This window comes from Puerhibacterium puerhi, from assembly GCF_009846865.1.
Taxonomy (GTDB): Bacteria; Actinomycetota; Actinomycetes; order Actinomycetales; family Cellulomonadaceae; genus Puerhibacterium; species Puerhibacterium puerhi.
The window spans coordinates 283,902-340,115 of the sequence record NZ_WUWN01000001.1 but is presented as its reverse complement, the minus strand read 5'-3'; the positions used below and the strand labels follow the sequence as shown (position 1 = coordinate 340,115).

The following is a 56,214-nucleotide window of genomic DNA, read 5'->3' as shown; positions in this document are numbered from 1 at the left end:
TGACGTGGCAGCTGTTCGTGGCCACGGCCCGCGGGCAGCGCGTGGACGACCTCGCGTTCGACGGCGCCCGGCACGGCCAGGGCACGCTCTGGGTGGTGGCCGAGCCCGTGCTCGCCGTCGTCTCCAACACCTTCGTGCTCGCCGGCATCGGCGTGGCCGTGCTGCTCGCGCTTGTCCGGCGCCGCTGGGTGCTGGCCCTGCAGGTCACCGCGCTGATCGTGGGCGCCAACGTCACGACCCAGGTGCTCAAGCACTGGGTGTACGACCGCCCGGAGCTGCTGGACGGCTGGGTCGGCCTCAACGCCCTGCCCAGCGGGCACACCACCGTGGCCGCCTCGATCGCCGCGGCGCTGCTGCTGGCCGCCCCGCGCGGGTGGCGCCCGCTCGTCGCCGTCGCGGGGTCGGCGTGGGCCGCGGCCACCGGCCTGTCGACGCTGGTGGGTCAGTGGCACCGCCCGTCCGAGGTGGTCGCCGCGCTGCTCGTGGTGCTCGCCTGGGGAGCGGCCGCGTGCGCGCTGACCCCCGCCTCGTCGCTCGACCGGCCGCGCTCGCCGGGCGACCGGATGGCGACGCCCGGCTCGAAGGTCGTGGCCGGCCTGCTGCTGCTCGGCAGCGCGGCGGCCGCGGGGGTGGCCGCGGTGGCGCTCGGCGACCTGACGTCGGGGTCGCAGAAGGTCCCCCTCGACGGCGACGTCACCGCGTACGCGGGCGGCGTGTGCGGCGTGCTCGCCGTGACCGCGCTGGTCTTCGCCGTGCTGCTGCTCCTGCGGCAGGCCTCGGCGCGCCCGGCCAGGTAGCCCGCCGGCCGCCGTCCCGGCCCCGGCGGGCGCCCCTGGCGGGCGGCGCCGGGGGCGATACAGTCTCCCGAGCGCTCGTGGCGTACCGTGTCGAGGACCGGTCGCCCGGCGGGGCCGCCCCCGCCCCCTCGCACAGCGCGATCGAATCCCGTCGGAAAGCAGGAACGGATGCCCCAGCCACGCAAGCTCGTGATCGTCGAGTCGCCCACCAAGGCTCGCAAGATCGCCGGCTACCTCGGGGACGGCTTCGAGGTCGAGGCCAGCGTCGGCCACATCCGCGACCTGCCCCAGCCGTCCGAGCTGCCGGCCGAGATGAAGAAGGGGCCGTACGGCAAGTTCGCCGTCGACGTCGACAACGGGTTCGACCCCTACTACGAGGTGTACGCGGACAAGAAGGCCAAGGTCCGCGAGCTGAAGAAGGCGCTCAAGGAGGCCGACGAGCTCTTCCTCGCCACCGACGAGGACCGCGAGGGCGAGGCCATCGCCTGGCACCTCATCCAGGAGCTCAAGCCCAAGGTCCCGGTCAAGCGGATGGTGTTCCACGAGATCACCCGCGAGGCGATCATGCGGGCGCTGGAGAACACCCGCGAGCTCGACGACCACCTCGTCGACGCCCAGGAGACCCGCCGCATCCTCGACCGCCTCTACGGCTACGAGGTGTCCCCGGTGCTGTGGCGCAAGGTGCGCCAGGGCCTGTCCGCCGGCCGCGTCCAGTCCGTCGCCACGCGCCTGGTCGTCGAGCGCGAGCGCGAGCGCATGGCGTTCGTCGCCGTCGACTACTGGGACGTCACGGGGCAGTTCGCCCCCACCGGCGGGGCCGACGCCGGGCAGGCGTTCCGCGCGCGGCTCACCGCGCTGGGCGCCGACCGCGTCGCCTCCGGCCGCGACTTCGACGACGCCGGCCGGCTCCGGACGCGCGGGGGGCGCGGCGAGGGCGGCGTCGTGCACCTGGACGAGGCCACGGCGCGCGCCGTGGTCGCCGGCCTCGCCGAGGCCGGGCAGTCGCCGGCGGGCGGCGGCTTCACGGTCCGCTCGCTGGAGACCAAGCCGTACTCCCGCAAGCCCGCCGCGCCGTTCACCACCTCCACGCTGCAGCAGGAGGCGGGCCGCAAGCTGCGGATGAACGCCCGCCAGACGATGCGCACCGCGCAGTCGCTGTACGAGAACGGCTACATCACCTACATGCGTACGGACTCCCCGTCGCTGTCGGTGGAGGCCACCGACGCCGCGCGCCGGCAGGCCGCCGAGCTGTACGGCGCCGAGTACGTGCCCGGCTCGCCGCGCGTGTACGCCTCGAAGAACAAGGGCGCCCAGGAGGCCCACGAGGCGATCCGCCCCGCCGGCGACTCGTTCCGCACCCCGGCGCAGGTGGCGCGCGAGCTGTCCGGCGACCAGTTCCGCCTGTACGAGCTGATCTGGAAGCGCACCGTCGCCTCGCAGATGGCCGACGCCAAGGGCTCGACGGCGTCGGTGCGCCTGGCCGCGCCGCTGGCCGCCGCCGCGGGCGAGCACGCGGGCAAGGACGCCGTCTTCTCCGCGTCCGGCACCGTCATCACGTTCCGCGGGTTCCTCGCCGCCTACGAGGAGGGCACCGACGCGGCCGAGGACGACGGCGCGGCCGCCGAGCGCGACGCGCGCCTGCCGCGCATGGCCGAGGGCGACGCCCTGGCGGGCCGGGACCTGGCCGCCGACGGGCACACCACCACCCCGCCCGCCCGGTACACCGAGGCCTCCCTGGTCAAGGCGCTCGAGGAGCTCGGCATCGGCCGCCCCTCGACGTACGCCGCGACGATCTCGACCATCCAGGACCGCGGCTACGTGCGCACCCGCGGGCAGGCCCTGGTGCCCACCTGGCTGGCGTTCGCCGTCACGCGCCTGCTCGAGGAGCACTTCCACTGGCTGGTGGACTACCGGTTCACCGCCGAGATGGAGGAGGACCTCGACCAGATCGCCGCGGGCGAGCGCGACCGCGTCACCTGGCTGTCCCGGTTCTACTGGGGCGACCGGTCGGCCGACGCGTCCGACCAGGACGGCTGGGGGCTGCGCGACCTGGTGGAGAACCTCGGCGACATCGACGCCGCGGCGATCAACTCGGTGGAGATCGGCGAGGGCATCCGCGTGCGCGTGGGCCGCTACGGGCCGTACGTCGAGGACCTCGGCGCCGAGGTGGCCGAGGGGCAGAACCCGCCGCGCGCCTCCATCCCCGAGGACCTCGCCCCGGACGAGCTGACGGTGGCCAAGGCGCGCGAGCTGCTCGTGGCCGGCGGCGACGAGGGCCGCACGCTGGGCACCGACCCGGAATCCGGCCACACGATCGTGGCCAAGGCCGGCCGGTACGGCCCGTACGTCACCGAGCTGCTGCCCGAGCCGGAGCTCGACCCGGGCCTCAGCGCCGCCCAGCGCAAGAAGGCCCTGGCCGCGCTGCCGAAGCCGCGCACGGCGTCGCTGTTCAAGACCATGTCGCTGGAGTCGGTCACGCTCGAGGACGCCCTGCGGCTGCTGTCCCTGCCGCGCGTGGTCGGCACGGACCCGCAGTCGGGCGAGGAGATCACCGCGCAGAACGGCCGCTACGGCCCGTACCTCAAGAAGGGCACGGACTCGCGGACCATCGCGTCGGAGGACCAGCTCTTCACGATCACCCTCGACGAGGCGCTGAAGATCTACGCCGAGCCGAAGCGCGGCCGGGGCGCGCGCGCCGCCACGCCGCCGCTGCGCGAGCTGGGCGACGACCCGACCAGCGGCAAGCCGATCGTGGTCAAGGAGGGCCGGTTCGGCGCGTACGTCACCGACGGCGAGACCAACCGGACGCTGCCGCGCGACCTGACGCCCGAGTCGATCACCCCCGAGCGGGCGATCGAGCTGCTGGCCGAGAAGCGCGCGGCCGGGCCGGCCAAGAAGCGCACCACGCGCTCGGCGTCGTCGCGCACGACGAAGGCCGCGGCGGCGAAGGGCACGACGGCGAAGAAGCGCGGCACCGCGACGAAGTAGCGCCCCGCCCGCCCCGCTCCCGGGCTGGCCCCGCGACGGCCGCGGCCGTCGCGGGGCCTGCCCGGGACGGCGGGCGTGGCGTAGGTTGCGGGCATGACCCTCGCCGACGTCGTCGACCCGTCCGTCTACGCCCCGCGCCTGACCGCCGCCGACCTCGGCGCCACGGTGCCCGACCCGATGGCCGCCCCGCCGGTGCGCTGGGGGGTGCTGGGCGCCGGGAACATCGCCTCGTCGTTCTCCGACGGCGTCCGCCTGCGCACGCGCGGCTCCGTGGTGGCCGTCGGGTCGCGCGACGCCGCCAAGGCCCAGGCGTTCGCCGACGCGCACGCCCCGGCGGCCCGCGCGCACGGCTCCTACGAGGAGCTGGTGGCCGACCCGGACGTCGAGGTCGTCTACGTGGCCACGCCGCACTCCCACCACCTCGAGCACGCCCTGCTGGCCGTCCGCGCCGGCAAGCACGTGCTCGTGGAGAAGCCGCTGACGCGGTCGGCCGCCGAGTCGCGCACGCTGCTGGACGCGGCCCGCGAGGCCGGCGTGCTGTGCCTGGAGGCGCTGTGGACGCGGTTCCTGCCGCACGTCGCCGCGCTGCGCGGCGTCGTCGCCCGCGGGGAGGTCGGCGAGGTGCGCACCGTGATCGCCGACTTCGCGGTGCTCAAGGAGTTCGACCCGCAGCACCGCCTGTACGCCCCCGAGCTGGCCGGCGGCGCGCTGCTGGACCTGGGCATCTACCCGCTGCAGCTGGCGCACGACCTGCTCGGCGTCCCCGACGCCCTGACCGCGCGCGGCACGCTGGCCGAGACGGGCACCGACGACCACGTGGCCCTGGTGCTCGAGTGGTCGGGCGGCCGCCAGGCCCTCCTGCACACCTCCACCCGCGTCGCGGGCCCCACCGCCGCGACCATCCTGGGCACCCACGGGCGGATCGAGCTGCCGCACGGCTTCTTCGCGCCCACGGGGTTCCGCGTGGTGCGGGCCGACGGCAGCACCGGGGAGTACACGAGCCCGCAGGGCGAGGGCAAGGCGTACGAGGCGGCCGAGGTGGCCCGCCTGGTCGCGGCCGGCGCCACGCAGAGCGCGCGGCACCCGTGGTCGGACACCCTCGAGCTGATGGAGCTGCTCGACGAGGCGCGCCGCCAGCTGGGCGTGGTGTACCCGGGGGAGTGAGCGGCGCGGCCCGGCGCCCGCGCCGGGCTCGCGCCCCCTCTCGCCCCGGGCCCGCCGGTGTGGGCGTCGCCGGATAGGGTTTCGTCGTGACTTTTCCCGGGTACTTCGTCTCGTTCGAGGGCGGCGACGGCAGCGGCAAGACGACGCAGGCGCGCCTCCTCGGGGAGTGGCTGGGGGAGGTCACCGGCCGCGAGGTGGTGCTCACCCGCGAGCCGGGCGGCACGCCGCTCGGGGCGGAGGTGCGCCGGCTCGTGCTGCACGGCGACCACGTGGACGCGCGGGCCGAGGCGCTGCTGTACGCGGCCGACCGCGCCCACCACGTGGCCAGCCTGGTGCGCCCGGCGCTCGCGCGCGGCGCCGTCGTCATCACCGACCGCTACCTCGACTCGTCCGTGGCCTACCAGGCGGGCGGCCGCGAGCTGTCGGAGGAGGACGTCGAGAACCTGTCGCTGTGGGCCACCCACGGGCTGCTGCCGGACGTGACGATCTTGCTCGACGTCGACCCCGAGGTCGCCGCCGCCCGGCTGTCCGGCGAGCCCGACCGGCTGGAGCGGGCGGGGCAGGAGTTCCACCGCCGCGCCCGCGAGACGTTCCTGCGCCGCGCCGCGGCCGAGCCGGCCCGCTGGGTGGTCATCGACGCGGCGGCCCCGCTGCAGGACGTCCAGGCGCAGATCCGTGTCGACGTCGCGGCCCGGCTCGACCTCACGCCCGTGGTCGAGGAGGCCGCGGCGGCCGCCGCCCCCGAGCTGCCGCCCGCCACGCTGGGCGAGCCCGCCGAGCTGCCGGTCGACGAGGTCGACGAGGTCGGCGAGGGCGGCGAGGGCGCCGCGGGGCCCGGCGAGCAGCCCGGCGCGGACGTGCGCGGCGACGCGGTGGCGGGCGACGCGGTGGCGGGCGACGCGCGATGAGCGTCTGGGACGACGTCGTCGGGCAGGAGCAGGCGGTGGCCGTGCTGCGCCGCGCCGCCACCGAGCCGGCGGCCATGACGCACGCCTGGCTGATCACCGGCCCGCCCGGGTCGGGGCGCTCCGTGGCGGCGCGGGCCTTCGCGGCGGCGCTGCAGTGCACCGGCTCGGACGGCGAGGACGGCGGCTGCGGCCGCTGCCACCAGTGCACGACGACGATGGCCGGCACCCACCCGGACGTCACCGTCGTGGCCACCGACAAGGTGGTCATCGCCATCGACGAGGTGCGCGACCTCATCGGCACCGCGGCCCGCACGCCCTCCCTCGGGCGCCGCCGCGTCATCGTGGTGGAGGACGCCGACCGGATGGCCGAGCGCACCACGAACGTGCTGCTCAAGGCCATCGAGGAGCCGCCCGCGCACACCGTGTGGGTGCTGTGCGCCCCGAGCGTCCAGGACGTGCTGCCCACCATCCGCTCGCGCTGCCGCGGCGTCGTGCTGCGGGTGCCGCCGCCCGAGGCGGTGGCCGAGCTGGTGGTGCGCCGCGACGGCGTCGACCCGGACACGGCGCTGTCGGCGGCGCGCGCCGCGCAGAGCCACGTGGGCCTCGCCCGGCGCCTGGCCCGCGACCCGGGTGCGCGCGAGCGGCGGGCCCGGGTGCTCGACGTCGCCCGGCGCATCCGCGGCGTGGGCGACGCCGTCCTGGCCGCGAACGAGCTGGTCGAGGTGGCCAAGGCCGAGGCGAAGGCGGCCACCGAGGAGCGCGACGCGCAGGAGCGGGCGGAGCTGATGCGCGCGCTGGGCGTCGGCGAGGGCGAGACGCTGCCGCCGCGGCTGCGCTCGCAGCTCAAGCAGCTCGAGGACGACCAGAAGCGCCGCGCGACCCGCCACCAGCGCGACGTGCTCGACCGGGCCATGGTGGACCTGCTGTCGCTGTACCGCGACGTGCTCGTGGTCCAGCTCGGGGCCGAGGTCGAGCTGGTCAACGCCGCCGAGGCGGGGCTGGTGCGGACCCTGGCGGCGGACTCCACCCCCGAGCAGACCATCCGTCGCATGGACGCCATCGGCACGGCGCGCGAGCGCCTCGAGGGCAACGTCGCGCCGCTGCTCGCGCTCGAGGCGATGGCGATCGCCCTGCGGCCGCAGGGCTGACCCGGCACCGTCCGACGCCGGGGCGACGGCCGCGCGCCGCCGGCGCCGGGCCACCACGGCTCCCGCCCGGTCTGCACAACCCGTCCACACGCGGTCGCGAGATCGGCCCGGGGCGACCGATAGGTTGGGCGGGTGAAGTCCCCCTCCACCACCTCTCGGCGCACGCTTGCCTCCGTCGTCTCCGCCTTCCTGGTGACCGCTCTGCTGCTGGCGGGGTGCTCGACACCGAGCCGGTCGCAGACCCCGCTCGACGACGCGACCGCCGGGAGCGCGTCCGCCCCGGGCGCGCCGGACGGGTTCGAGTCGTACTACGGGCAGTCGCTGGAGTGGAGCGACTGCGGCGGCGGCTTCGAGTGCGCGACGGCGTCCGCCCCGACGTCCTGGCAGGACCCGGACTCCGACCCGATCGAGCTCGCCCTCAAGCGGCACACCGCCACGGGGGACCGCAAGGGCTCGCTGCTGGTCAACCCCGGTGGTCCGGGCGCCTCGGGCATCGACTACGTCACGAGCGCCTGGACGGGGATGGGCAAGAAGCTGCGCGCGGCGTACGACGTGGTGGGCTTCGACCCGCGCGGCGTGGGCCAGTCGACGGCGGTGAGCTGCTTCGACGACGCGCGCAAGGACGAGTCGCTGGCCAAGGACTTCGACACCACCGAGGCCGGTCTGGCCGCCATGGCCGACGAGTACGCCGCGTGGGGCGCTGCGTGCGCCGAGAACACCGGCGAGCTGCTCGGGCACGTGGACACGCAGTCCGCCGCCCGGGACATGGACATGCTGCGCGCGGTGCTGGGCGACGAGAAGCTCAACTACCTCGGCTTCTCCTACGGCACCGAGCTGGGGGCCACCTACGCCGGGCTGTTCCCGGACCACGTGGGGGCGATGGTGCTGGACGGCGCCATCGACGTCACGCTCGACGCGGACGGGGTCTCCGAGGGCCAGGCGGCGGGGTTCGAGCGGGCGCTGCGCAACTACGTGGCCGACTGCCAGGCCGGCGCGGACTGCCCGCTGACGGGTGACGTCGACGCCGGCATGAAGCAGGTGCGCGACATCCTCGACCACGCCTTCGACTCGCCGTACCCGACCTCGAGCGGGCGGCGCGTGACCCAGAGCCTGGCGTTCTACGGGGTGGCCGTCACGCTGTACGACGAGCGCAGCTGGCCGGTGCTGACCCAGGCGATCCAGGAGGTCACCTCGCAGGGCACCGCCGACGTGTTCCTGTACCTGGCGGACTACTACAACGACCGCAACACCGACGGCGGGTACTCCACCAACTCGTCCGAGGCGTTCCGCGCCGTCAGCTGCCTGGACTCCCGCGGCAGCGAGGACCTGCCGACCCTGCAGGCCGAGGCCGAGCGGATCAGCGACGCCGCCCCGACGGTGGGCCGGTTCTTCTCCTACAGCGGGCTGACCTGCCACGACTGGCCGTACCCGGCGGTGGAGCACGACTTCGACCAGTCGGCGAAGGGCGCGCCGCCCATCGTCGTCATCGGCACCACGCAGGACCCGGCCACGCCCTACGAGTGGGCCGAGAAGCTGGCGGACACGCTGGACTCCGGCGTCCTCGTGACGTACGACGGCGAGGGCCACACGGCCTACGGGCGGTCCAACTCGTGCATCGTCGACGCGGTGGACGGGTTCCTCGTGGACGGCACGACGCCGAAGGAGGGGCTCACCTGCTGACGCCCGAGGCCCGCTCCTCGGCGCGGAATGCGGCGCCGACGTGCGCCGACGTCGGTGTGACCGACCACGCGGGCGGGCGTTTTGGAGCGCGGCCCCGCCGTCGGGTACCGTAGTCCCCGCTCACCGATCCGCACGGAGACGGTCGAGCACGCCGCCTTAGCTCAGTCGGCAGAGCGATTCACTCGTAATGAATAGGTCGTGGGTTCGATTCCCACAGGCGGCTCCGACAGAAGCCCCTGACCAGCGGAAACGCAGGTCAGGGGCTTCGTGCATCCCGGACGTGGGCGCCGAGGAGGGCGATTTGTCCCGTGGATGCCCCACAAATTGGTCCCCACCAGCGCCTTTGTGCGATTGCCGGCACCTCCGTCCCCGCAGGGTGTGGTGCACGCGGCACACCTGGCGGGCATGGACGAGCACATCATCAGCGACGGCGTCGTCGAGCGGCTGTGGACCCTGGACGACCTCGCGGCGTTCCTGCGGGTCCCCGAGGACACGATCCGGACCTGGCCGAAGCACGGCGAGGGGCCCAAGGGCTACAACGTCGGCCGGCACGTGCGGTTCAAGGCCACCGACGTCGAGCGGTGGCTGGAGTCCCGCGACCCCGCGGTGCGCTCGGTCGACCTGCACGCGAGGACGGTCACAGATCGGCGCGGGCGGGCTCCGCCTACGACCCGGAGGGCGAGTGGTGTGTGCCCTTCGGTCGGAGAGCTTGCGCCCGCCGGGTGATCTGCTCGGGGCGTCATTCCTCAGCGCGCCGGTGCCTCAGTGCGGATGCGACTCGCGGCTTCGCGGGAACCGCAGCATCCAGCGCGTCGAAGTAGAGGTCGTCAAGGGGCGTGGTGCCGTCCGCGCGGACGAACGCTTCTGTCGCGACGTCGAGGCAGGCGAGCGCGGTCGCGACGATGGCCGTCGCCGCCAGCTCGGCGTTGCCAGCGCGGACATGTCTCGACAGCGGCGGGACCAGCATCGTCTGCCATGCGAGGCGCTTCTCGATGTGACGGGCTCGCAACGAGGGGGTCTGGAGCATCATCCGCCCGATGGCGAGATCCTGCGCTGCGTCGGACCTCTGCTCCGCGCGAGCATCGTTCATGGCGAGCAGCAGCGCTGTCCAGGCATCCTCTTCGACTGGTCGGCTCGCCAGCGCGCGGGCGATCGCTTCGCCGCGGGCGAGCAGGTCGCTGAGCAGCACGTCCTCTTTTGTCCCGAAGTAGCGGAAGAACGACCGCCGCGAGATGCCGACGGCTGCGGCGATCTGGTCGACGGTGGTCGCCTCGAACCCGTTCTCGGTGAAGAGCCGGACGGCGGTCTCGACGATCTCCCGGCGCAAGGCCGCACGCTGACGCTCCCAGGCCACCCCGGAGGTGGATACGCTCACCCACCGATCGTACCAAGGTGTCATGCTGGCACTCAGTGCCAAGTGGGCATAGAGTGCCGCAATGATCGACTTCGCTTCGCAGACGGTGCTCGTCACCGGCGCTTCCTCCGGGATCGGACGGGAGTTCGCCCACGCCCTCGCCCGCCGGGGCAGCGCCCTCGTCCTGGTCGCTCGTCGCGCCGACAGGCTGCACGTCCTTGCCGACCGCCTCTCCGCCCAGCACTCCGTGCAGGTCGTCCCGCTGGTGGCCGACCTGGCGCAGCCGAACAGCCCGACCCGCCTGCACGAGGCGCTTGCGGCACAGGGCGTCCAGGTCACGAGCCTCGTGAACGCAGCCGGCTTCGGCACCTGGGGCCCATTCCTCGAGGAGGACGCCGACCGGGTCGAGCAAGAGATCGCAGTCGACGTCAGCGCGCCAGTCAGGCTCGCTCGCACGTTCCTCCCGGACCTCGTGCGTGCGGGCGACGGGTTCCTTGTCAACGTCGCCAGCATGGCCGCGTACACCCCGACACCGAGAATGGCCGTCTATGGTGCGGCCAAGGCCTTCGTGCTCAGTTTCACCGAGTCCCTCTGGGCTGAGCTTCGCGGCACGGGGCTGACGGTCTTCGCGCTCTCGCCCGGTGCAACGGCGACGGAGTTCAACTCGGTGGTGGGCACCGACAATGCCACCGCAGGTGCACGCATGCGCTCTCCCGAGGACGTCGTCGCCACCGCAATCGCCCACCTGGAGCGGCGCAACCCGGGCCCGAGCGTCATCGACGGGCGGTTGAACCGTGTCGCGTCGTTCGGCACTCGCCTCGCGTCCCGGCGACAGGTGGTGACAGCCCTGCATCGGCTCACCGACCCCGACCGGCGCAGGTAACGCCTCCCTCGCACACGTCGCTCCAAGCGGTGCGGATTCCCGTTCGTCCGGCGCTCGGCTCAACCAAGTACGTCGAACAGGCGTGCACCGCAGAAAGCAGCGGGGCACGCGCACTGCAGCGGTACATGCACCCGAGACACGTCGACAAGTCGGCGCACGCAAGTATGTGAGCCCCTCGAACGACGCATCACTTCCGGCGCCGACGGTCACCACGGTCTCGCCCTTGCGAGCGCGCTCCCGGTGTCCTCTTCGAGCTCGAGCTTCAGCTCGGCGCAGTGCACGACCGCGCGTGCGACTCGCTCGTGGACGACGAGGGCGTGGTCGCGACTCAGGTCCAGGCGGCCGCGACCGTGATGTTCGCGATCGCGGTGATGCCTGCGGCGTAGAGCCAGGACCGCAGTCCGGAGTCGGGCGTGCCGGCGACGCGCAGGCGCCGCTGCCGAACCAGTGCCACATGTCGCCGATCGAAGCCGTCCGCGTCGCCCTGCTTGTCGTGCACTTCGTGGGGTCGGCGGCGATCGTCGGCTCCTTTCGACCCAGGAACGATCCCCATGCCGTGCAGGTCGACCGGCGTGCGCAGCACTGAGCTGCCGGAGGTCGTCGAGGTTCGCAGCGCTCGTCCTGATGTTCCTTGAGGAGTGTGAGCTCGTACTCGACCCGAAGCGGGACCTCCGGGTAGGCGGTGCGGGTGGCGGGTGACGAGGCCGCCTCCTCCTTCCGGACGACGTGGGCGGGACCTCGATCTCGTCCGTCGGGAGGTGCACCGGCGGCTGGTCGCGTCCCTAGCGTCGAGAACGGCCGAGCGCTCGTGCGCGCAGGCCGTCCGACGACGACGGGAGAGAACGTGATCGAGGTGGAGGCGCTGGTGAAGCGCTACGGGTCCACGACGGCGGTGGACGGGCTGACGTTCACGGCCCGGCCCGGGACCGTGACCGGCTTCCTCGGGCCCGACGGTGCCGGGAAGTCGACGACGATGCGGATGATCGTGGGCCTGGAGCGCCCGACGGCCGGGACGGCGACGGTGGACGGGCGCCGGTACGCCGAGCTGGACGCCCCGCTGCACAGCGTGGGTGTCATGCTGGACGCCCGCTCGGTGCACCCGGGGCGCACGGCGTTCCGGCACCTGCTGGCGCAGGCCCGCACGCACGGCATCCCGCGGTCGCGGGTGGACGAGGTGATCGCCATGACCGGCCTGGAGCCGGTCGCCCACCGCCGGGCCGGGACCTACTCGCTCGGCATGGGTCAGCGCCTGGGGATCGCCGGGGCGCTGCTCGGCGACCCGGGAACCCTGATCCTCGACGAGCCGGTGAACGGGCTCGACCCCGACGGGGTGCTCTGGGTGCGCCGCCTGGTGCGCGACCTGGCGGCGGAGGGGCGGACGGTGCTCCTCTCGTCCCACCTCATGCACGAGCTCGCGCTGTGCGCCGACCGGGTCGTGATCATCGGCCGGGGACGGCTGCTCGCCGACGCGCCGGTGCACGAGATCGTCGAGCGCTCCGGCGGCACGCTCGAGGAGGCGTACCTGCAGCTGACGGCCGGCGCCGTGCAGTACCGCGGCCGGGCCACGACGTCGCCGACCACCACCACCGCAGGAGACGCCCGATGAGCGCGCACGCCGTCGCCGCACCGCGCGCGGCCCGGCCCGCGGCCGGCCGCGGGGCCATGACGTTCCGCGGCGTCCTCGCCGCCGAGTGGACCAAGGTCACCAGCCTGCGCGCGCCGTACTGGGCGGCCGCCGCCACCGCCGTGGCCTGCGGGCTCCTCACGTACGTCTCCGCGAACGCCTCGTCGGTGGACCCGGGGTTCGACCCGCTCGACTCGCTGACCTCGGGTGTCCTGCTCGCCCAGGTGGGGCCCCTGGTCCTGGGTGTCCTCGTGGGGACGGGGGAGTTCGCCACCGGCACGTTCCGCACGACGTTCGCGACAGTGCCGCGGCGCCTGCCCGTGCTCGCCGCCCAGGTCGTGGTCACCGCCGCGTTCGCGGTGGTCGCCGCGCTGCTGGCCGTGATCGCCGCGGTCGCGGGCATCCTGCCGGCAGCCTCCGGCAGGGGCATCGCCGTCGACCTCACCGCGGACGGGACGCCGCAGGTGCTCGTCGGCACCGCGCTGTACCTCGTCGGCCTGGCCCTGTGCGGGCTCGCCGCCGGCGCGCTGCTGCGCCGCACTGTGCCCGCCCTGGTCGGCATCCTCGTCCTCGTGCTGGTGCTGCCGGTCGGGCTGTCGCTGGCCACGGACGGCGGCACCGGCCCGGCGGCGCCCGCCGGCGCCGTGCCGGCGGACCCGGCGAGCACCCTCGTGACGTTCACGCCCAGCGGCGCCGCGTCGTTCCTCACGGCGCCCCCGGGCGGCGGCGGGGTGGCAGGGGCCCCGGACCTCGGCCCGTGGGGCGCGGCGGCCGTCCTCGCCGCGTGGGCGCTCGTCCCGCTCGTGGCCGCCGCGGTGCGCCTGCGCCGCCGCGACCTCGTCTGAGCGGAGGGATCCGATGACCACCAGGACGCCCGCCACCCGGGTCTCCTTCGCCGGCGTCCTCGCCGCGGAGTGGACCAAGCTCGTCGGCCTGCGCTCCACCCTCTGGGTGGCGCTCGGCACCGCCCTCGCCGCGGCGAGCCTGGCCTACGGGCTGAGCCTGTTCGCCGGCCGGGGCGACGGGCCCACCGGGGTGTCGCTCGTCGTCGCCGGCTCGGTGCTCGCCCAGACCGGGGCACTCGCGCTCGGCGCGCTGGTCGGCGCCGGCGAGCACAGCAGCGGCGCCGCCACGGCCACGTTCACCGCGGTGCCCCGGCGGCTGCCGGTGCTCGCCGCGCAGGCGGTCGTGACGGGCGCCGGCGCGGGCGTCACCGCGGCCGCCGCGCTGGCGGCGTCCGCGCTCGCGACGACCGACGCGCGCACCCGGGCGGGGCTCGTGCTCGAGCTCGCGGACCCCGAGACAGCACGGATGCTCGCGGGCTTCGTGCTCCACCTCGTCGGGGTGGCGCTGCTCGGCCTGGGTCTCGGGGCCCTGCTGCGCCGCCCGGGGGCGGTGATCGTCGCTGGGGTGATCCTGCTCGTCGTCGTCGACCAGCTCCTCGCGACCAACCCCGGGCAGGTCACCGACACGCTGCGCGCCGCACTACCCGGCGCCGGGGCGCGCCTGCTCCTCGACGACGCGGCGCTCGCGGCGCTGGACGCGGCGAGCCGGGGGCCGCGGCTGGGGGCATGGGGCGGCGGTCTCGTCCTGGCCGGGTGGGCCGTCGGGGCGCTCGCGGCGGGAGCCGGGCGGCTGTGCCGGGGCGACGTCACGCGATGACGCCCAGCGATGGGAAGGTGGGGGCCGTGAGCGATGCCGACCTCGTCCCGACGCCGACCCAGGTGCAACGAGCGGGGCCGGTGCGGCGCTGGGCCGCCGCCCACCCCTGGGCCACCGACGCCGCGCCCGCCGCGGTGGTGCTGCTGCTCGGGCTCGTCACCGTGACCCTGGCGTGGCAGACCGTGCAGGGGTCCACCAACCTGGGGATGTACTCGCCGGGTGCGTCCGCGGCGTGGGCGGTCCCGACGGCGTGGTCGGTCGGGGCCGTGCTCGGGGCGGCGCTCGTGGCCGCCCGGCGCCGGTGGCCGCTCGGCGTCACCGGCGCGCTGACCGTCCTGGCCGTCGCCTCCTTGGGCACGGCCGCCGTGCTCGGCGTGCTCGGGGTCTGCCTCGCCTGCGCGCTGCACGCCGTCGCCGCCGCCCGCCCGGCGCGCGCCACCTGGCTCACCGCCGCGGCGGTGTTCGCCGTCCTCGTGGTCGCGCAGTGGGCGTGGCAGGACATCGGGCTCGCCGAGATCCTGCTGTGGGCGGACGCGCCGGTGTCCTCCGCCGGCGGGCCCCCGCGCGCGCTCACCGAGCCGCCCTTCTCCTCGGGCCGCCGCTCGGCCTCGGTGTCCCTGCTGCTCGCGCTGCTGCTGCTCGGTGTCGCCACGGGGTCGGCGGCACGCGCGCGGCGGCGGCACGCGCTCGACCTGGTCGAGCGCTACGCGGCGCTGGCGCGCGAGCGCGACCAGAGCGCCGCCCTCGCCCGGGCCGCCGAGCGGGCCCGCATCGCGCGCGAGATGCACGACGTCGTCGCCCACAGCGTGTCGGTGATGGTCGCCCTGTCCGACGGCGCCGCCGCCGCCCTCGACCGCGCCCCGGACCGCTCGCGCGACGCGCTGCGGCACCTCTCGCGCACCGGCCGCGAGGCACTGACGGACATGCAGCGGGTGCTCGGTGCCCTCGACCCGCGGGAGGCCGGGGCGGGGGAGCGCCCGGAGCCGGCGGTGACGGACCTGGCCGTCGTGGTCGACCGGTTCCGCGCCGCAGGGGTCCCCGTGTCGGCGAGCGGCCTCGAGGTGCCGCTGCCCGCCGACACCTCGCTGCGCCTGGCCGTGGCTCGCGTCGTCACCGAGGCGCTGACCAACGTGCTGCGGCACGCGCCGGGCACCACCGGGGCGCACGTCGGCGTCCGCCGCGACGCGCGGCAGATCGAGGTGGAGGTCCTCGACGACGGCGGCACCCGGCCGTCGGCCGGCGGCGGGACCGGGCGGGGCGTCCTCGGCATGCGCGAGCGCGCCGCGGTCCTCGGCGGCCGGGTCGAGGCGGGGCCACGGGCCGGAGGAGGATGGCGCGTGCACGTCGTGCTGCCCTGGGACGGCAGCGGCGAGGGCCGCGCCGAACGCCGTGTCGAGGACGAGGACGCGGACGAGGACGAAGGAGGCTGCGTGTGACCACGGTGCTGCTCGTGGACGACCAGGCCCTGCTGCGCATGGGCTTCCGGCTGGTGATCGAGTCCGAGCCGGACCTCGAGGTGGTCGGCGAGGCGACGGACGGGCACGTGGCGCTCGACCAGGTCGCCGCGCTTGGCCCCGACGTCGTGCTCATGGACGTGCGCATGCCCGGCATGGACGGCATCGAGGCCACGCGCCGGGTGGTGGCCGACCACCCGGGCTCGCGGGTGCTCGTGCTGACCACCTTCGACGTCGACGAGTACGCGTTCGCCGCCCTGCGCGCCGGGGCCAGCGGATTCCTGCTCAAGAGCGCGCGGCCCGACGAGCTCGTCGACGCGATCCGGACCGTCGCCTCGGGGACCTCGGTCGTCGCGCCGCGCGTCCTGCGGCGGATGCTCGACCTGTTCGCCCCGCACCTGCCGGCGGGTGGCGACCGTGCCCCCGCGGCCGACGTCGACCCGCGCCTGCGCGCGCTCACCCCGCGCGAGCTCGACGTCCTGCGGTGCGTGGCCGAGGGGCTCTCCAACGCCGAGGTCGCCGATCGTCTCGTCCTGTCGCCCACGACGGTCAAGACCCACGTCGGCAGCATCCTGGCCAAGCTCGGCGTCCGGGACCGCGTGCAGGCGGTCATCGTCGCCTACGAGACGGGGCTGGTCGGCCCGGACGGCGCGAGGTCGGTCGGCACCGGGGGCCCGCGGTCCGAGTGACCCGGGACCGCGGGCCGTCGGCTCGTTGCCACTGCGCGGCCCGCGCCGCCCGACCACCAGGGCGCGGGGTGGTGACGATGCCCAGGCAGCGGCTCGAGCCGGGGGAGCACGGCAGCGTCGGCGACGTCCCGTCCGACGGCCGCCGGGTGCGGGGTCGCGTCGGCGCGTTCCGGGTGAGGGGGCATCTGAGAGCTCCGCCGCGCGGCGGGCGGGTGAAAATCGGCCCCGAACGGGGTGAGGGCCACGAGGCCCCGCCCGCGATCTTCCCCTGGATCGCGGTCGGGGCCTCGATCTGTTGGGACCCGGTCGCTGCCTGCTCCCTCAAGCCCGATGCGACATCACGGCAACCATCGGTGGTGCGGGAACTGTGGCGCAGCGGTCGGGTTCGCTCGTGACGCGGTCTGTGACGCAGATCGGGGTTCGGGCGCGATGTGGATGCGCGCTCCGCAGCGTTCAGTGACCGCTGTCAGCCGATGCGCGTGCGCGAGTCCGAGCTCAATCGCGGACCCGCGACATCCTTGGAATGGCGCGGTCTTCCGGCATCCGTCGACGTCATCGCACATGTCGCGTCGGGACCTTCCGGTCGCCGCCTGATCTGCCGAGGGAGCAGGGACAGGCCGGGGTTCGATCCCACAGGCGGCTCAGCCAGAACCCCCTGAGCAGCGGAAATGCAGGTCGGAGCCTCGTGCGTCCAGGGCGTGGGCGTCCACCCACAAGGGCCGGCTGCTCGACATCAGCCGGGCCCTCGGGCCGCGTGGCCCGCACCTCGCTCACGGCCCCCGGACCGTCCAGACGGTCCGCGAGCGCGGTGGGCGAGCGAGGGCGTCGTCGCCGGGAGCACCGCGAGGACGCCCTCGCTGCGATCTCGGGCCGGTGGGCGACGATGCGTGCGCCGCCTGGCCCGTGTCTCGCTATCACAGCACCGCGGCGTCCTCCCGGATCAGGTCGGCGGCGCGCTCGGCGACGGTCATGATGAGGCCCACGGGATTGAGGGCGGACAGCGTCGGGAAGGACGAGGCGTCCACGACGCGCAGTCCGTCGATGCCACGCACCCGAAGCTGCGGGTCCAGCACCGCCAGCGGGTCGTCGTCGGCGCCCATCTTGCAGGTGCACGACACGTGGTAGACCGTCTGGTGCGTGGCCCGCAACGCCGCCGAGAGCTCCTCGTCGGTCTGCACGTCCGGCCCGGGGAACACCTCGCGCACCAGGTGCGAGGCGAACGGCTCCTGCTGGGCCACCTGGCGGGCCAGGCGGGCGCCGGCGACGAGCATCCGCTCGTCGCGGCCGTCGGGGTCGGTGAAGGAGCGGTAGTCGATGGTGGGGGCGTCGTCGGCCGACGGCGAGGTGATCCACACCCGCCCGCGGCTGCGCGGCTTGGCGACGTTGGGCACGAGCGAGACGTTGTTCGCCGGCAGCTCCACGCCTTCGCGCGCCGCGTGCACGCCCCAGGTCTCCAGCGGGATGTGCGTGGAGACGTCGGGCACCGGGCTGTCCTCGTCGACCGTCACGACGTAGCCGGCGTCCCAGCCTGTGGCGCTGACGGTGGGGCGCTCCGACCGGGCTTCCCAGATCAGCAGGCCCTCGGCGTGGTCCTGGAGGTTCTCGCCGACGCCGGGCAGGTCGAGCAGCACCTCGACGCCCGCGGCCTCGAGCACCGCACGGGGCCCGATCCCGGAGCGCATCAGCAGTGCGGGGCTGTCGATCGCCCCGCAGCTCACGATCACCTCCCGGCGGGCACGCAGCTCGCGCACGCCGCTTGCCGTGCGCACGAGCGCGCCGACGGCCCTGCCGCCCTCGACGACGAGCCGCTCGACGAGGCCGCCGAGCGTGACGTGCAGGTTGCCCCGCTGGTCGGCACCGCTGCGGACGTAGGAGTGCGATGCGGAGGACCGCTGGTTCGTCTCCGGGTCGTAGCCGATCTCGAAGTAGCCGGCACCCCCGCGGAACTCCGTGTCGTTCCACGTCTCGCGCACCGGCAGGCCGAGCGCCGTGGCCGCGGAGTCGATGACCTCCTGGAGGTAGGGGTTGCGGTCCTGTGGTGCGACAGGGTTGACCGGGGCGAGCAGGCGGTCGTAGTAGGGGTTGACGGCGTCGTAGTCCCAGCCCTGCGCGCCGAGGGCGACCCACTCCTCCATGTCCCCGCGCAGCGGCCGCCAGGTGATCATCGTGTTCGCGGTGGAGCAGCCGCCCAGGATGCGCAGGCGTGCCTGGCGGATGAAGGAGTTGCCGCGCTCGTTCGGCACGCTGCGGTAGTCGAGGTCGTACTCGCCCTCGAGCATCTCCGCCCAGCGGCGGATGGAGTGCGCGCGGGGCTCGTCGGCGTCGGAGGGCCCTGCCTCCACCAGGCCGACGTTCACGGCAGGGTCCTCGCTGAGGCGCGCGGCGACGACGCAGCCGGCGGTCCCGCCGCCCAGCACGAGATAGTCGACGAGGTCGGGGGTGTCGTAGGCCATGCTCATCCCTTCTCGGGCCCGGCGAACCAGGTGGTCTTCAGCCAGGTGAACTTGTCCATCGCGTGCAGCGACAGATCGCGGCCGAACCCCGACTGCTTCACGCCGCCGAACGGTGTCGTCACGTCGAGCGCGTCGACGGTGTTCACCGACACCGTGCCGGCGTGCAGGGCGCCGGCGACGCGGCGGGCGCGCTGCAGGCTGTCGGTGAACACGGAGGCCGCGAGTCCGTACTCGCTCGCGTTAGCACGGGCGACGGCGTCGGCCTCGTCCCGGAACGTCGAGATCGCGAGCACCGGGCCGAACACCTCCTCGCGGGAGAGCGCCGCGGTCGGGGGCACGTCGCGGAAGGCGGTGGGCTCGACGTAGTAGCCCCCGGTCGCCTCGTGGAGGCGGTTGCCGCCGAACGCGAGCGTGGACTCGGCGCGGGCTGCCTCGACGTGGCCGAGGACCCGGTCGAGCTGCTGGGCGCTGATGAGCGGGCCCATGGTCGAGGCGGGGTCGAGGGGGTCGCCCACCCGCAGGTCGCGGACGCGGGCGGAGATGCGCTCCAGCAGCTCGTCGGCGACGGGCTCCTCGACCAGGAGCCGCGAGTTGGCCGAGCACACCTGTCCCGAGCACCCGAAGATGCCGACGACGGCCTTCGCCGCGACCAGGTCGAGGTCGTTGGCGTCGGCGAAGACGAGGTTCGCGCTCTTGCCGCCGCACTCGAGCCAGACCTGCTTCATGTTGGACTCGCCCGCGTAGCGCAGGAACAGCTTGCCGACGGCGGTCGACCCCGTGAACGCGATCGCGTCGACATCGGGGTGCCGGCCCAGGGCCTGCCCCGCCTCGTCGCCGTACCCGGGCACGACGTTGAGGACGCCGTCGGGCAGACCGGCCTCGGCGGCCAGCTCGGCCAGGCGAAGCACGGACAACGGCGACTCCTCGGCCGGCTTGAGGACGACGCTGTTGCCGGCGGCGAGGGCGGGGGCGAGCTTCCAGACCGCCATCTCGAGCGGGTAGTTCCAGGGCACGACGGCGCCGACCACGCCGAGCGGCTCGCGCGTGACGATCGCGAGGTCGGTGGGAGCGGTGGGCGCCACCTCGCCATACTGCTTGTCGATCGCCTCGGCGTACCACTGGAGGATCGCCGCGGAGCCCGGGACGTCGACCGTCGAGGTGTCGGTGATGAGCTTGCCGCCGTCGAGGGTGTCGAGCAGTGCGAGCTCGTCGGCGTGCTCGCGGACCTTCTCCGCCAGCCGGAGCAGCACCGACTTGCGGTGGCTCGGCGCGGCGCGAGACCAGGCCCCGGAGCTGAAGACCCGGCGTGCCGCCGCCACCGCACGGTCGACGTCCTCGGCCTTGCCGCGGGCGACCGAGGCGAGCACGACGCCCGTGGCAGGGTTGACGGTGGTGAACTCCTCGCCGTCGGCCGCGTCGGTGAAGTCGCCGTCGATGAAGGCGTGACGGCGCGGCTCGATCGTGGTCACGAGCTGCGCCCAGTCGTCACGGGTGCGCACGGGGGTCCTCCTCGGGGACGAGGCCGGCGAGGACGGCGTCGATGGCCGTCTGCGCCAGCAGGACGGCGCCGTCGCGCACTGCGCGGTCCGCAGTGGGTGTCGCGGCGGCGTCGGCGAAGGCGGGCTGGTGGTTGACGGCGGGCAGCGAGCCGATGTCGAGGTACGGGTGGATCGCACGAACCCGCTGGGAGACGTTGCCCATGTCGGTGGAGGCCGTCGCCATGCCTCGGGGGCCGCGCTCGGCGAGGTCCATGTCGCGACCGAGCGCGGCGGCGTTGGCGGCGAAGAGCCGCGCCAGCTCGTCGTCGTTGCGGAACTCCGCGTAGCGGGGGCTGGTCTCCTCCAGCTCCCACGAGCACCCGGTCGCGAGCGCGCCGGCGGCGAAGCAGGCCTTGACCCGTTCGAACACGTCCGCGAGCTCCCCGAGCGTCTCAGCACGCACGTACCAGGCGCCGCAGGCGGATGCGGGGATCGCGTTGGGGGCGGTACCGGCCTCGGTCACGACGCCGTGCACGCGGACCGACGTGGGAAGCTGCTGCCGGAGCAGTCCGATGGCGACCTGAGCCACGGTGAACGCGTCGGCCGCGTTCCGGCCCAGGTGCGGGTAGGCGCCTGCGTGCGAGGCCACGCCGCCGTAGCGCACCTCGAAGTGGGCGACCGCGCGGGGGCGGGCGTAGACGGCGTCGGCCGGCCCGGGGTGAATCATCATCGCGAACGCCAGGTCGTCGAAGCAGCCCGCCTCGAGCATCGGGATCTTGCCGCCGCCGCCCTCCTCGGCGGGCGTGCCGACGACGCGCACGGCGACGCCGAGCTCGTCGGCGACGGCCGCGAGGGCCCAGGCCGCGCCGAGCGCGGCGGCGGCGATGATGTTGTGCCCGCAGGCGTGGCCGAGACCCGGCAGCGCGTCGTACTCGGCCACGAGGCCGACCGTCGGTCGCGCGCCCGTCCCCGTGCGGTGCTCGGCGACGAACGCGGTCTCGAGCCCCGCGGCCCCGCGCTCCACCGTGAAGCCGCGGGCCTCCAGCGCGTCGGCGAGGACCGCCGCCGAGGCATGCTCCTGCCAGGCGGTCTCGGGGTGGGCGTGCAGACGGTGGCTGACGTCGAGCAGGTCGCCGAGCTCGGCGTCCACCCGCTCGACCACCCGCCGCTTGAGACCCGCCGCCGCCATCACAGGTCTCCCGGCACGCCGTAGGAGGGCGCGGCCTCGGGGTCGAGGGCGCGCGTGAGGTAGTCGCGCTTCTGCGGCAGCCACAAGTCGAGCAGACGGGCGAGCTCGGCCGCGGGGTCGTCGGCGTCGTCGACCCGCAGGTCGGTGACCCGCCACGCGGCGTCCTCGACGACGGCGAGGCCGGCCGAGCGCACGGGGCCCGCCTCCCCTCCGGCGGCGACCGCCCCGAGGAACCCGTCGAGGAGCCGCGCCTCGAACGTCGTCGCGGTGCTGTCCCGGTAGGCGTCGACCATGGCCTGGACGACCTCGGGCCCGGCGAGCATGTTGCCCGCGGCCACCGCTTGCGGCCCCGTCGCGACCGCGTGGGTCCCGAGCGCCCGGGCGCCGGAGAAGTGTGCGACGCGGCCGGCGGCGTCGACGACGGTGAGCTGGCGGTGCTCCGGACGGGCGTCCTCCGCGAGCGCCCGGTCGAGCGCGGATGCGGCATCCGCGCCCGCGGCGAGTGCCTCGAGGACCAGCGGCCCGAGCGCAGGGTTGGTGACGTTCTGCGAGGCGGCGGCGCCCACGCCGGGGCGCAGGTGCAGGCAGCGTGAAGCGACCGCGGGGCTCGACGAGCTGAGCACCATGCCGAAGGCGCCCGTCGCGGGATCGCGGGCGGCGAGCGAGAAGGTCACGACGCCGCCCCGCTGACCACCGCTGTGGCGTCGATCTCGACCAGCCACTCGGGGCGGGCCAAGGCGTCGACGACCAGTCCGGTGGAGACCGGGTGGACGCCCTTCAGCCAGCGGCCCATCACGCGGTACACGGGCTCGCGGTAGCGGATGTCGGTGAGGTAGACGACGACCTTGACGATGTCCGCCAGACCGCTGCCCGCCTCGCGCAGCAGCAGGTCGATGTTGGCCATCGCCTTCTCGGCCTGCGCCTCGACGTCACCGATGCCCACGCTCTCGCGGGTGTCCAGGTCCTGGCCGATCTGCCCGCGCAGGTAGACGACGCCGCCCGCGACCACGGCCTGGCACAGGTCGTTGTCGAGGCTCTGCTCGGGGTAGGTGTCCTTCGTGTTGAAGGGACGGATGCGGGTGTGGGTCGGCATGCTCATCGCAGGCGCTCCATCTCGGGAAGGGTCGTGGGGGAGAGGGATGCCGCCTCGTCGTAGGCGTGGTAGCCGCGCTGGATCATGATCTGGTCGGCGATGTACTTGGCGTCGTGCCAGACGCCCCAGATGAAGCTCGAACCGCGCCGTGACTGCCAGGGCAGACCGAGGAAGTAGACGCCGGGCTCCGCGGACACGCCGCGCTGGTGCCGTGGCCTGCCCCGGTCGTCGAAGATGTCGGCGTGCAGCCAGCCGTAGTCGACGGCGAACCCGGTCGCCCAGACGACCGAGGTGACCCCGGCAGCGGCGAGGTCGAGCTCCAGGAGAGGATCGGTCACGCACCGCGGGGCGGGGCCGAGGACCCGTGCGGCCGGCTCCCGCGGCAGGTCAAGTCCGTTGGCCTCGACGTAGGCGTCCGCCTCGTCGAGCAGCGACAGGTAGCTCGCGTCACCGTTCGCGATGTTGCGCGCCAGGTCGGGAGCGAAGCGGACGGTGCCGTCGTCGTACGCGACGGTCCGCCCGACGAGCTGGATGCCGTCGGCGGCCAGGTCGCGGAAGTCGACGGTGTGCCCGCCGTCCGCCCCGCTGACGGCGATCGTGACGTGCTCGGCGCCGTGAGGAGGCGCCGAGGCGTCCCACTTGCCGAGGACGCCGAGCCACCAGACGAAGTCGCGTCCGCGGTACCTGCGCGGAGGGCGGTCGTGCGGCCCGACGGACAGGTAGACCTGCCGGCCCGACCGCTGGATCTCGGCGGCGATCTGCACCCCCGAGGACCCGGCCCCGACAACCAGAGCGGCACCCCCCGGCAGCTGCTGCGGGTTGCGGTACGAGCTGGAGTGGATCTGCGTGATCCCGGCGTCCTCGGGAACGAGCGCCGGGATCACCGGCCGCTGGAACGGGCCGGTCGCCGCGACGACGTAGCGTGCATCGATGGTCCCGTCTGAGGTCTCCACGCGGAACCCGGCGCGGCCGACGTGCCGGCGCACGGAGGTCACCTCCACGCCGCAGCGGATCGGCGCGCCGAACTTCTCGGCGTAGGCGAGGAGGTAGTCCGCGACCTGCTCCTTCGAGGCGAAGCCGTCGGGGTCGACGTCCGAGAACTCCAGGCCGGGGAACCGGTCGTGCCAGGCGGGCCCGTTCGCGACCAGGGAGTCCCACCGCTCCGAGCGCCAACGCTCGGCGACGCGGTGGCGCTCCACCACGAGGTGCGGCACACCGTGGCGGGTGAGGTGCTCGCTCATCGCGACCCCGGCCTGGCCCGCGCCAACGACCAGGACTTCGATCTCTTCACTCGACATGCCACTCCACTTCGGTACGTGCATCTCTTCGGTCGCCCAGCGCCGTCAGGTGTGGCGTGGCCGGGCAGGGGCAAAGCTCGGGAACACCGGCAGCGGAAGCTCCTCGACGCGCCGGTAGGTGCCGCGCACGAGGAGGAGGGGATCGCCGGCGGGGGTGTGGGTCGCGTCGGTGACCTCGCCCACGGCGACCACGTGCGAGCCGCGCTCGTACAGGCCCGTGACGCGACACTCGAGCGAGGCCACGGCGTCATGCAGCGCAGGGCCGGCCGGGGCGTGCTCGTCCCAGTCGCCGCCGGTGAAGTCCCGCAGCTCGGCGTCGTCGTCACGGTGGCCGGTGAAGGCGTCAGACACGTCGTCCTGGCCGACCGCGAGGTAGTTCACCCGGAAAGCGCCGTGCGCTGCGAGCGCGGCGCCGACCGGGCTGCCGACCTCGACGCAGGCCAGGACGGTCGGTGGAGCGTCCGGCACGATCATGAGCGCGCTGGTGGTCTGCCCGACGCTGCTGTCGCGCCCGTGGCAGGTGATGACGGCGACCGCGGTCGCGACCTCGTCCATCGCCTCGTCGTAGCGATCCCGCAGGCTGCTGTCCCGGGGTCTTGGCATGGCGCGCTCGCTCCTGTCGATCTGCTTCTGGCGAGCGCCAAGTCTTGAAGCGGGAAAGGGGCTGAGCAAATAGCGGCAACGCATTTCTCGGATCGGATCTGACGATGCAACACGGACGCCACATCACGGAAACAAACGCGACGAGGCCATGGCTGCGCCCGCGGCCACGCGGGTCGTCGGACGCCGCCCGCGGCAGCCCATCGGATGCGCAGATGGATACAGCGGCTTGACATCACCGACGCAAATCCGAAACGCGGGCGCGCGACGCTACTGCCGTGATGCGCAAGGCGAGGCCCGGGTTCACCCTCACGCAGCTGAGCTACTTCGCCCGCGCGGCGGAGCTCGGCTCGATGACCGACGCCGCCGCAGACCTCTTCGTCGCTCAGTCGGCCGTCTCCACCGCTGTGCAGCACCTCGAACGCGTGCTCGAGACGCAGCTGTTCATCCGTCACCGCACCAAGGGTCTGCAGCTGACCGCCACCGGTCAGGAGCTCCTCACCCGGGCCCGCGTCGTGCTCGGCGCCGTCGACGACACCCTGGACGCCTTCCGGCCGGACGCTCTCACCGGGCCGCTCCACGCGACGTGCTTCCCGACCCTCGCCCCGTTCTTCCTGCCTCGGATCATCCACGACCTGACCCTCAATCACCCAGGGATCGAGCCGCGGATCCGGGAGGGCACGGTCGACGAGATCGTCCGGGCGCTGGCCAGCCGGGCCATCGACGTAGCCCTGACCTACGACCTCGGCCTCGGTGACGGCATCCGTACCGAGCACCTGGCGACTGCCCCGGTCTACGTCGCGCTGGCGAGGGACCACCCGCTCGCCGGCCGCGGCGCCCTGTCGCTGCGCGAGCTGGCGGACCAGCCGATGATCCTGCTCGACATGCCCGTCAGCGGCGACTACTTCACGGAGCTGTTCACGTCGCAGGGCCTGGCTCCCGACATCCGCTACCGGTTCGCCAGCTTCGAATCGGTCCGCGCCATGGTCGCCCGCGGTCACGGCTTCACGCTGCTGCACCAACGCCCTGCGTTCGACCGGAGCTACGACGGCAGCCGGCTCACCGCGGTCCAGCTCCTCGATGACGTGCGTGGCCTCGACATCGTGCTGGCCACCCGCGAGGGGGAGCCGCTCAGCCGCAAGGCCGCGGCCTTCGCACACTACGCCCGCGCGGCGCTCCAGGCCGCCGTCTCCGCCGCGGCCGGGACGGACGTGCCTCCTGCGGCGAGCACCGCCGGCTGACGGCGGCGATTCCGCTGCGGCCGAGGGTGCGGTGGCAAAGGCGACGGGTCCGGGCGCGATTTCTCTGTGTTTCACATTCGTTTCGCCGTGATTGTGGCCGGATTGCATCCGAAGAACAGATGCAGAAGGTCGGCATCGGCTATTTGCCGCCCCCGTCGCGACGCGCCCAGACTGGCGCCGGCCCCACCCTTTCTCGCGATTTCCCGTACTCGATCCAGGAGTGATCCCGTGTCCCTCGCAACGCTTTCCTCCCGCGCATCGACCCCCGCTCGGGTCGGCGCCCTCGTCTCGATCGTCAGCGTGGCCGGGCTCGCCCTGGCCGGGTGCGCGGACAGCAGCAGCGCCGCAGACGGCGGCTCGTCCGACGACACCGTCACCATGGCTACCGAGCCGTGGCTCGGCTACGGCCCCTGGTACATCGCGCAGGACGAGGGCTATTTCGAGGACCAGGGCGTGGACGTCGACCTGGTCAGCTTCGACACCGACGCGGACGGCGCCGCCGCCCTGGCGTCGGGTCGGGTCGACATCGCGAACCTGGCGACGCAAGAGGTGCTGCGCCTGATCGAGAGCGGCATGGACCTGAAGGTCGTCCTGCTGCTGGACGCCTCCCGCACAGCCGACGCCATCCTGACCGATCCGTCGATCACGTCGGTCGAGCAGCTCGCCGGAAAGGAGGTCGCGTTCGAGGAGGGGTCGGTGTCCCACCTGCTGCTCAACGACGCGCTCGCGAGCGCCGGCCTCACGCTCGACGACATCGTCCCTGTACCGATGCCCGCCGCCGAGGCGGCGACCGCCCTCGCCTCGGGCAAGGTGCCGGCGGCCGTGACCTACGAGCCCTACATCTCCGAAGCGGCGGGCGCCGGCGAGTTCACCCAGCTCTACACCGCCGCCGAGAACGAGGGCCTGATCTCCGACGTCATCGTCGTGACGCAGGAGGCGCTGGACGAGAAGCCGGAGGCCATCCAGGCCGTGGTGGACGCCTGGGCGCCGGCGATCGACTTCTACGACTCGAACACCGAGGAGGCGCAGCAGATCATCGCCGACAACATCGGTTCGTCGCGCGACGACCTCGTGAGCGCCTTCGAGGGAGTGCACTACTACACCCTCGAGGAGAACAAGACATTCCTCGGCGGCGAGTACGCCGAGCGCATCTTCCCGCTGGTGGACGAGGCAGCGACGTCAGCCGGGATCGTCGAGGGCAAGACCGAGGACCTCGGCGGCCTCGTCGACACGCAGTTCGTCGAGTGACCGCGAGGACAGTGCCAACCGTGACCTCGAACCCCACCACCACCATGACGGCCCCGACCGCCACCACGACCCGGACGGCGGCGCGGCGCCGCCGCCCGGTGCAGGCGCCCCGGCTCAGTCGCGCCGCCTACGCGAGCACCGCGGTCGTCGCCTTCGTCGTGCTCGTCGCCGTCTGGTGGCTGCTCACGGCGCTCGGGACCGTCAAGCCGATCTTCCTGCCGTCTCCGGCGGCGGTCGCCCAGGCCGTGCTCGAGCAGGCGACCAACGGACAGCTCTGGGGCGACCTCGGGGCCAGCGTGTACCGGGTCATGGCCGGCTACCTGCTCGCCGTGGTCATGGCGCTGCCGCTGGGCGTGCTGACGGGGGCCCTGCCGCGAGTCGAGGCGGCGCTCGAGCCGCTGATGGACTTCATCCGGTACATGCCGGTGGTCGCCTTCGTCCCGCTGACGATCATCTGGGTCGGCACGGGGGACGCGCAGAAGTTCCTCATCATCTGGCTCGGCACGTTCTTCCAGCTGGTGCTGATGGTCTCCGACGCCGTCCGCACGGTGCCCGTGGCCTACCAGAACCTCGGCGCCACCCTGGGGCTGAGCCGGATGCAGATCCTGCTGCGCATCGTCTTCCTGGCCTCCGCGCCGCGCGTCTGGGACGCCCTGCGCATCTGTCTCGGGTGGGCCTGGACCTGGGTCGTCGTCGCCGAGCTCGTGGCGGCCACCACGGGCATGGGCTACCGGATCACCGTCGGGCAGCGGTACCTCGCGACCGACCTGATCATCGGCTACGTGATCGTGCTGGGGGCGCTCGGACTGATCTTCGACCAGATCATGCGCCGTGCCGGCCAGGCGATCTTCCGTTACGAGAGGAGCGCGCGATGAGCGTCGCGGTGGCACAGAAGGTCCGCATCGAGGGCGTCACCAAGCGGTTCGGCGCCGTGGACGCGCTCAACGGCATCGACCTGACGCTCGGCGACAACGAGTTCGTGTCGGTCGTGGGCGCGTCCGGCTGCGGGAAGAGCACGCTGCTGTCCATCATCGCCGGGCTCGAGGACCCGACGTCGGGCACCGTGACGATGGACGGCCACGACGTGCTCGGTCCCGGCCGCGACCGTGGTGTGGTCTTCCAGCAGGCCACGCTGCTCCCGTGGCTGACGGCTCGGGGCAACGTGGAGTTCGCGCTCCGGGGCGAGGGGCTGTCGGCCGGCGAGCGCCGCACCCGCGCCCAGGAGGCGCTCGAGCAGGTCGGGCTCGCGGGGTTCGGCGACGCCTACCCGTCGCAGCTCTCCGGCGGCATGCAGCAACGCGTCGCGCTGGCCCGCTCGCTGTCCTACGGGCCGTCCGTGCTGCTGATGGACGAGCCGTTCGGAGCGCTCGACGCGCTGACCCGCCGCACGATGCAGGAGTGGCTGACCGAGGTGTGGGAGCACCACCGGATGACGGTCATGCTGATCACCCATGACATCGAGGAGGCGGTCTACACGTCGGACCGCGTGGTCGTGATGAGCCCGCGCCCCGGCCGCATCCGGCAGGAGTTCGACATCGACCTGCCGCGCCCGCGACACCCGGAGATGATCGCGACGCCGGAGTTCCAGCACGTCGTGCGGGAGATCCTCGCGCTCATCCACCAGGGGGACGTGGACTGACCGACCACGCCCGGGGCATGGACCGCTCCGGATGCACCTCGCCGACCAGGCCCGGCACCGCCCCGGTGCCGGGCCCTGGTCGTTCTGCGCTCCGCGCAGCAGCGGGCACCCGCCGGCGCGCCCGCGGCGTGTCCGCCGGGGGCGCCTCGTACCGTGCCTCCTACCGTGCTCGCGTGGGCGGTCCGGGCCGCGACCGACGCCCGGGCCCGAGAGGGGGACCGACCGGTGGACGTCTCGTTCAAGGCCGTGGTGCTCGACGCCGCGGGCCGTGTGCTCGTGGGGAGGAACCCGCGCGACGAGTGGGAGCTGCTCGGCGGTCGCGCCGACCCGGGCGACCCGGACCCGCACGCCACGATCGCTCGTGAGCTCGCCGAGGAGGCCGGCATCGCCGTCCGCATCGGCGAGCTGGTGGACATCTGGTACTACGACGTCCCCGGCGCGGGGAGGGTCGCGGTGGCCAGCTACCTGGCGCACCTGGACGGGGACGCGGAGCTCGTGACGAGCGACGAGCACGCGCAGCTGCGCTTCTTCTCCGTCGACGAGGTGGCCGGCCTCGACATGCCCGCCGGGTACACCAGGACGATCCTCGCCGCCGCGCGCCTCGCGAGCGGCGAGCGCCCCGGCGCGATCGAACCCCTGTCCGGGCCGGGGTGGGGGCCCCTAGCATCGGCCGGATGACGGACCCCACGCCCTACCTGAAGCTCCCGGGCACCGCCCGCGAGGCCCTGACCTTCTACGGCGAGGTCTTCGGCTGCGCGGTGCGGCTGCACACCCTCGCCGAGCTCGGCCGGGACGACGGCCCGGCCGACGCCGTCGGCCACGGCTACCTGGTCGACGGGCCGGTCGCCCTCTTCGCCGCTGACGCGACGGGCGACGAGCCGGCGTTCCGGAGCGAGGGCATGATGCTCGCGCTGCTCGGCACGGCGCCGCCCGCCACGCTGCGCGCGTGGTTCTCGGGTCTCGCGCGGGGCGGCCGGGTCGTGGACGACCTGCAGGCGCGGCCGTGGGGAGCCTCCGACGGGCAGGTCGTCGACCGCTACGGCGTGCACTGGCTCGTCGGGTTCGAGGGCGGGGACGCCGACTGACGGCGGCCATCCGCCGCCGGCGACCGCCCGCGCGGGCGAGCCGCGCCCCGGCTCATGCCAGCCGGGGGCTGGGCTCCGCGGCGGCGGCGTCCGCGGGCGCCGTCCGCTCCAGCGCCTCGATCAGCGAGCGCGCATCGTGCGGGCCCGTGTGGCGGACGCCGTTGACGAACAGCGTGGGCACGGCGGTGATGTCCATGGCCTCGGCGTCGAGCATGTCGTCGCGGACCCGGGCGGCGACCGCCGGCGAGGTCAGGTCCTTCTCGAACTGCTCGAGATCCAGCCCGAGCTCCTCCGCCCGCCGCAGGATGTCGGCCGGCTGCTGGTGCTCCTGGTCCGCGAAGAGCGCGCGCTCGAACTCGAAGAACCGGCCCTGCAGGGCCGCCGCCTCCGAGGCCTCCGCCGCGGCGACGGCGTTGGGGTGGAAGCGCACCAGCGGCGCGTGCCGCCACACGTACCGCAGCCGGCCGCCGAGCTCGTCGACGACCTCCTGGATCGTGCCGGCGGTCTTGAGGCAGAAGCCGCACTGGAAGTCGCCGTACTCCACCAGGGTGAGCGGGGCGTCCGGCGGGCCGTAGACGTGGTCGCGCTCCAGGTCGACGGGTCGCTCCAGGACGCTGCCGGGCTCGTGGTCCGGCACCCTCGGCTCGGCCGCGCGGAACGTCACCGTGGCCAGCGCGAACGCCAGCACCGAGGCGAGCAGCACGCCCACCCGCGCCTCGTTCTGCACCGCCGGGTCGTCGATCGCCAGGTCCACGATGAACAGCGACAGCGTGAACCCGACGCCGCACAGGGCCGCGCCGCCGGCGAGGCGCCCGGTCGTCAGGCCGGGGCCCAGCTCGCCGAGGCGCATCACGCGCAGCAGCGTCGTCGAGCCGAGCACACCGACGAGCTTGCCGACCACCAGGCCGACGACGACGCCCCAGGTCACCGGGGACGTCGCGGCCGCGGCCAGGACCGCGGGCGAGACCTCGACGCCCGCGTTGGCGAGCGCGAACACGGGCAGGATCACGAAGGCGACGTACGGGGCGTACGCGGACGGCAGCCGCTCGTTGACGGAGATCGACTCGCGCAGGGAGTTGGCCGCCGCCCGCGCGTACTGGCTGCTGGGGGACTGCCGGAAGGTGCGGGCCAGCGCCAGCGCGTGCTCCACGTCGCGCCGGCTCGGGCGGTACACCGGGACCAGCAGCGCGACGGCGACGCCGGCGAGCGTCGGGTGCACCCCGGAGGCGAGGAAGGCGAGCCAGACGACGATCGCCAGCGTCGCGTAGATCGGGCCGCGCCCCGTGGGGACGTACCGCGTGCACCAGATCCCGGCCAGGCCCACCGCCGCGACCAGCAGCGGCAGGGGGTCGAAGTCCGCGGTGTAGACCAGCGCGATGATGCTCAGCGCACCGATGTCGTCGACGACGGCGAGCGCCAGGAGGAACACCCGCAGGCGCCCGCCGGCGCGCGGCCCGACCAGGGCCAGCCCGCTCACGAGGAACGCGGTGTCGGTGGAGATCACCACCCCCCAGGCGTGCTCCCACCCGGACCCGCTCGCGAGCAGCAGGTACAGCAGGCTCGGCACCGCCAGCCCGCACAGCGCGGCGACCATCGGCACGACCGCCCGCGACCAGCTGGTCAGCTCGCCGATCGCGAACTCGCGCCGCACCTCGAGGCCGACGGTGAAGAAGAAGATCGCCATCAGGGCGTCGTTGACCAGGGCGTGGAGCGTGACGTCCAGGCTCAGGTCGCCGCCGACACCGATCGTCAGGTGGGTGTCCCAGAACGCCTCGTAGGAGTCGTGGGCCGCGTTCGCCCACACGATCGCCAGCACCGTGCCGAGCACGAGCAGCAGCGCCCCCGCCCGGGGCGGGCCGATCTGGCGCACCAGGGCGGCGATCGACGGACCGCGCGCGGCGGCCGGGTCGGGGTGCTCCGGGTTCGGGGACTGCTCGATCACGACAGGCAACGACATGGGACTCCTCCGTCGGGGTGCCGCCAGGTGTGAGCGACAACACCGCGGCGCGCCCGTCGCTTCCTCGGGCTCGCGCCTCGGCGCGGCCGCGCGCTGTACGGTCGCCGTGTGGCGACCCGGTGGCACGGCGTGGCGGCCGTCTACGACCGCTCGTTCGGGCGGCTGTGCGCCGGGGCGGCCCCGGCGATGGTGCGGGGGCTGTCCGACGTGACGCCGGCGCGGGTGCTCGACGCCGGGACGGGCACCGGCACGCTTGCGGCGGCGCTGGCCGACGCCGGGCACCGGGTCACGGCCGTGGACGCCGAGCCCACCATGATCGAGCTCGCGGCGGTCCGCCGGCCCGACGTCACCTTCGTGCACGCCGCCCTGCCGGACCTGCCGTTCGCCGACGACGCCTTCGACGCCGCGGTCGCCGGCTTCGTCGTCAACCACGTCGAGCGGCCGCGCCGCGCGGTGCGGGAGCTCGCGCGGGTGGTGCGGCCTGGAGGAACGGTCCGGGTCAGCATCTGGCCCGGCGCGCCCGCGTCGCCCCTGAGCCTGCTGTGGGCAGCGGTCGTCGAGCGGTCCGGGGCCCGGCCGCCGGCCGGGACGCGGCTGCCGCCCGAGGACGACTTCGCCCGCGACGCCGAGGGCCTCGCGGGGCTGCTGACCGGGGCCGGGCTCGACGGCGCCACGGTGCGGAAGGTGTCCTGGACGTTCAGCATCGCCCCGGCCGACCTGTGGGCAGGCGTCGAGGCCGGGCTCGCCACGATCGGGCAGACCTACCGGGCCCAGGACGCGGCGACGCGGCGGGCGATGCGAGCGGCGTACGACGCCCTCACCGCCGACCGCCCGGGCGGTCTGCTCGCGCTGCCGTCGACCGCGCTCGTGGGGTCGGGGTCCGTGCCCGGGTAGACCGGGCCAGCCAGACCCGGTCAGCTGAGGCCCGGTCAGCTGAGGCCCCGGTCAGCGCCGGTCGCCGCGCAGCAGGCCGTAGACGCACAGGTCGTGCCGCCGGCCGGCGATCGGGTACGCCTCGCGGAGCGTCCCCTCCAGGGTGAACCCGAGCCGCTCGGCGACCGCACGGCTGCGGTGGTTGTCCGCCGCCGTCCGCAGCTCGACGCGGTGCGTCCCGTGGTCCTCGAACAGCGCGTGCACGAGCGTGCCGACCGCGCGCGTGATGATCCCGCGGCCCTGGTGGGCGGCGTCGATCCAGTAGCCGATCTCCGCGCGGGCCACCTCGGGCGCCAGGCGGGCGCCCGCCGCCCCGACGACGTGCCCGCGGTACCGGATCGCGGTGGGGATCGAGCGGCCCTCCGCCCACGCGCGGCGCCCCGCCCGCAGGTCGTCGGCCATCTCGGCGAGCGTGAGACCGTCGCGGGCGAGCTCCTCCCACGGCCGCAGGTGGTCGAGGTTCTCGAGGATCAGCCGGTGCAGGACCGGCGCGGCCCGCTCGTCCGCCAGCACCAGCTCGATGTCGTCGTCGACCCGCGCGGAGAAGTCCATCGTCGGAGCCTAGGGGAGCCGGCGCCGGGCTCCCGGCCCGGCCCGACCGCAGGTGAAGCGGGCCGGCTCCTCGTACGATCTCCCGGTGACCGCAGCATGGTTCGTGGCGGCGACCGAGCTCAGCGACGTAGGCCGCGAGGCGCGCGACGTCGCGTGGGACCGCACGCCCCTGGGAGCGCCCGAGACCTGGTCGACGGCGCTGCGTCACGTCGTGCAGCTGTGCTTCTCGACGCGGTTCCCGGTGATGCTCGTGTGGGGGCCGGACCTCACGCTCATCTACAACGACGCCTACCGCGACATCCTCGGCGAGGTGAAGCACCGGGCGGGGGCGCTCGGCGCGCCGGCGGCCGAGGTGTGGGCGGAGCTGTGGGACGAGGTCGGGCCGCTGTTCGACCACGTCCTGCGCACCGGCGAGCCGACCTGGACCGAGGACAAGGTCCTCTACTTCAACCGCTCCGGGTTCGTCGAGGAGGGCGTGTTCACCTTCTCCTACAGCCCGCTGCTGGACGACGACGGCAGCATCGCCGGCGTCCTCGACATCTCGACCGAGACGACGCAGCAGGTGCGCGCGGCCCGCCGCCTCGCGGTGCTCGACGAGCTGCACGTCGCCACCGGCGCGCACGTCGAGAGCATCCAGACGCTCGGCACGGCCGTGGTGAAGGTCCTGGACGCGAGCGTCGACGTGGCGAGGGCGGCGTTCTACGTCAAGGCCGACCACGGGTTCGACCTGCTCGCCGAGACGGCGGCGGCCACGCAGCCGGACGTCGAGCACGGCCTGGTGGGGGAGGCGGCGCACGGCGGCGAGCCGGTGGTGGCGGGCGCGACGGTCGTCACCCCGCTGCAGGGCGGCCGCCAGGGAGTCGTCGGGGCCCTGGTGCTCGAGGCGTCCCCGCGCCTGCCCCTGGGCGACGAGTACCTGCGGTTCCTCTCGGTCGTCGGCGCCACCGTCGCCTCCGGGCTGCGCAGCACGCTCGCCCAGCGGGAGGTGGTCGCGGCGCTGCGCGAGCGCGCGAACCGCCTGGAGCGGGAGGCCGCCCGAGAGCGCGCCACGTCGCTGGCCCTGCAGCAGGCGGTGCTCAGCACGCCCCCGGAGCCGGACCACCTGCAGCTCGCGGTGCGCTACCAGCCGGCCGCCGACGACCTGAAGATCGGCGGCGACTGGTACGACGCCTTCGTCACCCGCGACGGCGCCACGGTGCTGGTGATCGGCGACGTCGTCGGGCACGACCTGTACGCGGCCGTCACGATGAGCCAGATCCGCGGCCTGGTCCGCGCGCTCGCCTACGACCACGACGGGACGCCGGCCGAGGTCCTGCGCCGAGTCGACGACGCCGTGCAGGGGCTGAGCCTGGGGGTGGACGCCCTGTCCACGGTGATCGTCGCGCGCATCGAGCAGGTCGCCGACGAGCGCAGCGTGCGGACGCTGCGCTGGTCGTCGGCCGGTCACCCGCCGCCCGTCGTGGTGCGGGCCGACGGCGAGGTCGAGATCCTCTGGCGGCGCAACGACCTCCCGCTCGGCCTGGGCACGGAGCGGGCCCGGACCGACCACGCCGTCGAGATCGCCGTCGGCGACACCTTCATGCTCTACACGGACGGCCTCGTCGAGCAGCGCCGGGTGGGCCTCCAGGAGCGGCTGGTCGAGCTGACGCACGCGCTGGCCGGGGCGCACGAGCGCGACCTCGACCACTTGGCCGACTCCGTCCTGGGGCAGATGGTCCCGCACGCGGCCGACGACGACATCGCCATGGTGGCGGTGCGCCCGAGCGGCGCGGCGCCAGTCACGACCCTGGCGCCCGCGCCGGCCGACGACGGCGTCGAGGCGGAGTGCCGGCTCGCCGCGGAGCTGGCGTCGGTCGCCCAGGCGCGGCACTGGGTGCGTGCGCGGGCCGCGGAGCGCGGCGCGCCGGCGGCCGTGCTCGCGGCCGTGGAGATGGCGACGAGCGAGCTGGTGACCAACGCCGTGCGTCACGCGGTCAGCACGCGGACCATCGTGCTGCGGTTCCGCGGCGAGGGCCCGGCGATCCGGGTCGAGGTGTGCGACCGCGACACCGCCGGGCCGCAGCCGCGCTCGGGACGCGCCGGGCTGCCCGGCGGGCACGGGCTGCACATCGTCGACCGGGTCTCGCGCGCCTGGGGCTGGCACGCCACCCCGGGCGGCGGCAAGGTCGTGTGGGCGTCGTTCGGCTGGTGAGCCGAGGATCACCCGTTTCGGGGGACCCCGCCCGCCCCGGCCTCCGGCCAGGCTCAAACCGACGACGAACTTCGGCGGCGCTGCGGCGCGGCCGAGGTCCTGGCAGCGTCGCCGGGACATGCGAAGGCCCCTGGCCCTCCTCGACGAGGGACCCGGGGCCTTCGCCCGTCCGCAGCCGGCCCCCGTCGCCGGCCCGAGCGGCGCGCGGCGGACGTAGCGTCGGCGGGGTGAGCCCCGACGAGCCCCGGCAGGCGGCGCGCGCGCAGCGGCTCCGGCTCGCCGTCGAGCGGGACGGGCCGCGGTGCGTGTGGTGCGGGCGCGCGTTCGCCCCGCTCGTGCCCCCGACGCGCGACCACCTCGTGCCGCGGGCCCGCGGCGGCCCGTCGTGGCTGGAGAACGAGGTCCCGGCGTGCCGGCGCTGCAACTCCGAGCGCGGGCACCGCGGCGTCGTCGAGTGGCTCGAGGAGTGCGAGCGGCGCGGCTGGCGCCCGGACGAGGCCGCTGTCGTCCGGGCGCTCGACGCCCTGGACCGCGCGATCGCAGAGCGGGGCGGGCAGCGCCGGGCCCGCGCCTACGTCGCGGCGCAGCGGCGCCGGCTGGAGCGCCGGCGGGCGGGGCCGGCGGCGTACGGGGGCTGAGGCGCCGCCGTCGGCGACCACCGGCCGCGGCCGGCGCCACGTCACGCGCCGCGCGGCGTCGCCGCCCGGGCGTACCGGGCGGCGAGCGCGGCGAACGCGTCGGACAGCTCCGGCGGGCTCACCGCCTCGATCTCGGCGTCGAAGCGGCCCAGCCACGCCGCCAGCGCCGGCCACGACCAGGACCCGGCCAGCACGCGGCTGCGGCCGGGGCCGACCGCCTCGACGACGGCGTCGCCGGCGAACGGCGCGACCTCGGCCGCGGGCAGCGCCAGCACGGCCTCGCCCCGGCACGGCCAGCCGCCGCCGGCGTCGCCCGGGCCGCCCCGGAACCGCTCCGCCACGAAGGCGCCGACGTCCCCGCCCGGGACCTCCCGCCGGGCGAAGCGCGGCCCGGTCGGCGTGCGCGGCGTGACGCGGTCGGCACGGAAGGTGCGCCAGTCGTCGCGGTCGAGGTCCCAGGCGACGAGGTACCACAGGCCGCCGCGCGTCACCAGGTGGTGCGGCTCGACCCGGCGCGGCGGCCCGCCGGCCGGCGCCCCGGCGCCCGCGTGGTCGAACCGCAGCACCTCCCGGCGGTCGATCGCCGCGGTCAGCGCGAGCAGCGTGGCGGGCTCGACGGCGGCGCTCGCCGCCGGCCCGGCGGGCAGCACCGCGAACCGCAGCGCGTCCAGCCGGTGGCGCAGCCGCGCGGGCAGCACCTGCCGCATGGTGGCCAGGGCGCCGGCGGCGGCCTCGCCGAGGCCGCCGGCGGCGCCGGCCTGCGTGCGCAGGGCGACGGCGAGCGCCACGGCCTGCTCGTCGTCGAACAGCAGCGGCGGCAGCTCGGCGCCGGCGTCGAGCCGATACCCGCCGTCGGGCCCCTTGACCGCCCGGACGCGGTAGCCCAGCGCGCGCAGGCGGTCGACGTCGCGGCGCAGCGTGCGCGGGCTGACCCCGAGCCGCTCGGCCAGCGCGGCACCGGGCCAGTCGCGGGGCGTCTGCAGCAGGGACAGCAGCCGCAGCAGCCGGGAGGTCGCGTCGGTCATGTCCCGAGCCTAGGCACGGTAGCGGCCACGATCTGACCGCTTCTGCTGGGAGCGTGGCGTCAGCGCCGGGGACGTCCGGCGTCCGGACGGCCGCGCGCGACCGCGCAGGCCCGAGCACGAGGAGCACACCCATGTCCGTCACCGTCACCCCTCACCTCAACTTCCGCGGCGACGCCCGCGCGGCCCTGGAGTTCTACCGGTCCGTGTTCGGCGGCGAGCTCGCGGTCATCACGTACCAGGACGCCGGGGCCGTCACCGACCCCGCCGCCGCCGACCAGGTCATGTGGGGCCAGGTCGCCTCGGAGGCCGGCTTCCGCGTGATGGCCTACGACGTGCCGGCCGCGACGGCCTGGGAGCCGGGCGTCATCCCATTCTTCGCCTCCGTGCGGGGAGCGGACGCCGCGGAGATCTCCCGCTACTGGGAGCGGCTCGCCGACGGCGCCACCGTCGTCGCGCCGCTGGCCCCGTCCGCCTGGGCACCGCTGTACGGGATGCTCACCGACCGCTTCGGCGTGACGTGGGTGCTCGACGTCGAGGCCTCCTGGTCCTGACGGCCGGGCTGCCGGAGCACTCCGCCGGCGCCACCCGCCGGGCCGCCACAGCGGCGGCCCGGCGGGTGGAATCCCGAACCGGTACAGAGCCGTGACCGGCGCGATCATTGACGCCGCGGGACCGGGGAACCTACGGTGCGCAGATCCGCTGTATCGGTTCACTCCTGGGAGGGGCGATGGCGGAGCACCCCGCTGACGTGGTGCCCACGCTGGAGCTGCGTGGCGTGCGCAAGGCGTTCGGACCGGTGGTCGCCCTGCGGTCCGGCACGCTCGTCGTCGCGCCCGGCTCCATCCACGCCCTGGTGGGGGAGAACGGTGCGGGCAAGTCGACCCTCGTGAAGATCGTGGCCGGGGTGTACCGGCGCGACGGCGGCGAGCTGCTGCTCGACGGGCGGCCCGTCGACTTCGGCTCGACGGCGGAGTCCAAGGCGCACGGCGTGGCGGTGATATACCAGGAGCCCACGCTCTTCCCCGACCTGTCGGTCACCGAGAACATCTTCATGGGCCGCCACCCGCTCGGCGCCCTGCGCCGGATCGACCGCGCCGCGATGTACGCCGAGGCGGCCCGGCTCTTCGAGCGCCTCGGGGTGCGCATCGACCCCCGCCGCAAGGCCGAGGGCCTGTCGATCGCCGACCAGCAGATCATCGAGATCGCCAAGGCCATCTCCCTCGACGCGCGCCTGCTGATCATGGACGAGCCGACCGCGGCGCTCAGCGGCGTCGAGGTCGAGCGCCTGTTCGCCGTCGCCCGCAGCCTGCGCGACGAGGGCCGGGCGCTGGTGTTCATCTCCCACCGGTTCGACGAGGTGTTCGCGCTGTGCGACACGGTCACCGTGATGCGCGACGGCGAGTACGTCGCCACGCACCCGACCGCCAGCACGTCGGTGGACCGGATCGTCGCGGCGATGGTGGGGCGGGACGTCGCCGAGCTGTTCCCCAAGACGCCCGCCGCGCTCGGGGACCCGGTGCTCGAGGTGCAGGGGCTGACCTCGGCCGGGGTGTTCCAGGACGTGTCCTTCACCGTCCGGGCCGGCGAGATCGTCGGCCTCGCCGGGCTGGTCGGGGCCGGGCGCAGCGAGATCGCCCGGGCCGTCTTCGGCGTCGACCGCTACGACGCCGGGTCGGTGCGCCTGGCCGGCAAACCCGTGCCGCCCGGCAGCCCGCGCGCGGCCATCGAGGCCGGCATGGCGTTCGTGCCCGAGGACCGCCGCCGCCAGGGCCTGGTGATCGACGCGTCCGTGTCCCGCAACGTCGCCGGGGTGATCCGCGGGAGCCTGGCCCGGCTGGGCCTGCTCACGGCGCGCGCCGAGAACGCCGCCGCCGCGCCGTGGGCCTCGCGGCTCGAGGTCAAGACGGGCGCGCTCGACATGCACGCGACCACGATGAGCGGCGGCAACCAGCAGAAGGTGGTCATCGCCAAGTGGCTGGCCACCGAGCCGCGGCTGCTGATCATCGACGAGCCCACCCGCGGGATCGACGTCGGCACCAAGGCGGAGGTCCACCGGCTGCTGTCGGAGCTGGCCGGGCGCGGGATCGCCATCCTCATGATCTCGTCCGAGCTGCCCGAGGTGCTCGGCATGGCCGACCGGGTGCTCGTCGTGGCGGAGGGGCGCATCACGGCCGACCTGGCGCGCGAGGAGGCCACCCCCGAGGCGGTCATGCTCGCCGCGACGCAGCACCCGGGGCACCACGCGGCCGGGCTGCAGGGGCACCGGCCGTCCGACGTCGCACCCACGGAGGCCGCGTCATGAGCCAGCCCCTGCGGCACGACGAGGGCGCCGAGGCGTCGACCTCCGAGGCGCTGCTCGTCGAGCCCAGCAGGCTCTCGCGCGGACGCCGGGTGCTGGGGGTGGTGCTGCGCTCGCGCGAGCTGTCGATCTTCCTCGTGCTGGTCGCCGTCGTCGTCGCCGCCACCGCCCGCAACAGCGGCTTCCTGTTCAGCGCCGACGGCTGGCGCAACTTCCTGCTCAACCCCTCGATCCTGCTGCTGCTCGCCGTCGGGCAGGCCACGGTGATCATCACCCGCAACGTCGACCTGTCCGTCGGCTCGGTGATGGCCCTGACGGCCTACCTCACCGGGCGGCTGTTCATCGACGTGCCCGGCATCCCGGTCGTCGTCGTCTTCGCCGCCGGCCTGGCCGCCGGGGCGCTGCTCGGGCTCGTCAACGGCGTGCTCGTCTCGCTCGCCCGGGTGCCGTCGCTCGTCATCACCCTGGGCACGCTGTACGCCTACCGCGGCATCATGCTGACCTGGGCCGGCAGCGAGCGGATCAACGCCGGCGACCTGCCGGCCGGGTTCCTCGCGCTGGCCAACCGGTCGGTGCTGACCGTCCCGGTGCTCACGCTCGTGGCGCTGGCCGTGCTCGCCGTCGTCGGCTACTACCTGTACACCGCCCGCGGCGGGCGGGAGCTGTACGCCATCGGGTCGGACCCCGACGCCGCGCTGCTGTACGGCCTGGGCGTCCGGCGCCGCGTGATGGCCGCGTTCGTGCTCAGCGGGGCGCTCGCCGGGCTCGCCGGCGTGGTGTACACGGCCCGCTACGGCACGGTGAGCTCGAGCGTCGGCTCCGGGTTCGAGCTGCAGGCGGTGGCCGCCGTCGTCATCGGCGGCGTGGCCATCTTCGGCGGCAGCGGCACCGTGTGGGGCGCCGCGATCGGCGCGTTCCTGCTGGTGACCATCAACCGGGCGCTGCCGAGCCTCGGCATCGCCGACTTCTGGCAGCGCGCCGTGTGGGGCGCCCTGATCCTGGGCGCGATCGTGCTGGACCGCGTGCTGGCGGCACGCCAGGCGCGCAGGCTCGTCCGAGCGAGGGACGTCGCATGAGCAGCACCCCGACCCGGGCCTACGCCCCCTACTCGCAGCCGCTGTGGAAGCGGGTGTTGCTGACCCGCGAGTCCGCGATCATCGCGCTGACCGTCGTGGTCATCTGCTGGGCGCTCGCCGCCGTGCCGAACTTCGACGGCCCGCTCACCCTGAAGTACCTGCTGCAGGACACCGCGCCGATCCTGCTCATCGCGCTGCCGATGACGCTGGTCATCATCACCGGGGAGATCGACCTGTCGGTGGCGAGCATCGTGGGGCTCAGCAGCGTGCTGCTCGGCGTGCTGCACCAGGGCGGGATGTCGGTCCCCGCCGCCGGCGCCGTCGCGCTGCTGGTCGGGGCCGCCTGCGGCACGCTCAACGGCGTCCTCGTGGCGTACGTGGGCCTGCCGTCGCTGGCCGTGACGATCGGCACGCTGGCGCTCTTCCGCGGCGTCGCCGTCGGGCTGCTGGGGACCACCGCCGTGACCGACTTCCCCGAGGCCTGGACCGACCTGGCCACCGGCACCGTGGGGGAGAGCAGCGTCCCGCTCGTCATGGTCCCGTTCGCGGCGCTGGTCGTCGTGTTCACGCTGCTGCTGCACTTCTCCCCGTTCGGCCGCGGCGTCTACGACATCGGCCTGAACGGGGAGGCCGCCCGGTTCAGCGGGGTGCACGTGGCGCGCACGAAGCTCGTGCTGTTCGTCCTGTCCGGGGTGGTGTCGGCGTTCGCGGGCCTGTACTTCACGCTGCGGTTCGGCAGCGCCCGCGGCGACAACGCCACCGGCCTGGAGCTGCAGGTGATCGCCGCGGTGCTGCTCGGCGGGGTGTCGATCTTCGGCGGCCGCGGCCGGCTGCACGGCGTGCTCGCGGGCGTCGTGCTCATCGGCGTGATCGCCAGCGCGCTGCGGCTCGAGGGCGTGACCGTCAACGTCACTAACATCGTCATCGGGGTGCTGCTGATCGTCTCGGTCGTCTCCGGCGCCCTGGTGGCCTACGTGTCGGGTCGGCTCCGACGTCCGAGGCCCGGGTCCTCCGCGGAGGCGCCCGAGACCTCGTCCCGGCGCGCGGCGTCCGCCGGCGCCTGACTCAGGCGAGAGGGAGAACGATGAAGTTCCACACCCAGCGCAGCGCGGCGCTCGTCGCCGTGACGCTCAGCGCCGCCCTGACCCTGGCCGCCTGCGGTGGCGGGGACGACGGCGGTGGCGGCGGGGGCGAGGCCACGGGGGCGGGCGGCGGCCAGAGCGGCGGCGACCTGACCCTGACGATGCTCCCGAAGAACCTCGGCAACCCGTACTTCGACGTCAGCACGGCCGGGGCGGAGGAGGCGGCCGGGGAGCTGGGCGCGTCCATCGAGCAGGTCGGGCCCGAGCAGGCCAGCCCGGACGCCCAGGTGCAGTACATCAACACCGCCGCCCAGCAGGGCGTCGGCGGCCTGATCGTCTCGGCGAACGACCCGACGGCGATCTGCGACGCGATCGACGAGGCGCGCGACGCCGGGACGAAGGTGGTCACCTTCGACTCCGACACGAGCCCCGACTGCCGCGACCTGTTCGTCAACCAGGCCACGGCCGAGGGCATCGCGTCCAAGCAGCTCGAGCTCATCTCCGAGCAGATCGGCGGCGAGGGCGAGATCGCCATCCTGTCCGCCAGCGCCAACGCGACCAACCAGAACGCCTGGATCGCGATGATGGAGGACGAGCTGAAGAACAACCCCGACTACGCGAACATCCAGCTCGTCGACACCGTGTACGGCGACGACGAGGACCAGAAGTCCTTCGACGAGACCGAGGCGCTGCTGCAGAACCACCCGAACCTCAAGGGCATCGTCTCGCCCACCACGGTGGGCATCGCCGCCGCCGCCCGGTACCTGCAGAACTCGCAGTACAAGGGCAAGGTCGCCCTGACGGGGCTGGGCACCCCCAACCAGATGCGGCCGTACGTCGAGGACGGCACGGTCACGTCGTTCGCCCTGTGGAACCCGGGCGACCTGGGCTACCTCGCCACCTACGCCACGGCGGCGCTGGTCAACGGCGAGATCACGGGCAAGGAGGGCGACACGTTCGAGGCCGGCAAGCTCGGGGAGTACACCGTGGGGCCGGACGGCGTCGTGGTCCTCGGCGACCCGTTCGTGTTCGACAAGGACAACATCGGCGACTTCGACTTCTGAACCCGCCAGTGGGCACAGGGCACGCCGGCCGTTCCGGAGAACGGCCGGCGTGCCCTGTGCCCACAACGGTCGTCGGGGCGGCTCAGTCGGGGCGGCTCAGTGCCGCACCGGGTCCACGACGAGCGCCGCGCCGCCGCCGCGACGCTGCGGCTCGGCGACGGCGGTGAGAAGCCCGTCCGGGCCGATCTCGATCGCCGTGGCCGCGCCGATCTCCGCCGCGCTGGAGAAGGCGTCGCCGGACGCCTCGAGCGTGTGCCCGTACGCCTCGAGCGCCGGCCCGTAGGCCTCGATGAAGGCCGGCTCGGCCGTCACCGTCGCGGTGTTGCGCTGCGCGGCCCGCGGCGCGGCGAGCGCCTCGCCGATCGGCATGCCCCGGTCGATCCGGTTCGTCAGCGTCTGCAGCACCGTGGTGATGATCGTCGAGCCGCCGGGGGAGCCCAGCGCGAGCACCGGCGCGCCGTCCTGCATCACGAGCGTGGGCGAGATCGACGACCGGGGCCGCTTGCCCGGCTCGATCCGGTTGGGGTCGGCCTCGTCCCACACCGCGGTGAAGTCCGTCAGCTCGTTGTTCAGCAGGAACCCGCGGCCGGGCACCACGATGCCGGAGCCGCCCGTCTGCTCGATGGTGAGCGTGTACTCCACGACGTCGCCGGAGGCGTCGACGACGGTGAGGTTCGTCGTCGAGACGTTCTCGGTGTCCGGGTCCTCGACCGGCGCGGCCGCCGTGCACGGCTCGCCGTCGGCGGTGAGGTCGCCCGGCGGCAGCGGCTTGGGCAGCGCCTTCGCGGGGTCGATCAGGCAGGCGCGCTCGGCGGCGTACTCGTCGGACAGCAGCGTCTTGAGCGGGACGTCGACGTAGGCCGGGTCGCCGACGGCGGCGCCCCGGTCGGCGAAGGCCAGCGCGCTGGCCTCGAGGTAGTGGTGCAGGTACTCGGCGTCGGACATCCCGGCGAGGTCGAAGCGCTCGAGGATGTTCAGCGCCTCGCCGACGGTGGAGCCGCCGCTCGACGACGGCGCCATGCCGTAGACGTCCAGGCCCCGGTAGTCGACGCGGGTCGGCTCCCGCACCAGCGCCTCGTAGCCGGCCAGGTCCTCGAGCTCGAGGTAGCCGGGCGGCACGGGCAGGTCGGTGGCGGGGTCGGTGACCGGGTGCTGCACGGCGTCGACCATCTCCTGCGCCAGGCGGCCGCCGTAGAACGCCTCGACGCCGTGCTTGGCCAGCAGGCTGTAGGTGTCGGCCAGGTCCCGGTTGCGGAACACGCTGCCGACGGCCGGGGCGTCCCCGCCGGGCAGGAACAGCTCGGCGGTGGCGGGGAACGCCGCGAACCGCTCGGCGTTGTCGAGCGTCTGGCTGCGGAACGTCTCGTCGACGACGAACCCGCGCCGGGCCAGCTGCGTGGCGGGCCTGAGGGCCTCGGCGAGCGAGAGGGTGCCCCAGCGCTCGAGCGCCAGGTCCCACGTCGCGGGCGTGCCCGGCGTGCCGACCGACACGCCGCTGGTCACCAGCTCGGGGGTGAAGTTGTACGGCTCGCCGGTGGCCGGGTCGACGAACGCGTCGTGCGGCATCGCCTGCGGGGCGGTCTCGCGGCCGTCGATGGTCTCCACGACGCCGGTCTCGGCGTCGTAGTGCAGGAAGTACCCGCCGCCGCCGATCCCGGCGCTGTACGGCTCGGTGACGCCGAGCGCCGCGGCGGCGGCGACGGCGGCGTCGACGGCGTTGCCGCCGCGCCGCAGCACCTCCAGCCCGACGCGGCTGGCCTCGGGGTCGACGGTGCTGATCGCCCCGCCGGTGCCCACGGCCAGCGGGGAGGGTTCCTGCTGACGCGGGTCGGCGGCGGCGGGTGCGAGCGCGGGCACGGCGCCGGCGACCGCGAGGCCGGTCGCGACGAGGGCGGCGGCGAGCGGACGGGGTGACGGCCGGCGCCGGATGGAACGACGGTGGTCCATGGCACTCTCCTGAGGTCGGTGACGGGGTCCGGTGCCACCACCGTCACCCGGTCGGGCGACCCTCGCCCGGCGAACCTGCGAGGCCGGCGACTAGGCCGGCGAGGCGGCGGCGACCTGCCGGACCACCGCGGCGGCCACCTCGTCGGGCTGGGTCTCCGGCAGCCAGTGGTTCGCGTCGAGCGCGACGAACCGGTACGGCGCCCGCACGTGGCGCTCGGTCGCCTCCGCGGCCACCCGGCCCAGCGCCACGTCCTGCGCACCCCAGACGTACGTCGTCGGCACCTCGACGTCGCCCACGGGGGTGCGCGCCAGCGGCAGCGCCCGGTACCAGCCGAGGATCCCGCGCAGGGTGGCCGGGTCGCCCAGGCGGGCGGCGTAGCGCGCCGCGTCGGGCGCCGGCAGCCCGGTGCGCTCCAGGCCGGGCGCGAGCCAGCGGCCCAGGACCGCCTCGGGCACCGCGGGCAGCTGGAAGAACGCGACGTAGGCCGAGCGCAGCGCCTGGTCGGAGCGCGGCAGCGAGCGGGCCAGCGCGCGCGGGTGCGGCGTGGACAGGACGGTGAGGCTGCGCACCCGCTCGGGCGCCCACGCCGCCAGCGCCCACGCCACGTTGCCACCCCAGTCGTGCCCGACGACGTGCGCCAGGCCGAGGGCGCCCAGCAGCGCGCCGACGTCGGCGACGAGGTGCTCCAGCCGGTAGGCGGCCCGGGCGGCCGGCCGCGCGGCGGGAGAGTAGCCGCGCTGGTCGAGCGCGACCGTGCGCAGCCCGGCGTCGTGCAGCAGCCGGGCGACGCGTGACCAGGACGAGGAGTCCTCCGGGAAGCCGTGCAGCAGCACGACCGGCGGGCCGTCCGCGGGCCCGGCGTCGTGCACGGCGAACGTGAGCCGGCCGCGGTGCAGGGTGGTCAAGCGCGGTGCGGTCATCGCCTCAGCGTCGCACCGGCCGCGCGCACCGGCCGCCTGTCGGCGCGGCCGCCACGCGCCGCCACAACGGTCAGTCGCTGACGGCGCCCGCCTCGACCGCGCGGATGCGGGCGCTCGCGGTGGCCATGTGGCTGCCCATGGCCGCCTCGGTCGCTGCCGGGTCGCGCGTGCGCATGGCCTCCAGCACCCGCCGGTGCTCCTCGTAGGCGGCCTCGGTGCTCTCGCGCGTGCGCACGCCGCGGTCCACCCACACCCGCAGCAGGGAGCGCATGCTCTGCAGCAGGTCGGCCAGCACCTCGTTGCGCGCCGACCGGGCGATCTGGACGTGGAAGCGGATGTCGGCGTCGATGAACGCCTCGGGGTCGTCGAGGTTGGCGGCCTGCTGCTCGAGGTAGTGCGTGAGCCGGTCCAGCTCCTCGTCCGTGGCGTGCTGAGTGGCCAGGACCGCTGCCGTGCACTCCAGCGAGGAGCGCACCTCGAGCAGCTCGCGGGTGCGGTCCGCGGCCAGCATGAGGCCCCAGCTCAGCGTCGTGGGCAGCAGGTCGGACGTGCCGCCCTGCAGGTAGGTCCCGGACCCGGGCCGCACGTGCACGATGCCGAGGATCTCGAGCGCGGCGAGGGCCTCCCGCACGGCCGAGCGGCCGACGCCGAGGCGCTCGGCGAGCAGCCGCTCGGAGGGCAGCCGCGAGCCCGGCGCGAGCTCGCCGTCGGTGAGCAGCTGGACGAGCTGACGCGCGACGACGGACGCGGGGGAGCCGCTGGGCACCGACTCGAGCTCGAGTCGGACGTTCAGCGGGTCGTCGTCCCTGAACACCGGCATGGCGGAAGCGTACCGGGCGCCCATGCTTTGAGAGGGCGATTGGTCAACCGGTTGACAAGTCCGGGGTCGCGCACCCAAGATCGGTGCCGCGCGCCACAGTCGTAGCGCTGAGTCCCGAGCAGCGTCGTTCACCTGAAGCAGGAGTCACCGTGGACATCCCCGCCCCCGGAGGCCGTCAGACCTCCGCCGTCGAGCAGTCGACGATCCGCAAGATCTCGCTCCGCATCGTGCCGTTCGTGGCCCTGATGTTCTTCATCAACTTCCTCGACCGCACCGCGATCGGCTTCGCCGCGCCGAACGGCCTCGAGGCCGACCTCGCGCTGAGCGCCGCCCAGTTCGGCTTCGCCTCGGGCGTGTTCTTCATCGGCTACATCCTGCTGGAGGTGCCCTCCAACCTGGCGCTGCACAGGTTCGGGGCCCGCGTCTGGCTGGCCCGGATCATGATCACCTGGGGCGTCGTCTCGCTGCTGTTCACGTGGGTGCAGAACTACCCGCAGCTGGTGGGCCTGCGCTTCCTGCTCGGCGTCGCCGAGGCCGGGTTCTTCCCCGGCGCGATCCTGTTCCTGTCGATGTGGGTCCCGGCCCGCCACCGCGGCAAGATGCTCGCGCTGTTCTACCTGGCCCAGCCGCTGACCAACGTCATCGGCTCCCCGCTGGCCGGCTGGCTCATGACCCACGACGCCGCCCTGGGCCTCGAGGGCTGGCGCTTCATGTTCCTGTGCGTCTCCGTCCCGGCCATCGTCGTCGGCGTGCTGACGCTCTTCGTGCTCAAGGACAAGCCCTCGCAGGTGAGCTGGCTGACCGCCGAGGAGAAGACCTGGCTCGAGACCGAGCTGGCCGCCGAGAACGCCGGCAAGGCGGGCAGCGACCACGCCAAGGGCGGCCTGAAGATCGCGTTCGGCAGCGGCCGCGTGTGGATGCTCGCGTTCGTGTACTTCGGCTTCATCTACGGCCTGTACGCCCTGAGCTTCTTCCTGCCGACGATCATCGACGGCTTCCAGGAGCAGTTCGGCACCACCTTCGACCTGTTCGAGAAGGGCCTGGTCACGGCGATCCCGTACGTGCCCGCGGCGATCGTGCTGTGGTTCTGGTCCCGCGACGCCTCGCGCCGCGGCCTGCGCACCTGGCACATCGTGATCCCCGCCGTCGCCGGCGGCGTGAGCATCCCGGTCGCGCTGTTCATGGGGTCGCCCGCCGCCACCATCGCCGTGGTGGCCGTCACCGCCTGCGCCATCTTCGCGGCCCTGCCGAACTTCTGGACCGTGCCCACCCGGTTCCTCACCGGCGCCGCCGCCGCGGCGGGCGTGGCGCTGATCAACACCCTCGGCAACCTGGCCGGCTTCGCCGCCCCGTACGTCACCGGCGCCGTGAGCGACTGGACGGGCGGCTACCAGGCGCCCATGTTCATCGTCGGCTTCTTCATGCTGCTGTCCGCCGTGCTGATGGCCGTGCTGGCCCGCCGCGGCCGTGCCGACGACCCCACGGCCGGCCCGGCGCAGGAGGAGCACGTCCCCGCGGAGGTCCGGGCATGACGCGCCTGTTCAACGACCCGGCGCAGTTCGCCGACGAGATGGTCGACGGGTTCGTCGCCGCCAACGGCCGCTGGGTGCGGCGCGTGCACGGCGGCGTCGCCCGGGCCACGACGTCGGCCCCCGGGACCGTCGCCCTCGTGATCGGCGGTGGCTCGGGCCACTACCCGGCCTTCGGCGGCCTCGTGGGCCACGGCCTCGCGGCCGGCGCCGCGATGGGCAACCTCTTCGCCAGCCCGTCGGCGCAGCAGGTCACCGCGGTGGCCAAGGCGAGCCACCACGGCGGCGGCGTGCTGCTGTCCTACGGCAACTACGCCGGCGACGTGCTGAACTTCGACGCCGCCCAGCGCGCGCTGGAGGCCGAGGGCATCGCGGTGCGCACGGTCCGGGTGACCGACGACGTCGCCAGCGCCGGGGTGGACGAGCGGCACAAGCGCCGCGGCATCGCCGGGGATCTGTGCGTCTTCAAGACCGCCGGCGCGGCGGCCGAGCAGGGCCGCAGCCTCGACGAGGTCGCCGCCGTCGCCGAGCGCGCCAACGAGCGCACCCGGTCGTTCGGCGTGGCCTTCTCCGGCTGCTCGCTGCCGGGCGCCGACGAGCCGCTGTTCACCGTGCCCGAGGGGCGCATGGCCGTGGGCATGGGCATCCACGGCGAGCGCGGCATCGACGAGACCGACGTGCCCAGCGCGGACGAGCTCGCCGAGCTGCTGGTCGGCCGCCTCCTGGACGAGGTGCCCGACGGCGTCGAGGTGCCCGGCGCGCACGTCGTGCCGATCCTCAACGGCCTGGGCTCGGTGAAGTACGAGGAGCTCTTCGTCGTCTTCCGCCGGGTGCAGCAGCTGCTCGAGGCGGCCGGCGTGGTCGTCGTCGAGCCCGAGGTCGGCGAGCTGGTCACCAGCTTCGACATGGCCGGCGTCTCCCTGACGCTGTTCTGGCCGGACGCCGAGCTCGAGGAGCTGTGGGCGGCACCCGCCGACGCCCCGGCCTACCGCAAGGGCGCCGCCGCGCCGGCCGAGCGCGTCGACGCCGAGACCCTCGCCGCGGACGCCGCGACGCCGATCCCGCCGGCGTCGGACGCCTCGCGCGAGGCCGCCGCCCGGGTCGCCGCGGCGATCGCCGCCGCGCGCGCCACCATCGACGAGCACGTCGACGAGCTGGGCCGGATCGACGCCGTCGCCGGCGACGGCGACCACGGCATCGGCATGCAGCGCGGCGTCCACGCCGCCGACGCCGCCACCGCCGACGCCCTGGCGCGCGGCGCCGGGGCGGGCACCGTGCTGACCGTGGCCGGCGACGCCTGGTCGGACAAGGCCGGCGGCACCTCCGGGGCCCTGTGGGGCGCCGCGCTGGCGGCGCTCGGCCGCGTCGTCGGGGACGACGAGCAGCCCGACGCCGCAACCGTCGCCCGCGGCGTGCACGCCGCCACCGAGGCGATCGGAGCGTTCGGCGCCACGGTGGGCGACAAGACCATGGTCGACGCCCTGGTGCCGTTCGACACCACCCTGACCGCCCGCGTCGAGGCCGGCGACGACCTCGTCGCCGCCTGGACCGCCGCCGCCGCCGCGGCCCGTGCGGCCGCCGACGGCACGGCGGACCTGCTGCCGCGGATGGGCCGCGCCCGCACCCACGCCGAGCACGCCGTCGGCACGCCCGACGCCGGTGCCGTGTCGTTCGCGCTCGTCACCGCCGCGGTGCTGGACACGCTCGCCGTCCCGGCCTGAGCGGCGCCCGCAGCAGTCCCGCCCGGGCCACGCACCCGAGCCATCACCCCAGGAGGAGCTCCATGACCGACAACCAGACCGATCAGCTCAGGATCGTCGTCGGCTCGGACGACGCCGGCTTCGACTACAAGGAGGCCATCAAGGCCGACCTGCTCGCGCACGCCGGTGTCGCCTCGGTGGCCGACGTGGGCGTGGACGCCGAGTCGCACACGCCCTACCCGTCGGTGGCGATCGCCGCGGCCGAGATGGTGGCCCGCGGCGAGGCCGACCGCGCGGTCCTGGTGTGCGGCACGGGCCTGGGCGTGGCGATCAGCGCCAACAAGGTGCCCGGCATCCGGGCTGTGACCGCGCACGACTCGTTCTCCGTCGAGCGCTCGATCCTGTCGAACGACGCGCAGGTGCTGTGCCTGGGCCAGCGGGTGGTCGGCCTCGAGCTGGCCCGCCGGCTCGTGCGCGAGTGGCTGACCTACCGGTTCGACCCCGCCAGCGCCTCGGCCGCCAAGGTGCAGGTGCTCTCCGACTACGAGGCCGCGCGCGGCGCGACGGCGGAGCGGGCCGCCGCCGGGGGTGCGGCGTCGTGCTGACCCCGGGGCCCTCCGTCGGCGCGCCGACCCTCACGGTCGGGGTGTCGCTGAAGATGTACTTCGGCCACGCCCGCACCCTGGAGTGGGCCCGCGCCGTCGCCGACGTCGCCCGCGCACACCCCGCCGTCACCGGCGGCCTGGTCGACCTGTTCGTCGTGCCGACGTTCCCGTCGCTGGTGGGCGTCCGCGAGGCGCTGGCCGGCACCGGGGTGCACCTCGGTGCGCAGGACCTGGCCTGGGCCGACGAGGGCGCGTTCACCGGCGAGGTGTCCGGGCGCGAGCTGCGCGAAGTCGGCTGCGACCTCGTCGAGGTCGGCCACGCCGAGCGTCGCCGCCTGTTCGGCGAGGACGACCGGGTCGTGGCCGACAAGGTCCACGCCGCCCTGCGCAACGGCCTGACGCCGCTGCTGTGCGTCGGCGAGGCGAGCGCGCCGGCCGTCCCCGACGGCGCCGTGGCCGCGGCCCTGGCCGCCGTCACCGCCCAGCTCGAGTCGGACCTGTCGGCCGCCGCGGCGGCCGGCGCCCTCGGCCCCGTGCTGGTGGCGTACGAGCCGGTCTGGGCGATCGGCACCCCGGCCCCGGCCCCCGACGCGCACATCGCCGGCGTGCTCGACGGGCTGCGGGCCTGGCTCGACGCCCGGCCCGAGCTGGCCGGCAGCCGCGTGATCTACGGCGGCAGCGCCGGCCCGGGCCTGCTGACCCGCGGCGCCGGGCGCGTCCGCGGCCTGTTCCTCGGCCGGTTCGCGCACGACCCGGCCGCGGTCGCCGCGATCCTCGACGAGGCCCTCGCGCTCGAAGGGGTGGCCGCATGAGCGTCCAGCCCGCGACGGCGACCGGCAGCGACATCGGCCTGAGCACCTACGCCTACTTCTGGCGCATGTCCGAGCGTGCTCCCGCGCCCATGACCCTCGACGACGTCCTGCGGGACACCGCCGCCCAGGGCGTGACGCTGTTCCAGGTGTGCGACCACCTGCCGCTCGACACCGCGTCCGACGAGCGGCTGGCCGAGATCCGGGCGCTGGCCGACGACCTCGGCATCACCCTCGAGGTCGGCACCCGCGGCACCCGCGAGGACCACCTGGAGCGGTACCTGCACGTCGCCGAGGCCCTCGGCGCCACGCTCGTGCGCTCCATGTGGACCAGCGGCGACGACCGCCCGGACGCCGCCGAGCAGCGCCGCCGCCTGCGGGCGGTGCTGCCGCGGTACGAGGCCGCCGGCGTGACCCTCGCGCTGGAGACCTACGAGCAGGTCTCCTCCGCCGAGCTCGTCGACCTGGTGGCGCAGATCGACTCGCCGGCGCTGGGCATCTGCCTGGACCCGGCCAACACCGTCGCCAACCTCGAGCACCCCGACGACGTCGTGGCCCGCTGCGCGCCGTGGACGAGGAGCTGGCACGTCAAGGACTTCGGCTTCACCCGCACCGACGGGTGGGTCGGGTTCCACTACACCGGCGTCCCGACCGGCACGGGCCGGCTGGACTACGCCGGCATCCGCCGGGTGCTGCGCCCCGCCGAGCGCGGCATCAACCAGGTGATCGAGTTCTGGCTGCCGTGGCAGGACGCCGCCGCCGGCGAGACCGACGCCGAGACCACGGTCCGCACCGAGCAGGAGTGGACCACCCTCACCATCGAGTACCTCAGGAGCAGGTCATGACCGACACCCTTCCCACCGAGACCGGCCAGCTGACCGTCGCCGTGATCGGCGCCGGCGGCAAGATGGGCACCCGCGTCTCGAACAACTTCGCCAAGAGCGAGGACTACACGACGCTCTACGCCGAGGCGTCCCCGGCCGGCCGCGAGCGCATCGAGGGTCTGGGCCGCACCGTGACCGACACGCTGGAGGCCGCCCGCGCCGCCGACGTCGTCATCCTCGCCGTGCCGGACGTCGTCCTGGGCGCGGTCTCCGAGGACGTCGTGCCGGTCATGAAGCCGGGCGCCATCGTGCTCACGCTCGACCCGGCCGCCGCCTACGCGGGCCTGCTGGCCCAGCGCGAGGACATCCACTACGCCGTGGCGCACCCGTGCCACCCGTCGGTGTTCCTCGAGCGCACCACCAAGGAGGAGTGGGACGACACGTTCGGCGGCATCGCCGCCCCGCAGGAGGTCGTCGCCGCCCTGGAGAACGGCTCCGACGAGGTCCGCGCGATCGCCGAGGGCGTCATCTCCACGATGTACGCGCCGGTCATCCAGGTGCACTGGGTCACCGTCAAGCAGCTCGCCGTGCTCGAGCCGACGCTGGTCGAGACCATCGCCTGCATGATCGGCGACTTCCTCAACGAGGCCCTCGAGGAGACCGTGAACACGGTCGGCGTGCCGCGCGAGGCCGCCCGCGCCATGCTCTGGGGCCACACCTGGATCGCGCTGACCAACGGCCTGCGCGGCTCGAACCCCTTCTCGGACGCCTGCCACATCGCGATGGGCTACGGCCGCGAGAAGATCATCAAGGAGGACTGGAAGCAGATCTTCGACGACACCGAGCTCGACACGGTGATCGCCAAGATGCTCAAGATCGACGCGGTGCGCCGCTGAGCCTCCGGGCCCTGCGCCCGCCGCCCCCGCCGGGGGCCACCCCTCGGCCGTGGGCACAGGACGCGCCGGGCGATCCGCGGGTCGCCCGGCGTGTCCTGTACCCGCATCCGTATCGACGACGGTGCGGGGTCAGTGGTGGGCGGCGCCCAGCGCGACGAACATCGCCCGGTTGAGGCGGAACGCCTCCTGGGCCTCGGCGACGGCGCGGGCGGTCTCCGCCGCGTCCAGCTCGAGGGCGTCGAGGCGCTCGCGGTAGAGGTCCTTGAACGGCTTGGCCCGGGGGATCTCCGGGAAGTCGTAGAACGCGAGGCCCTCGGCACCCATGCCGTAGTGCCGCTGCATCATCCGCTTGACGACCTGCCCGCCGGACAGGTCGCCGAGGTAGCGGGTGTAGGCGTGCGCCGCGTACTCCGGCAGCCGGGCGCCGACGTCGCGCAGGCGGGCCGCGTAGAGGCGCGTGGCAGGCAGGATGCGCACCTCGTCGCGCCAGCCGGCGCCGTAGAGGTGGGCCAGGTCGCGCTCGATCGACGGCACGCGCTCGAGCTCGTCGAAGACGAGGCCGGCGCCGCGCGGGTCGCGCCGCGCCAGCGCGCTCGCCTCCTCCAGCGCCCGGTAGACCTCGAGCTGCTGGGCGGCCAGGTCGGCGTAGGCGGCGACGTCGAGGCGGCCCGAGAGCAGCTGCTCCACGAAGCCCTGGGACTCGGCGGCCCGGTGCTCGGCGCGGGTGCCCTCGCGCAGCCGGGTCGACAGGGTGGGGGCGGCGACGGACGTGGCGGTCATGGTGCCTCCGATCGGAGGGGGAGGACAGGAGCGGGACCGACCTGACGATCCGTCAGGCTCTGGCTCACGCTAGCAGCCGAAGTTAGGTATGCCTATCCTGCGGTCCGCGACCGGTTCCTGCCCGCCGCCGCGCGCAGGGCGGCGCACAGCCCCCACCCGAGCGCGGCCCCGACCGCGTACCGCAGCAGGTCCGGCGCCCAGAACGTGGTGCCGAGCGCCAGGCGCACCAGCGGCCACCGCGCGGCCAGCTCCGCGGGCACCCCGGTGAGCTGGAACAGCTCGACGGCGGCGCACAGTGTCAGGCCGGCGAGGGCCGCCGACGCCGGGGCGGTGCGCGGCCGCAGGAGCACCACGAGCAGCACGACGAGCGTCGCGTACAGCGCGTCGCCGAGCGGGTCGCCGAGCGCGGGCGGCAGCCCCGCCCGCGCGCCGAGGCCGGCGAGGACGACGACGGCGGCGGCGAGGCCGGCGGCCGGGCGGGAGGTCATCCGCCGCACGCTAGCGGGCGGGCCTGCTGTCCGTGGCGCGCTCCCAGGTCTCGACGTCGCCGGGCACCACGTGGAACAGCGGGTGCGGCTCGGGGGTGAGCACCCCCTCCAGCGCCGCCGCGCGGTCGGGCGAGCGCGCCTGCAGCTTGGCGGTCAGGTGCTGCCACTCGTGCGCCACCTGGCCCGCCGTCACGGGGATCGGCTCGACGGTGCCCGGGCGCTCCACCCGGGCGAGGTCGAACCGGTAGCCGCGCTCGCCCGCCTCCGCGGCCACGGCCACGAGGTACGCCCCGACCGCCGCGGCGGGGTCGGGCTGCGCGCGGAAGCGCTCGAGCTGGGGGTGGTTGCGGTAGCCCTTGGTGCGGTCGAGGAGCACGGCCTGGGCGAGGAGCCCCTCGCGCCAGCACGCCGTGAGCCCCTGCCGGTCGAGGTACCGCGGGTGCAAGGACCAGAGACGCATCCGCCTAGCCTGCCCGCTGCCCGGCGCCCAGGCGCGCCGACCAGCGCTCCCACGGCGGCGCGTCGCGCCAGTTCACCGCCAGGGTGCGGAAGGCACGGCGGAACCGCCGGCGCAGCTGGGCGGCGCCGCGCAGGGACCGCGCCGAGACGTCGACCCGCAACGACCGGTCGAGCCGCACCGGGCCCAGCGGGGTCAGCAGGAACGCCAGGTCGAGGTCGTCGTGCAGCTCCGGGTCGTGGCGGTGCACGCGGTCGCGCACGGCCAGCCACGCCGTCCGGCGCACCGCCATGCTCGAGCCCCACACCGGCAGGTGCGCCAGCGCCAGGAAGCACAGGCCGTAGTACGCCCCCAGGTAGGCGCCGGCCGTCGCGCCGCCCAGCGCGCCGTGCTCGGCGAAGCGGCCGGTGCCCGTGACGGCGACCACCCCCGGCTCCGCGAGCGCGGTGGCGGCCTGCTCCACCCAGCGCGGGCCGGGCACGGAGTCGGCGTCCAGGCGGCCGACGACGTCGCCGGTCGCGGCGTCGTACCCGGCGGCCGCGGCGGCCGGGATGCCCGGGCGCGGCTCGGCCACCACGCGCGCGCCGTGCGCGCGGGCGACGGCGGCCGTGTCGTCGCGCGAGGCGTTGTCGACCACGATCACCTCCGCCGGGGCCACGGTCTGCGCGGCGAGCGCGCGCAGGCACCGGCGCAGCGCGCGGGCGTCGTCGCGCGCGGGGACGACGACGCTCACCGTCGGCAGCGTCCGTCGCGGGCCGGGGCTCACCGCAGCGCTACCCAGATGAGCAGCTGCGTCACCAGGAACCCGGTGACGAAGTTGAGCCACAGGAACCGCTGCCACCCGGCGTGGGCGCGCTCGCAGTCGGCGTCGGCCAGCGACCGGTACGGCGCGACGCTCGCCAGGTACGGCAGCGCGAGCAGGCCGGCGAGCCCGCCGGGCCAGCCGGCCAGCGCGACGACGACACCGGCGGCGGCGTAGAGCGCCATCGCCAGGCGCACGGTGCGCGCCGCGCCCAGCCACGTGGCCACCGACGCGATCCCGGCGGCCCGGTCGGCCTCGACGTCCTGCACCGCCCCGAACGCCTGGGACGCCATCCCCCACAGGAAGAAGCCCGCCAGCGCCGCCACGGCCGCCCGCGAGGGCTCGCCCCCGGCCAGCACCAGGCCGAAGACGGCGGGGCTGACGAAGTGCGTGCTGGAGGTGACCGAGTCCAGCAGCGGCCGCTCCTTGAACCGCAGCCGCGGGGCGGAGTAGGCGACCACCGCGAACACGCTCACCGCCAGCACCGCCGTCGAGCCCGCGCTCCCCACGGCCACGAGGTAGGCCAGGAAGGGCACGTTCGCCACGACGGCGGCGAGGACAGTCAGGCGGTGCCAGCGGCGGGACAGCACCACGCCCTCGATGCCGCCCTTGCGCGGGTTGCGCAGGTCGGACTCGTAGTCGAAGACGTCGTTGAGCCCGTACATCAGCAGGTTGTACGGCACCAGGAAGTACAGCGTCCCCAGCACGAACGTGGCGTCGACGCCGCCGCCCGCCATCAGGTACGCCGCCCCGAAGGGGTAGGCGGTGTTCACCCAGCTCACCGGGCGCGAGGCGCCCAGCAGCTGGCGGACCGCCGACGTGGCGGGGGCGGCGGCCGCGGTCATCGCTGCGTCCTCTCGTCGGCCACGTCCTCGTGCCCGCCCAGCAGCTCCCACAGCGCCGGCAGCAGGAGGACGGCGGCCACCGGCCACGCGAGGTCCTCGACCGGCGCCAGCCAGATGCGCGCCCCGGCGAGCGCTGCCTCGTCGTAGCGGAACAGGTCGGCCAGGATCATCAGGCTGTCGAAGACGGCGGTCAGCACCAGCAGCGCCGCGGCCACGGCAGCGGTGGCCGCCCACCAGCGCCGGCCGGGGCGCCGCGCCACGGCGGCGACGACGGCGAGCGCGGCGGCGCCCGCGACGAA

At 74.6% G+C, this 56,214-nt stretch carries 53 protein-coding genes, 1 tRNA gene and 1 pseudogene (2 of these 55 running past the window's edge); 34 read left to right on the top strand and 21 right to left on the bottom strand.

Annotated features, from left to right (window positions below; genetic code table 11):
* From GSF02_RS01600 to GSF02_RS01565, 8 genes and pseudogenes are all read left to right on the top strand, one after another.
* Positions 1-797, top strand: the 3' portion of a protein-coding gene (locus GSF02_RS01600; RefSeq protein WP_159792034.1) for a phosphatase PAP2 family protein. The gene continues 133 nt to the left of window position 1, outside the view; the window shows 797 of its 930 coding nt (coding positions 134-930); its start codon lies beyond the left edge, outside the window; its stop codon occupies positions 795-797.
* Between the two features lie 168 nt (positions 798-965).
* A complete protein-coding gene (gene topA / locus GSF02_RS01595) occupies positions 966-3,785 on the top strand; it encodes a type I DNA topoisomerase (RefSeq protein ID WP_159792032.1) in 2,820 nt (939 codons plus the stop codon).
* Positions 3,786-3,878: 93 nt separating this feature from the next.
* Positions 3,879-4,949, top strand: a complete 1,071-nt coding sequence (locus GSF02_RS01590) for a Gfo/Idh/MocA family protein (RefSeq protein WP_159792030.1) — start codon at positions 3,879-3,881, stop codon at positions 4,947-4,949.
* A gap of 86 nt (positions 4,950-5,035) precedes the next feature.
* Positions 5,036-5,659: pseudogene (gene tmk / locus GSF02_RS01585) on the top strand (dTMP kinase); the annotation flags it as partial.
* Between the two features lie 194 nt (positions 5,660-5,853).
* Positions 5,854-7,005: a DNA polymerase III subunit delta' gene (locus tag GSF02_RS01580; RefSeq protein WP_159792026.1), complete on the top strand. Its 1,152-nt coding sequence runs from the start codon at positions 5,854-5,856 to the stop codon at positions 7,003-7,005.
* A 132-nt stretch (positions 7,006-7,137) separates the two neighbouring features.
* Positions 7,138-8,685 (top strand): alpha/beta hydrolase, encoded by a 1,548-nt coding sequence (locus tag GSF02_RS01575; RefSeq protein WP_159792024.1) that lies wholly within the window; start codon positions 7,138-7,140, stop codon positions 8,683-8,685.
* Between the two features lie 150 nt (positions 8,686-8,835).
* Positions 8,836-8,908: transfer RNA gene (locus GSF02_RS01570), tRNA-Thr, on the top strand.
* Between the two features lie 182 nt (positions 8,909-9,090).
* Positions 9,091-9,411 (top strand): helix-turn-helix transcriptional regulator, encoded by a 321-nt coding sequence (locus tag GSF02_RS01565; protein WP_159792022.1) that lies wholly within the window; start codon positions 9,091-9,093, stop codon positions 9,409-9,411.
* Positions 9,412-9,424: 13 nt separating this feature from the next.
* On the opposite strand, the gene GSF02_RS01560 is transcribed toward GSF02_RS01565, so the two are convergent.
* Positions 9,425-10,060, bottom strand: coding sequence for a TetR/AcrR family transcriptional regulator (locus GSF02_RS01560; RefSeq protein ID WP_201308719.1), 636 nt, complete (start codon positions 10,058-10,060; stop codon positions 9,425-9,427).
* A gap of 61 nt (positions 10,061-10,121) precedes the next feature.
* On the opposite strand from GSF02_RS01560, the gene GSF02_RS01555 reads away from it, so the two are divergent.
* On the top strand, positions 10,122-10,922 hold the full coding sequence (locus GSF02_RS01555; RefSeq protein WP_159792020.1) for an SDR family NAD(P)-dependent oxidoreductase: 801 nt from the start codon (positions 10,122-10,124) through the stop codon (positions 10,920-10,922).
* Between the two features lie 328 nt (positions 10,923-11,250).
* Here the strand turns inward: GSF02_RS01555 and GSF02_RS01550 are convergent, their stop codons facing one another.
* Positions 11,251-11,505 carry a hypothetical protein gene (locus GSF02_RS01550; RefSeq protein ID WP_159792018.1) on the bottom strand — a complete coding sequence of 85 codons (255 nt, stop codon included), beginning with the start codon at positions 11,503-11,505 and terminating at the stop codon, positions 11,251-11,253.
* Between the two features lie 261 nt (positions 11,506-11,766).
* Between GSF02_RS01550 and GSF02_RS01545 the strand changes: the two genes are divergently transcribed.
* From GSF02_RS01545 to GSF02_RS01525, 5 genes are read left to right on the top strand one after another with little or no spacing between them, the layout of a single operon-like run.
* On the top strand, positions 11,767-12,528 hold the full coding sequence (locus GSF02_RS01545; protein WP_159792016.1) for an ABC transporter ATP-binding protein: 762 nt from the start codon (positions 11,767-11,769) through the stop codon (positions 12,526-12,528).
* Positions 12,525-13,391, top strand: coding sequence for an ABC transporter permease subunit (locus GSF02_RS01540; RefSeq protein ID WP_235915291.1), 867 nt, complete (start codon positions 12,525-12,527; stop codon positions 13,389-13,391). Before GSF02_RS01545 ends, GSF02_RS01540 begins: the two co-directional genes overlap by 4 nt.
* Before the next feature lie 13 nt (positions 13,392-13,404).
* A complete protein-coding gene (locus tag GSF02_RS01535; RefSeq protein WP_159792014.1) occupies positions 13,405-14,208 on the top strand; it encodes a hypothetical protein in 804 nt (267 codons plus the stop codon).
* A 26-nt stretch (positions 14,209-14,234) separates the two neighbouring features.
* Complete coding sequence (locus tag GSF02_RS01530) at positions 14,235-15,644, top strand: sensor histidine kinase (protein ID WP_235915290.1); 1,410 nt, start codon at positions 14,235-14,237, stop codon at positions 15,642-15,644.
* On the top strand, positions 15,641-16,351 hold the full coding sequence (locus GSF02_RS01525) for a response regulator transcription factor (protein WP_159792010.1): 711 nt from the start codon (positions 15,641-15,643) through the stop codon (positions 16,349-16,351). The genes GSF02_RS01530 and GSF02_RS01525 overlap by 4 nt, the downstream gene beginning before the upstream one ends.
* Before the next feature lie 914 nt (positions 16,352-17,265).
* Here GSF02_RS01525 and GSF02_RS01520 read toward each other — a convergent pair.
* Genes GSF02_RS01520 through GSF02_RS01490 form a run of 7 tightly spaced genes read right to left on the bottom strand, consistent with a single transcriptional unit; the run spans position 17,266 to position 24,417 of the window.
* A complete protein-coding gene (locus tag GSF02_RS01520; protein ID WP_159792008.1) occupies positions 17,266-18,804 on the bottom strand; it encodes a GMC family oxidoreductase in 1,539 nt (512 codons plus the stop codon).
* A gap of 2 nt (positions 18,805-18,806) precedes the next feature.
* Positions 18,807-20,303 carry an aldehyde dehydrogenase gene (locus GSF02_RS01515; protein ID WP_159792006.1) on the bottom strand — a complete coding sequence of 499 codons (1,497 nt, stop codon included), beginning with the start codon at positions 20,301-20,303 and terminating at the stop codon, positions 18,807-18,809.
* Positions 20,290-21,471, bottom strand: a complete 1,182-nt coding sequence (locus GSF02_RS01510) for an amidohydrolase (protein WP_159792004.1) — start codon at positions 21,469-21,471, stop codon at positions 20,290-20,292. Before GSF02_RS01510 ends, GSF02_RS01515 begins: the two co-directional genes overlap by 14 nt.
* Positions 21,471-22,145: a DUF1028 domain-containing protein gene (locus GSF02_RS01505; protein ID WP_159792002.1), complete on the bottom strand. Its 675-nt coding sequence runs from the start codon at positions 22,143-22,145 to the stop codon at positions 21,471-21,473. Before GSF02_RS01505 ends, GSF02_RS01510 begins: the two co-directional genes overlap by 1 nt.
* Positions 22,142-22,570: a RidA family protein gene (locus GSF02_RS01500; protein WP_159792000.1), complete on the bottom strand. Its 429-nt coding sequence runs from the start codon at positions 22,568-22,570 to the stop codon at positions 22,142-22,144. Before GSF02_RS01500 ends, GSF02_RS01505 begins: the two co-directional genes overlap by 4 nt.
* Positions 22,567-23,862, bottom strand: a complete 1,296-nt coding sequence (locus GSF02_RS01495) for a flavin-containing monooxygenase (protein ID WP_159791998.1) — start codon at positions 23,860-23,862, stop codon at positions 22,567-22,569. The genes GSF02_RS01500 and GSF02_RS01495 overlap by 4 nt, the downstream gene beginning before the upstream one ends.
* 45 nt (positions 23,863-23,907) lie before the next feature.
* The gene (locus GSF02_RS01490; RefSeq protein WP_159791996.1) at positions 23,908-24,417 is read right to left on the bottom strand and encodes a flavin reductase family protein; all 510 of its coding nucleotides are present in this window, start codon (positions 24,415-24,417) and stop codon (positions 23,908-23,910) included.
* A gap of 326 nt (positions 24,418-24,743) precedes the next feature.
* On the opposite strand from GSF02_RS01490, the gene GSF02_RS01485 reads away from it, so the two are divergent.
* From GSF02_RS01485 to GSF02_RS01460, 6 genes are all read left to right on the top strand, one after another.
* On the top strand, positions 24,744-25,703 hold the full coding sequence (locus GSF02_RS01485) for a LysR family transcriptional regulator (protein ID WP_159792130.1): 960 nt from the start codon (positions 24,744-24,746) through the stop codon (positions 25,701-25,703).
* A 66-nt stretch (positions 25,704-25,769) separates the two neighbouring features.
* Positions 25,770-26,951 (top strand): ABC transporter substrate-binding protein, encoded by a 1,182-nt coding sequence (locus GSF02_RS01480; protein WP_328798984.1) that lies wholly within the window; start codon positions 25,770-25,772, stop codon positions 26,949-26,951.
* A 20-nt stretch (positions 26,952-26,971) separates the two neighbouring features.
* Complete coding sequence (locus GSF02_RS01475) at positions 26,972-27,826, top strand: ABC transporter permease (protein ID WP_235915289.1); 855 nt, start codon at positions 26,972-26,974, stop codon at positions 27,824-27,826.
* Positions 27,823-28,590 (top strand): ABC transporter ATP-binding protein, encoded by a 768-nt coding sequence (locus GSF02_RS01470; protein ID WP_159791992.1) that lies wholly within the window; start codon positions 27,823-27,825, stop codon positions 28,588-28,590. The genes GSF02_RS01475 and GSF02_RS01470 overlap by 4 nt, the downstream gene beginning before the upstream one ends.
* Before the next feature lie 225 nt (positions 28,591-28,815).
* Positions 28,816-29,268, top strand: a complete 453-nt coding sequence (locus tag GSF02_RS01465) for an NUDIX domain-containing protein (protein ID WP_159791990.1) — start codon at positions 28,816-28,818, stop codon at positions 29,266-29,268.
* The gene (locus tag GSF02_RS01460; RefSeq protein WP_159791988.1) at positions 29,265-29,675 is read left to right on the top strand and encodes a VOC family protein; all 411 of its coding nucleotides are present in this window, start codon (positions 29,265-29,267) and stop codon (positions 29,673-29,675) included. Before GSF02_RS01465 ends, GSF02_RS01460 begins: the two co-directional genes overlap by 4 nt.
* A gap of 52 nt (positions 29,676-29,727) precedes the next feature.
* On the opposite strand, the gene nhaA is transcribed toward GSF02_RS01460, so the two are convergent.
* Complete coding sequence (gene nhaA, locus GSF02_RS01455; RefSeq protein WP_159791986.1) at positions 29,728-31,632, bottom strand: Na+/H+ antiporter NhaA; 1,905 nt, start codon at positions 31,630-31,632, stop codon at positions 29,728-29,730.
* 108 nt (positions 31,633-31,740) lie between these two features.
* On the opposite strand from nhaA, the gene GSF02_RS01450 reads away from it, so the two are divergent.
* Positions 31,741-32,526, top strand: coding sequence for a class I SAM-dependent methyltransferase (locus GSF02_RS01450; protein ID WP_159791984.1), 786 nt, complete (start codon positions 31,741-31,743; stop codon positions 32,524-32,526).
* Positions 32,527-32,577: 51 nt separating this feature from the next.
* On the opposite strand, the gene GSF02_RS01445 is transcribed toward GSF02_RS01450, so the two are convergent.
* A complete protein-coding gene (locus tag GSF02_RS01445) occupies positions 32,578-33,117 on the bottom strand; it encodes a GNAT family N-acetyltransferase (RefSeq protein ID WP_159791982.1) in 540 nt (179 codons plus the stop codon).
* A gap of 85 nt (positions 33,118-33,202) precedes the next feature.
* Between GSF02_RS01445 and GSF02_RS01440 the strand changes: the two genes are divergently transcribed.
* On the top strand, positions 33,203-35,308 hold the full coding sequence (locus GSF02_RS01440) for a SpoIIE family protein phosphatase (RefSeq protein WP_159791980.1): 2,106 nt from the start codon (positions 33,203-33,205) through the stop codon (positions 35,306-35,308).
* Between the two features lie 227 nt (positions 35,309-35,535).
* On the top strand, positions 35,536-35,946 hold the full coding sequence (locus tag GSF02_RS01435; protein WP_159791978.1) for an HNH endonuclease: 411 nt from the start codon (positions 35,536-35,538) through the stop codon (positions 35,944-35,946).
* Positions 35,947-35,987: 41 nt separating this feature from the next.
* Here GSF02_RS01435 and GSF02_RS01430 read toward each other — a convergent pair whose 3' ends face one another.
* Complete coding sequence (locus GSF02_RS01430; protein ID WP_159791976.1) at positions 35,988-36,971, bottom strand: helix-turn-helix transcriptional regulator; 984 nt, start codon at positions 36,969-36,971, stop codon at positions 35,988-35,990.
* 131 nt (positions 36,972-37,102) lie between these two features.
* On the opposite strand from GSF02_RS01430, the gene GSF02_RS01425 reads away from it, so the two are divergent.
* The 5 genes from GSF02_RS01425 to rhaS all read left to right on the top strand — a co-directional run bounded on the left by GSF02_RS01425 (position 37,103) and on the right by rhaS (position 42,492).
* Positions 37,103-37,522 (top strand): VOC family protein, encoded by a 420-nt coding sequence (locus GSF02_RS01425; RefSeq protein ID WP_159791974.1) that lies wholly within the window; start codon positions 37,103-37,105, stop codon positions 37,520-37,522.
* Between the two features lie 176 nt (positions 37,523-37,698).
* Positions 37,699-39,273 carry a sugar ABC transporter ATP-binding protein gene (locus GSF02_RS01420; protein WP_159791972.1) on the top strand — a complete coding sequence of 525 codons (1,575 nt, stop codon included), beginning with the start codon at positions 37,699-37,701 and terminating at the stop codon, positions 39,271-39,273.
* The gene (locus GSF02_RS01415; RefSeq protein WP_159791970.1) at positions 39,270-40,346 is read left to right on the top strand and encodes an ABC transporter permease; all 1,077 of its coding nucleotides are present in this window, start codon (positions 39,270-39,272) and stop codon (positions 40,344-40,346) included. Before GSF02_RS01420 ends, GSF02_RS01415 begins: the two co-directional genes overlap by 4 nt.
* On the top strand, positions 40,343-41,410 hold the full coding sequence (locus GSF02_RS01410; RefSeq protein WP_159791968.1) for an ABC transporter permease: 1,068 nt from the start codon (positions 40,343-40,345) through the stop codon (positions 41,408-41,410). Before GSF02_RS01415 ends, GSF02_RS01410 begins: the two co-directional genes overlap by 4 nt.
* Before the next feature lie 20 nt (positions 41,411-41,430).
* Positions 41,431-42,492 (top strand): rhamnose ABC transporter substrate-binding protein, encoded by a 1,062-nt coding sequence (gene rhaS / locus GSF02_RS01405; RefSeq protein WP_159791966.1) that lies wholly within the window; start codon positions 41,431-41,433, stop codon positions 42,490-42,492.
* 96 nt (positions 42,493-42,588) lie between these two features.
* Here the strand turns inward: rhaS and ggt are convergent, their stop codons facing one another.
* The 3 genes from ggt to GSF02_RS01390 all read right to left on the bottom strand — a co-directional run bounded on the left by ggt (position 42,589) and on the right by GSF02_RS01390 (position 46,180).
* Positions 42,589-44,439: a gamma-glutamyltransferase gene (ggt, locus tag GSF02_RS01400; protein WP_159791964.1), complete on the bottom strand. Its 1,851-nt coding sequence runs from the start codon at positions 44,437-44,439 to the stop codon at positions 42,589-42,591.
* Between the two features lie 90 nt (positions 44,440-44,529).
* A complete protein-coding gene (locus tag GSF02_RS01395; protein WP_159791962.1) occupies positions 44,530-45,360 on the bottom strand; it encodes an alpha/beta fold hydrolase in 831 nt (276 codons plus the stop codon).
* Between the two features lie 70 nt (positions 45,361-45,430).
* Positions 45,431-46,180 carry a FadR/GntR family transcriptional regulator gene (locus GSF02_RS01390; RefSeq protein WP_159791960.1) on the bottom strand — a complete coding sequence of 250 codons (750 nt, stop codon included), beginning with the start codon at positions 46,178-46,180 and terminating at the stop codon, positions 45,431-45,433.
* Between the two features lie 149 nt (positions 46,181-46,329).
* Between GSF02_RS01390 and GSF02_RS01385 the strand changes: the two genes are divergently transcribed.
* The 6 genes from GSF02_RS01385 (at position 46,330) to GSF02_RS01360 (ending at position 52,543) form a co-directional block, all read left to right on the top strand.
* The gene (locus GSF02_RS01385; protein WP_159791958.1) at positions 46,330-47,712 is read left to right on the top strand and encodes an MFS transporter; all 1,383 of its coding nucleotides are present in this window, start codon (positions 46,330-46,332) and stop codon (positions 47,710-47,712) included.
* The gene (locus GSF02_RS01380; protein WP_159791956.1) at positions 47,709-49,430 is read left to right on the top strand and encodes a dihydroxyacetone kinase family protein; all 1,722 of its coding nucleotides are present in this window, start codon (positions 47,709-47,711) and stop codon (positions 49,428-49,430) included. The genes GSF02_RS01385 and GSF02_RS01380 overlap by 4 nt, the downstream gene beginning before the upstream one ends.
* Before the next feature lie 62 nt (positions 49,431-49,492).
* Entirely contained in the window at positions 49,493-50,014 is a 522-nt protein-coding gene (locus GSF02_RS01375; RefSeq protein WP_159791954.1) for a ribose-5-phosphate isomerase, read from the top strand.
* Positions 50,008-50,826, top strand: a complete 819-nt coding sequence (locus GSF02_RS01370) for a triose-phosphate isomerase family protein (RefSeq protein ID WP_235915288.1) — start codon at positions 50,008-50,010, stop codon at positions 50,824-50,826. Before GSF02_RS01375 ends, GSF02_RS01370 begins: the two co-directional genes overlap by 7 nt.
* Positions 50,823-51,668 carry a sugar phosphate isomerase/epimerase family protein gene (locus GSF02_RS01365; protein ID WP_159791952.1) on the top strand — a complete coding sequence of 282 codons (846 nt, stop codon included), beginning with the start codon at positions 50,823-50,825 and terminating at the stop codon, positions 51,666-51,668. Before GSF02_RS01370 ends, GSF02_RS01365 begins: the two co-directional genes overlap by 4 nt.
* A complete protein-coding gene (locus GSF02_RS01360) occupies positions 51,665-52,543 on the top strand; it encodes a phosphogluconate dehydrogenase C-terminal domain-containing protein (protein ID WP_159791950.1) in 879 nt (292 codons plus the stop codon). Before GSF02_RS01365 ends, GSF02_RS01360 begins: the two co-directional genes overlap by 4 nt.
* Before the next feature lie 129 nt (positions 52,544-52,672).
* On the opposite strand, the gene GSF02_RS01355 is transcribed toward GSF02_RS01360, so the two are convergent.
* The 6 genes from GSF02_RS01355 to GSF02_RS01330 form a co-directional block, all read right to left on the bottom strand.
* Entirely contained in the window at positions 52,673-53,323 is a 651-nt protein-coding gene (locus GSF02_RS01355; protein ID WP_159791948.1) for a biliverdin-producing heme oxygenase, read from the bottom strand.
* A gap of 92 nt (positions 53,324-53,415) precedes the next feature.
* A complete protein-coding gene (locus GSF02_RS01350; RefSeq protein WP_159791946.1) occupies positions 53,416-53,811 on the bottom strand; it encodes a ribosomal maturation YjgA family protein in 396 nt (131 codons plus the stop codon).
* A 10-nt stretch (positions 53,812-53,821) separates the two neighbouring features.
* A complete protein-coding gene (locus GSF02_RS01345) occupies positions 53,822-54,271 on the bottom strand; it encodes a pyrimidine dimer DNA glycosylase/endonuclease V (RefSeq protein WP_159791944.1) in 450 nt (149 codons plus the stop codon).
* Positions 54,272-54,275: 4 nt separating this feature from the next.
* Entirely contained in the window at positions 54,276-55,001 is a 726-nt protein-coding gene (locus GSF02_RS01340; protein ID WP_235915287.1) for a glycosyltransferase family A protein, read from the bottom strand.
* 29 nt (positions 55,002-55,030) lie between these two features.
* The gene (locus GSF02_RS01335) at positions 55,031-55,915 is read right to left on the bottom strand and encodes a prenyltransferase (RefSeq protein WP_159791940.1); all 885 of its coding nucleotides are present in this window, start codon (positions 55,913-55,915) and stop codon (positions 55,031-55,033) included.
* Positions 55,912-56,214 carry the 3' portion of a lycopene cyclase domain-containing protein gene (locus GSF02_RS01330; RefSeq protein WP_159791938.1) on the bottom strand. 27 nt of this gene lie beyond the right edge of the window, so the window shows 303 of its 330 coding nt (coding positions 28-330); the start codon falls outside the window, past its right edge; it ends in the stop codon at positions 55,912-55,914. The genes GSF02_RS01335 and GSF02_RS01330 overlap by 4 nt, the downstream gene beginning before the upstream one ends.

Excerpts from the sequence above, each read along its gene's own strand:
- topA (WP_159792032.1), top strand. The coding sequence starts at position 966 with ATGCCCCAGCCACGCAAGCTCGTGATCGTCGAGTCGCCCACCAAGGCT.
- GSF02_RS01590 (WP_159792030.1), top strand. The coding sequence starts at position 3,879 with ATGACCCTCGCCGACGTCGTCGACCCGTCCGTCTACGCCCCGCGCCTG.
- GSF02_RS01580 (WP_159792026.1), top strand. The coding sequence starts at position 5,854 with ATGAGCGTCTGGGACGACGTCGTCGGGCAGGAGCAGGCGGTGGCCGTG.
- GSF02_RS01565 (WP_159792022.1), top strand. The coding sequence starts at position 9,091 with ATGGACGAGCACATCATCAGCGACGGCGTCGTCGAGCGGCTGTGGACC.
- GSF02_RS01555 (WP_159792020.1), top strand. The coding sequence starts at position 10,122 with ATGATCGACTTCGCTTCGCAGACGGTGCTCGTCACCGGCGCTTCCTCC.
- GSF02_RS01540 (WP_235915291.1), top strand. The coding sequence starts at position 12,525 with ATGAGCGCGCACGCCGTCGCCGCACCGCGCGCGGCCCGGCCCGCGGCC.
- GSF02_RS01535 (WP_159792014.1), top strand. The coding sequence starts at position 13,405 with ATGACCACCAGGACGCCCGCCACCCGGGTCTCCTTCGCCGGCGTCCTC.
- GSF02_RS01520 (WP_159792008.1), bottom strand. The coding sequence starts at position 18,804 with ATGGCCTACGACACCCCCGACCTCGTCGACTATCTCGTGCTGGGCGGC.
- GSF02_RS01510 (WP_159792004.1), bottom strand. The coding sequence starts at position 21,471 with ATGGCGGCGGCGGGTCTCAAGCGGCGGGTGGTCGAGCGGGTGGACGCC.
- GSF02_RS01500 (WP_159792000.1), bottom strand. The coding sequence starts at position 22,570 with ATGAGCATGCCGACCCACACCCGCATCCGTCCCTTCAACACGAAGGAC.
- GSF02_RS01495 (WP_159791998.1), bottom strand. The coding sequence starts at position 23,862 with ATGTCGAGTGAAGAGATCGAAGTCCTGGTCGTTGGCGCGGGCCAGGCC.
- GSF02_RS01490 (WP_159791996.1), bottom strand. The coding sequence starts at position 24,417 with ATGGACGAGGTCGCGACCGCGGTCGCCGTCATCACCTGCCACGGGCGC.
- GSF02_RS01485 (WP_159792130.1), top strand. The coding sequence starts at position 24,744 with ATGCGCAAGGCGAGGCCCGGGTTCACCCTCACGCAGCTGAGCTACTTC.
- GSF02_RS01470 (WP_159791992.1), top strand. The coding sequence starts at position 27,823 with ATGAGCGTCGCGGTGGCACAGAAGGTCCGCATCGAGGGCGTCACCAAG.
- GSF02_RS01460 (WP_159791988.1), top strand. The coding sequence starts at position 29,265 with ATGACGGACCCCACGCCCTACCTGAAGCTCCCGGGCACCGCCCGCGAG.
- nhaA (WP_159791986.1), bottom strand. The coding sequence starts at position 31,632 with ATGTCGTTGCCTGTCGTGATCGAGCAGTCCCCGAACCCGGAGCACCCC.
- GSF02_RS01445 (WP_159791982.1), bottom strand. The coding sequence starts at position 33,117 with ATGGACTTCTCCGCGCGGGTCGACGACGACATCGAGCTGGTGCTGGCG.
- GSF02_RS01430 (WP_159791976.1), bottom strand. The coding sequence starts at position 36,971 with ATGACCGACGCGACCTCCCGGCTGCTGCGGCTGCTGTCCCTGCTGCAG.
- GSF02_RS01425 (WP_159791974.1), top strand. The coding sequence starts at position 37,103 with ATGTCCGTCACCGTCACCCCTCACCTCAACTTCCGCGGCGACGCCCGC.
- GSF02_RS01420 (WP_159791972.1), top strand. The coding sequence starts at position 37,699 with ATGGCGGAGCACCCCGCTGACGTGGTGCCCACGCTGGAGCTGCGTGGC.
- GSF02_RS01415 (WP_159791970.1), top strand. The coding sequence starts at position 39,270 with ATGAGCCAGCCCCTGCGGCACGACGAGGGCGCCGAGGCGTCGACCTCC.
- GSF02_RS01410 (WP_159791968.1), top strand. The coding sequence starts at position 40,343 with ATGAGCAGCACCCCGACCCGGGCCTACGCCCCCTACTCGCAGCCGCTG.
- rhaS (WP_159791966.1), top strand. The coding sequence starts at position 41,431 with ATGAAGTTCCACACCCAGCGCAGCGCGGCGCTCGTCGCCGTGACGCTC.
- ggt (WP_159791964.1), bottom strand. The coding sequence starts at position 44,439 with ATGGACCACCGTCGTTCCATCCGGCGCCGGCCGTCACCCCGTCCGCTC.
- GSF02_RS01395 (WP_159791962.1), bottom strand. The coding sequence starts at position 45,360 with ATGACCGCACCGCGCTTGACCACCCTGCACCGCGGCCGGCTCACGTTC.
- GSF02_RS01390 (WP_159791960.1), bottom strand. The coding sequence starts at position 46,180 with ATGCCGGTGTTCAGGGACGACGACCCGCTGAACGTCCGACTCGAGCTC.
- GSF02_RS01380 (WP_159791956.1), top strand. The coding sequence starts at position 47,709 with ATGACGCGCCTGTTCAACGACCCGGCGCAGTTCGCCGACGAGATGGTC.
- GSF02_RS01375 (WP_159791954.1), top strand. The coding sequence starts at position 49,493 with ATGACCGACAACCAGACCGATCAGCTCAGGATCGTCGTCGGCTCGGAC.
- GSF02_RS01365 (WP_159791952.1), top strand. The coding sequence starts at position 50,823 with ATGAGCGTCCAGCCCGCGACGGCGACCGGCAGCGACATCGGCCTGAGC.
- GSF02_RS01360 (WP_159791950.1), top strand. The coding sequence starts at position 51,665 with ATGACCGACACCCTTCCCACCGAGACCGGCCAGCTGACCGTCGCCGTG.
- GSF02_RS01355 (WP_159791948.1), bottom strand. The coding sequence starts at position 53,323 with ATGACCGCCACGTCCGTCGCCGCCCCCACCCTGTCGACCCGGCTGCGC.
- GSF02_RS01350 (WP_159791946.1), bottom strand. The coding sequence starts at position 53,811 with ATGACCTCCCGCCCGGCCGCCGGCCTCGCCGCCGCCGTCGTCGTCCTC.
- GSF02_RS01345 (WP_159791944.1), bottom strand. The coding sequence starts at position 54,271 with ATGCGTCTCTGGTCCTTGCACCCGCGGTACCTCGACCGGCAGGGGCTC.
- GSF02_RS01335 (WP_159791940.1), bottom strand. The coding sequence starts at position 55,915 with ATGACCGCGGCCGCCGCCCCCGCCACGTCGGCGGTCCGCCAGCTGCTG.